The organism is Fibrobacter sp. HC4, assembly GCF_023373925.1.
Taxonomy (GTDB): domain Bacteria; phylum Fibrobacterota; class Fibrobacteria; order Fibrobacterales; family Fibrobacteraceae; genus Fibrobacter.
The window spans coordinates 1-44,801 of the sequence record NZ_JALCZV010000027.1 but is presented as its reverse complement, the minus strand read 5'-3'; the positions used below and the strand labels follow the sequence as shown (position 1 = coordinate 44,801).

At 49.7% G+C, this 44,801-nt stretch carries 46 protein-coding genes, 1 tRNA gene and 1 CRISPR repeat array; of the genes, 30 read left to right on the top strand and 17 right to left on the bottom strand.

Annotated features, from left to right (window positions below):
• The first annotated feature begins 148 nt into the window (after positions 1 to 148).
• From MMG03_RS14580 to MMG03_RS14560, 5 genes are all read left to right on the top strand, one after another.
• The gene (locus MMG03_RS14580) at positions 149 to 754 is read left to right on the top strand and encodes a hypothetical protein (protein ID WP_249506607.1); all 606 of its coding nucleotides are present in this window, start codon (positions 149 to 151) and stop codon (positions 752 to 754) included.
• A gap of 24 nt (positions 755 to 778) precedes the next feature.
• On the top strand, positions 779 to 1,336 hold the full coding sequence (gene cas4, locus MMG03_RS14575; RefSeq protein ID WP_112132159.1) for a type V CRISPR-associated protein Cas4: 558 nt from the start codon (positions 779 to 781) through the stop codon (positions 1,334 to 1,336).
• A 13-nt stretch (positions 1,337 to 1,349) separates the two neighbouring features.
• A complete protein-coding gene (gene cas1 / locus MMG03_RS14570) occupies positions 1,350 to 2,318 on the top strand; it encodes a type V CRISPR-associated endonuclease Cas1 (RefSeq protein ID WP_112132160.1) in 969 nt (322 codons plus the stop codon).
• Positions 2,319 to 2,594: a CRISPR-associated endonuclease Cas2 gene (gene cas2, locus MMG03_RS14565; RefSeq protein ID WP_112132161.1), complete on the top strand. Its 276-nt coding sequence runs from the start codon at positions 2,319 to 2,321 to the stop codon at positions 2,592 to 2,594.
• Positions 2,595 to 2,711: 117 nt separating this feature from the next.
• A CRISPR array of direct repeats spans positions 2,712 to 4,414; the repeat unit is 36 nt; unit sequence GTTTAGAGCTTCGCTCAAATTTCTACTGTTGTAGAT.
• Between the two features lie 24 nt (positions 4,415 to 4,438).
• Positions 4,439 to 4,852, top strand: coding sequence for a hypothetical protein (locus MMG03_RS14560; RefSeq protein ID WP_112132162.1), 414 nt, complete (start codon positions 4,439 to 4,441; stop codon positions 4,850 to 4,852).
• 191 nt (positions 4,853 to 5,043) lie between these two features.
• Here MMG03_RS14560 and MMG03_RS14555 read toward each other — a convergent pair whose 3' ends face one another.
• Together MMG03_RS14555 and MMG03_RS14550 are read right to left on the bottom strand one after the other, a co-directional pair.
• Positions 5,044 to 6,066: an ImmA/IrrE family metallo-endopeptidase gene (locus MMG03_RS14555; protein WP_249506606.1), complete on the bottom strand. Its 1,023-nt coding sequence runs from the start codon at positions 6,064 to 6,066 to the stop codon at positions 5,044 to 5,046.
• An 8-nt stretch (positions 6,067 to 6,074) separates the two neighbouring features.
• A complete protein-coding gene (locus MMG03_RS14550) occupies positions 6,075 to 6,398 on the bottom strand; it encodes a type II toxin-antitoxin system RelE/ParE family toxin (RefSeq protein ID WP_249506605.1) in 324 nt (107 codons plus the stop codon).
• Between the two features lie 202 nt (positions 6,399 to 6,600).
• On the opposite strand from MMG03_RS14550, the gene MMG03_RS14545 reads away from it, so the two are divergent.
• Positions 6,601 to 6,674 (top strand) — tRNA-Ile (locus MMG03_RS14545).
• Positions 6,675 to 6,799: 125 nt separating this feature from the next.
• Here the strand turns inward: MMG03_RS14545 and MMG03_RS14540 are convergent.
• A complete protein-coding gene (locus tag MMG03_RS14540; RefSeq protein ID WP_073159523.1) occupies positions 6,800 to 8,245 on the bottom strand; it encodes a glycogen synthase in 1,446 nt (481 codons plus the stop codon).
• 154 nt (positions 8,246 to 8,399) lie between these two features.
• Here MMG03_RS14540 and MMG03_RS14535 point away from each other — a divergent pair, with 154 nt between their 5' ends.
• Positions 8,400 to 9,461: a hypothetical protein gene (locus MMG03_RS14535; RefSeq protein WP_073159525.1), complete on the top strand. Its 1,062-nt coding sequence runs from the start codon at positions 8,400 to 8,402 to the stop codon at positions 9,459 to 9,461.
• A gap of 127 nt (positions 9,462 to 9,588) precedes the next feature.
• Here MMG03_RS14535 and opgC read toward each other — a convergent pair whose 3' ends face one another.
• Together opgC and MMG03_RS14525 are read right to left on the bottom strand one after the other, a co-directional pair.
• Entirely contained in the window at positions 9,589 to 10,623 is a 1,035-nt protein-coding gene (opgC, locus tag MMG03_RS14530) for an OpgC domain-containing protein (protein WP_249506604.1), read from the bottom strand.
• 21 nt (positions 10,624 to 10,644) lie between these two features.
• Entirely contained in the window at positions 10,645 to 11,763 is a 1,119-nt protein-coding gene (locus MMG03_RS14525; RefSeq protein ID WP_073159529.1) for a hypothetical protein, read from the bottom strand.
• 126 nt (positions 11,764 to 11,889) lie between these two features.
• On the opposite strand from MMG03_RS14525, the gene MMG03_RS14520 reads away from it, so the two are divergent.
• From MMG03_RS14520 to recF, 4 genes are all read left to right on the top strand, one after another.
• Positions 11,890 to 12,534, top strand: a complete 645-nt coding sequence (locus MMG03_RS14520) for an outer-membrane lipoprotein carrier protein LolA (RefSeq protein ID WP_073159531.1) — start codon at positions 11,890 to 11,892, stop codon at positions 12,532 to 12,534.
• 20 nt (positions 12,535 to 12,554) lie between these two features.
• Positions 12,555 to 14,177: a hypothetical protein gene (locus tag MMG03_RS14515; protein ID WP_249506603.1), complete on the top strand. Its 1,623-nt coding sequence runs from the start codon at positions 12,555 to 12,557 to the stop codon at positions 14,175 to 14,177.
• An 86-nt stretch (positions 14,178 to 14,263) separates the two neighbouring features.
• Positions 14,264 to 15,250, top strand: a complete 987-nt coding sequence (locus MMG03_RS14510; protein WP_175547658.1) for a hypothetical protein — start codon at positions 14,264 to 14,266, stop codon at positions 15,248 to 15,250.
• Positions 15,247 to 16,443: a DNA replication/repair protein RecF gene (recF, locus tag MMG03_RS14505; RefSeq protein WP_249506602.1), complete on the top strand. Its 1,197-nt coding sequence runs from the start codon at positions 15,247 to 15,249 to the stop codon at positions 16,441 to 16,443. The genes MMG03_RS14510 and recF overlap by 4 nt, the downstream gene beginning before the upstream one ends.
• Positions 16,444 to 16,545: 102 nt before the next feature.
• Here recF and mscL read toward each other — a convergent pair whose 3' ends face one another.
• Positions 16,546 to 16,995 carry a large conductance mechanosensitive channel protein MscL gene (mscL, locus tag MMG03_RS14500; protein WP_073159537.1) on the bottom strand — a complete coding sequence of 150 codons (450 nt, stop codon included), beginning with the start codon at positions 16,993 to 16,995 and terminating at the stop codon, positions 16,546 to 16,548.
• 84 nt (positions 16,996 to 17,079) lie between these two features.
• Here mscL and MMG03_RS14495 point away from each other — a divergent pair, with 84 nt between their 5' ends.
• The 10 genes from MMG03_RS14495 to MMG03_RS14450 all read left to right on the top strand — a co-directional run bounded on the left by MMG03_RS14495 (position 17,080) and on the right by MMG03_RS14450 (position 26,660).
• On the top strand, positions 17,080 to 17,949 hold the full coding sequence (locus tag MMG03_RS14495; RefSeq protein ID WP_073237337.1) for a DMT family transporter: 870 nt from the start codon (positions 17,080 to 17,082) through the stop codon (positions 17,947 to 17,949).
• Positions 17,950 to 17,971: 22 nt separating this feature from the next.
• Entirely contained in the window at positions 17,972 to 18,523 is a 552-nt protein-coding gene (coaE, locus tag MMG03_RS14490; RefSeq protein WP_073159541.1) for a dephospho-CoA kinase, read from the top strand.
• Between the two features lie 9 nt (positions 18,524 to 18,532).
• On the top strand, positions 18,533 to 18,856 hold the full coding sequence (locus MMG03_RS14485; RefSeq protein WP_073159543.1) for a DUF3392 family protein: 324 nt from the start codon (positions 18,533 to 18,535) through the stop codon (positions 18,854 to 18,856).
• A gap of 29 nt (positions 18,857 to 18,885) precedes the next feature.
• A complete protein-coding gene (locus MMG03_RS14480) occupies positions 18,886 to 19,056 on the top strand; it encodes a hypothetical protein (RefSeq protein ID WP_158236688.1) in 171 nt (56 codons plus the stop codon).
• Between the two features lies 1 nt (position 19,057).
• Complete coding sequence (locus MMG03_RS14475) at positions 19,058 to 20,560, top strand: Na+/H+ antiporter NhaC family protein (RefSeq protein ID WP_101479723.1); 1,503 nt, start codon at positions 19,058 to 19,060, stop codon at positions 20,558 to 20,560.
• A gap of 355 nt (positions 20,561 to 20,915) precedes the next feature.
• Complete coding sequence (locus tag MMG03_RS14470) at positions 20,916 to 21,539, top strand: GNAT family N-acetyltransferase (protein WP_073286125.1); 624 nt, start codon at positions 20,916 to 20,918, stop codon at positions 21,537 to 21,539.
• Between the two features lie 95 nt (positions 21,540 to 21,634).
• Positions 21,635 to 22,483 carry a TIGR02147 family protein gene (locus MMG03_RS14465; RefSeq protein ID WP_073237345.1) on the top strand — a complete coding sequence of 283 codons (849 nt, stop codon included), beginning with the start codon at positions 21,635 to 21,637 and terminating at the stop codon, positions 22,481 to 22,483.
• The gene (locus MMG03_RS14460; RefSeq protein ID WP_073237348.1) at positions 22,483 to 23,886 is read left to right on the top strand and encodes a carbohydrate binding domain-containing protein; all 1,404 of its coding nucleotides are present in this window, start codon (positions 22,483 to 22,485) and stop codon (positions 23,884 to 23,886) included. Before MMG03_RS14465 ends, MMG03_RS14460 begins: the two co-directional genes overlap by 1 nt.
• 115 nt (positions 23,887 to 24,001) lie before the next feature.
• A complete protein-coding gene (locus tag MMG03_RS14455; protein ID WP_249506601.1) occupies positions 24,002 to 25,780 on the top strand; it encodes an alpha-1,4-glucan--maltose-1-phosphate maltosyltransferase in 1,779 nt (592 codons plus the stop codon).
• 124 nt (positions 25,781 to 25,904) lie between these two features.
• A complete protein-coding gene (locus MMG03_RS14450; protein WP_073159555.1) occupies positions 25,905 to 26,660 on the top strand; it encodes an acyl-[acyl-carrier-protein] thioesterase in 756 nt (251 codons plus the stop codon).
• A 27-nt stretch (positions 26,661 to 26,687) separates the two neighbouring features.
• Here the strand turns inward: MMG03_RS14450 and MMG03_RS14445 are convergent, their stop codons facing one another.
• Positions 26,688 to 27,239 (bottom strand): carbohydrate-binding family 9-like protein, encoded by a 552-nt coding sequence (locus tag MMG03_RS14445; protein WP_073159672.1) that lies wholly within the window; start codon positions 27,237 to 27,239, stop codon positions 26,688 to 26,690.
• A gap of 200 nt (positions 27,240 to 27,439) precedes the next feature.
• Between MMG03_RS14445 and MMG03_RS14440 the strand changes: the two genes are divergently transcribed.
• Together MMG03_RS14440 and MMG03_RS14435 are read left to right on the top strand one after the other, a co-directional pair.
• Positions 27,440 to 27,766, top strand: a complete 327-nt coding sequence (locus MMG03_RS14440; RefSeq protein ID WP_073159557.1) for a SpoVG family protein — start codon at positions 27,440 to 27,442, stop codon at positions 27,764 to 27,766.
• Between the two features lie 10 nt (positions 27,767 to 27,776).
• Positions 27,777 to 29,336 carry a YifB family Mg chelatase-like AAA ATPase gene (locus tag MMG03_RS14435; RefSeq protein WP_073159559.1) on the top strand — a complete coding sequence of 520 codons (1,560 nt, stop codon included), beginning with the start codon at positions 27,777 to 27,779 and terminating at the stop codon, positions 29,334 to 29,336.
• A gap of 104 nt (positions 29,337 to 29,440) precedes the next feature.
• Here the strand turns inward: MMG03_RS14435 and MMG03_RS14430 are convergent, their stop codons facing one another.
• Both MMG03_RS14430 and MMG03_RS14425 read right to left on the bottom strand, forming a co-directional pair.
• On the bottom strand, positions 29,441 to 29,806 hold the full coding sequence (locus MMG03_RS14430; RefSeq protein WP_073159561.1) for a dihydroneopterin aldolase: 366 nt from the start codon (positions 29,804 to 29,806) through the stop codon (positions 29,441 to 29,443).
• Positions 29,800 to 30,828 (bottom strand): hypothetical protein, encoded by a 1,029-nt coding sequence (locus MMG03_RS14425; protein WP_073159563.1) that lies wholly within the window; start codon positions 30,826 to 30,828, stop codon positions 29,800 to 29,802. Before MMG03_RS14425 ends, MMG03_RS14430 begins: the two co-directional genes overlap by 7 nt.
• A 252-nt stretch (positions 30,829 to 31,080) precedes the next feature.
• Between MMG03_RS14425 and pgk the strand changes: the two genes are divergently transcribed.
• Complete coding sequence (gene pgk / locus MMG03_RS14420; RefSeq protein WP_073159565.1) at positions 31,081 to 32,325, top strand: phosphoglycerate kinase; 1,245 nt, start codon at positions 31,081 to 31,083, stop codon at positions 32,323 to 32,325.
• Between the two features lie 254 nt (positions 32,326 to 32,579).
• Here the strand turns inward: pgk and MMG03_RS14415 are convergent, their stop codons facing one another.
• A complete protein-coding gene (locus tag MMG03_RS14415; RefSeq protein WP_249506600.1) occupies positions 32,580 to 32,732 on the bottom strand; it encodes a hypothetical protein in 153 nt (50 codons plus the stop codon).
• Positions 32,733 to 32,777: 45 nt separating this feature from the next.
• Here MMG03_RS14415 and MMG03_RS14410 point away from each other — a divergent pair, with 45 nt between their 5' ends.
• The 6 genes from MMG03_RS14410 to MMG03_RS14385 all read left to right on the top strand — a co-directional run bounded on the left by MMG03_RS14410 (position 32,778) and on the right by MMG03_RS14385 (position 38,320).
• Positions 32,778 to 33,188 carry a hypothetical protein gene (locus MMG03_RS14410; protein ID WP_249506599.1) on the top strand — a complete coding sequence of 137 codons (411 nt, stop codon included), beginning with the start codon at positions 32,778 to 32,780 and terminating at the stop codon, positions 33,186 to 33,188.
• 72 nt (positions 33,189 to 33,260) lie between these two features.
• Positions 33,261 to 33,611 carry a hypothetical protein gene (locus tag MMG03_RS14405; RefSeq protein ID WP_073159569.1) on the top strand — a complete coding sequence of 117 codons (351 nt, stop codon included), beginning with the start codon at positions 33,261 to 33,263 and terminating at the stop codon, positions 33,609 to 33,611.
• A 78-nt stretch (positions 33,612 to 33,689) separates the two neighbouring features.
• The gene (locus tag MMG03_RS14400) at positions 33,690 to 34,946 is read left to right on the top strand and encodes a hypothetical protein (protein WP_249506598.1); all 1,257 of its coding nucleotides are present in this window, start codon (positions 33,690 to 33,692) and stop codon (positions 34,944 to 34,946) included.
• Positions 34,947 to 35,007: 61 nt separating this feature from the next.
• Positions 35,008 to 35,622: an imidazole glycerol phosphate synthase subunit HisH gene (gene hisH / locus MMG03_RS14395; protein ID WP_073159573.1), complete on the top strand. Its 615-nt coding sequence runs from the start codon at positions 35,008 to 35,010 to the stop codon at positions 35,620 to 35,622.
• A 203-nt stretch (positions 35,623 to 35,825) separates the two neighbouring features.
• Complete coding sequence (locus tag MMG03_RS14390; RefSeq protein WP_073286208.1) at positions 35,826 to 36,641, top strand: TIGR02147 family protein; 816 nt, start codon at positions 35,826 to 35,828, stop codon at positions 36,639 to 36,641.
• 23 nt (positions 36,642 to 36,664) lie between these two features.
• Positions 36,665 to 38,320 (top strand): hypothetical protein, encoded by a 1,656-nt coding sequence (locus MMG03_RS14385; protein ID WP_249506597.1) that lies wholly within the window; start codon positions 36,665 to 36,667, stop codon positions 38,318 to 38,320.
• On the opposite strand, the gene rph is transcribed toward MMG03_RS14385, so the two are convergent.
• The 7 genes from rph to MMG03_RS14350 form a co-directional block, all read right to left on the bottom strand.
• Positions 38,321 to 39,046 (bottom strand): ribonuclease PH, encoded by a 726-nt coding sequence (gene rph, locus MMG03_RS14380; RefSeq protein ID WP_249506596.1) that lies wholly within the window; start codon positions 39,044 to 39,046, stop codon positions 38,321 to 38,323. It abuts the gene before it with no gap.
• 107 nt (positions 39,047 to 39,153) lie between these two features.
• Positions 39,154 to 40,005 carry a prephenate dehydratase gene (locus tag MMG03_RS14375; RefSeq protein WP_073159579.1) on the bottom strand — a complete coding sequence of 284 codons (852 nt, stop codon included), beginning with the start codon at positions 40,003 to 40,005 and terminating at the stop codon, positions 39,154 to 39,156.
• 41 nt (positions 40,006 to 40,046) lie between these two features.
• Positions 40,047 to 40,697 (bottom strand): C40 family peptidase, encoded by a 651-nt coding sequence (locus tag MMG03_RS14370; protein ID WP_088665885.1) that lies wholly within the window; start codon positions 40,695 to 40,697, stop codon positions 40,047 to 40,049.
• Positions 40,698 to 40,721: 24 nt separating this feature from the next.
• Positions 40,722 to 41,696, bottom strand: a complete 975-nt coding sequence (gene bioB / locus MMG03_RS14365; RefSeq protein ID WP_249506595.1) for a biotin synthase BioB — start codon at positions 41,694 to 41,696, stop codon at positions 40,722 to 40,724.
• A gap of 187 nt (positions 41,697 to 41,883) precedes the next feature.
• Positions 41,884 to 42,399, bottom strand: a complete 516-nt coding sequence (locus MMG03_RS14360; protein ID WP_101479717.1) for a PaaI family thioesterase — start codon at positions 42,397 to 42,399, stop codon at positions 41,884 to 41,886.
• Positions 42,400 to 42,420: 21 nt separating this feature from the next.
• A complete protein-coding gene (locus tag MMG03_RS14355; protein ID WP_249506594.1) occupies positions 42,421 to 43,122 on the bottom strand; it encodes a type 1 glutamine amidotransferase in 702 nt (233 codons plus the stop codon).
• Between the two features lie 392 nt (positions 43,123 to 43,514).
• Entirely contained in the window at positions 43,515 to 44,282 is a 768-nt protein-coding gene (locus MMG03_RS14350) for a threonine--tRNA ligase (RefSeq protein ID WP_249506593.1), read from the bottom strand.
• Between the last annotated feature and the right edge of the window lie 519 nt (positions 44,283 to 44,801).

Sequence of the window (44,801 nt, the reverse complement as noted above, 5' to 3'; positions counted from 1 at the left end):
ACAGCCGTTGACATTGAAGATGGATTTGTATAATTTTGACATGGGCTTTTTCTTCTGTTTTTTTTGGCGATTAAATTTTAGAAAATAGCCCATTTTTTGTTTAATTTAGGCGAAAGTCAACAAAAAAGGGTGGCGAAGCCACCCACACATGTTGATGAAGAGCCTCTTTAAACAATATTTTCAGCAAATTGAATACGACAAGGTATCGGAAAGTTTTGCATTCTCATTTGAGGTTCCTGATGATGTCCAGAGCCACATTAGAAAATGGACCGTGTATTCCCGTGGAGAACGCATCAAGTATAACCCTAAGGATAAGCAATCTTTCAAGGTGAATCCCACGGAAGATTTGAAAAAAATCTTTGATGAAAAGAACATTGAATGGACTTCTGGAAGAAATATTCTGGAAGATATCATAAATGTCCCTTCGGAAAAGAACAATGCTGCATTCTTTGATAAGCTTTATCAGTCTTTCACATCTATTTTACAGATGCGTAATAGTGTTGCTAATTCGACCAATCCCGAAGATGATTACCTGATTTCTCCGGTGAAGGCTGCCGATGGTACTTTCTATGATAGCAGAAATTATAAGGACTCGGACAAGTTGCCTTGCGATGCTGATGCCAATGGTGCCTATCACATTGCCTTGAAGGGACTTTACTTGCTGAAGAATAACTTCAACAAAAATGATAAGGGCTCCATAGAAAATATATCTCATGCAGACTGGTTTAAGTTTGTACAAAAGAGAGCGTTCTAAGATGTTGTAGAAATAGGAGGCAAAATGGAAACATACCTGAAAATTACTTTTCTAAATGATTTCATATTTTGCCCCCTTTCCATTTACTACCACCAATTGTATGGTGGGGTTTCCGACAAATTGTATTATGAGGAAGTGCAATTAGAAGGAAAAGCTGCTCACGCCGCAGTAGATGAACATCGCTATTCAACACATAAGGATATTCTTCAGGGAATGGATGTTTTTTCTGAAAAATATCAACTATGCGGGAAAATAGATGTATTCGATGTGAAAAAGAAATTATTGACTGAACGAAAAAAACATATCGTCAACATATACGATGGATATGTTTTCCAATTGTACGCTCAATATTTTTCATTGCAAGAAATGGGATATGACGTTCAAATAATCCGTTTTTATTCCATGGATGACAATAAGGTTTATCCAATAAAACTTCCTAGCGAAAATGCAGAAATGTTTCTGAAGTTTGAAACTACCGTTAACGCGTTACACAAATTCAATCCTCTAGAATTTGAACCTCAAAACGAGCAAAAATGCGCACATTGCATATACAAAAATTTTTGCGACAGACCGTTGATTTAGGAGAAATCAAACTATGATGAGCACTAAAGATTTTGAACACAAGCAGATTATTTTTGCGATGCTCAATGAAGGAGAAAAAATAAGTTTTAAAAACGATAATATCGTGATTCGTAGAGAGGATAATTCCATCAAATTGCAATCTACTTGCTATCGTTTATTTGTTCTTTTTATTGCAGGACATTTCTCCCTAACTAGCGGATTAATGGAACGTGCAAGAAAATTCGGCTTTACCATTGTTTTCTTAAATTATTATATGCGTCCTTACGCCATTTTGCCCGCAAAGGCCGAAGGTAATGTAATTCTTCGAAGGACTCAATATTATTACGATGATTTTGATATCGGTGCATACATCATATCAAATAAAATTCATAATCAAAACCACTTACTGAAGAAAATTCGAAATAAATCTGATGATTTAAAGAAGACTATATCTCTAATGGAAGTATACGAAAAATCCGTACTTGTCCCAGGATTATCATTACAAGAAATCATGGGAACCGAAGGTGTTGCTGCTAGAGGATATTTTGAACAACTCTTTAGGGATTACAATTGGACTGCACGTCGTCCAAGGGTAAAGCATGACGTGATAAACTGCTTAATGGACATTGGATACACAATACTATTCAACCTCATAAATGCGATGCTAGAATTATTCGGTTTTGATACGTATGTAGGGGTTCTTCATAGAGAATTTTTTCATAGAAAATCATTGGCATGTGATTTGGTTGAACCTTTTAGGCCCATTGTTGATGCTAGTTTAATTAAGGCTTTAAATCTAGGCCAAATTCATGAAGACGACTTTTATGTGGATCAGGGGCAGTATTTCATTGGAGGGAAAAATGCCGTGCCGTACATAAAGATAATGCTTGATGCCCTGCTGGATTTTAAGAATGAAATATTTCTGTATGTTCAGAGTTATTATCGAGCCTTTGTTCGCCAGAAACCCATTGATCAATTCCCTGTATTCTATATGGAGGTTTAAATGTTATTAGTGACATACGATATCGCCGATGATAAATTAAGAACTTCCTTTTCAAAGTTTCTTTCCAAATATGGAAGGAGGCTACAATACAGTGTATTTGAAATTCAAAACAGCGATCGATTATTGCGGATTCTGATTCTAGAAATAACCAAAACCTACGAAAAGCAATTTACAGAAGAAGATAGCGTTATTATATTTGAAATTGGAGATAACGGTCAAAAACACCGTTTTGGATACGCCAAACATGATGATGAAGGCTTGTTGATGGTCACATAATTTGCAAACCTATAGTCTTACTGAGAAAATTTCGTGTTTTGGATATATTTCTCTTTGCGCTAAATAATAGAAAATGCTATTTTTGAAGCAAATCCGGCACTGTTGTGCAATTTAAGGGTTTAGAGCTTCGCTCAAATTTCTACTGTTGTAGATCCCAATTAACCAATAAGTCGGTTTTTCGTTTAGAGCTTCGCTCAAATTTCTACTGTTGTAGATGTTTAGGTGGCTCTAGAAACGTTGAGTTTAGAGCTTCGCTCAAATTTCTACTGTTGTAGATAACGAGGACGGTACATTGACCTGCCGTTTAGAGCTTCGCTCAAATTTCTACTGTTGTAGATGAGACAGCATCTTGACGAATGCGGTGTTTAGAGCTTCGCTCAAATTTCTACTGTTGTAGATAGCCATTTCTACACTTTCATTTGCAGGTTTAGAGCTTCGCTCAAATTTCTACTGTTGTAGATAGGCAATTCATCCGGAGTGGTAGTACGTTTAGAGCTTCGCTCAAATTTCTACTGTTGTAGATAAGTGTTTTTCCAGGAGAAAGCATCGTTTAGAGCTTCGCTCAAATTTCTACTGTTGTAGATCGATATTCTTCCTTTGGGATTCTGAACGTTTAGAGCTTCGCTCAAATTTCTACTGTTGTAGATTCAAGGCCGACCTGGTTTTAATATAGTTTAGAGCTTCGCTCAAATTTCTACTGTTGTAGATTTAAAATCCACTTCACCTTCAAGAAGTTTAGAGCTTCGCTCAAATTTCTACTGTTGTAGATCGTAAGAACTGATCATTTGATATTCGTTTAGAGCTTCGCTCAAATTTCTACTGTTGTAGATAAGGAATGTTTAGGACATTTCAACACTGTTTAGAGCTTCGCTCAAATTTCTACTGTTGTAGATCTGAAGAAAGACGGCTCCATCGTCAGTTTAGAGCTTCGCTCAAATTTCTACTGTTGTAGATTAAACTGGATTTCCGTTTGTGGAGTGTTTAGAGCTTCGCTCAAATTTCTACTGTTGTAGATGAGGATGGATGCACCCCTTTCGGAAAAGTTTAGAGCTTCGCTCAAATTTCTACTGTTGTAGATTCAATGAATTATACTTGGGTCAAGAGTTTAGAGCTTCGCTCAAATTTCTACTGTTGTAGATAAGAACAAATAATATCTTGTGCTAAGTTTAGAGCTTCGCTCAAATTTCTACTGTTGTAGATAATACGTTGGTGAGTTTGACCCTTGGGTTTAGAGCTTCGCTCAAATTTCTACTGTTGTAGATATTATAGCATGGCAAGATTTGCTTTTAGTTTAGAGCTTCGCTCAAATTTCTACTGTTGTAGATAACTATCCGCTTCAACTTGCGAAGTAGTTTAGAGCTTCGCTCAAATTTCTACTGTTGTAGATTAATCCCGCTGGTGCTAAAGGGACGGTTTAGAGCTTCGCTCAAATTTCTACTGTTGTAGATAAGCCTGCGCTAATTTGTGCGCTGGCTGTTTAGAGCTTCGCTCAAATTTCTACTGTTGTAGATGCATTCCTTTTTAGTTTACTTTTCGGTTTAGAGCTTCGCTCAAATTTCTACTGTTGTAGATAACTATCCGCTTCAACTTGCGAAGTAGTTTAGAGCTTCGCTCAAATTTCTACTGTTGTAGATGGAAGTGCAAGTTCATTTTCCCACAAGTTTAGAGCTTCGCTCAAATTTCTACTGTTGTAGATTGGTGTTCTGAACTTGGCGAGCTTCAGTTTAGAGCTTCGCTTAAATTTCTACTGTTGTAGATTTGACTTTCAAGATGTGTTCCATGTGGTTTAAAGCTTCGCTTAAATTTCTACTGTTGTAGTGAACCGTGCCAAGAGGAAATAGAACATGCTTTGCTCTGAAAAAAAATTCCTAAGATTGCTGTTTTTGGAATCGCTGTTGCTTTGCCTTTTGCTTTCTGCCTTTCACTTGACGGGCGGTTTAGTGGCTGCATGTTTTGAGTGGCTAGATGTTCTTTATTCAGGTCCGTTGGAGAGCTCTGGAGGTGATGACGACTTCTTTATTGTGGTGATGGTTGCGTTGAGGCTTGTATTCACTGCGATTGCATTCTTCGTAAAGAGACGCGGCATCCTTTTGCTGATTATTGCTTCTGTAATAGATGTCCTTTGTCTCATGTTGGTTGCTGAAACCTCTGACTTGACAATGACTGCAAGGGATAATATGTTCTTTGCGGTTTGGTGCATCGGGTTTGTCATGACAATAGTAACCTTGTTAGTATCATTAGCAAGAAAGTTCCAATAAATAGTTCATCGTTTTTAATGTATTAAGTCATAGAGGCTACTTTGCCTCTACGGCTTTCTATGCGTTTATTTCTGGTTTTTTAATGAACTTGTGGTACGTCGCAAAGCGGCGAAGACAAATGCAGCTCAAAGCAGCCAACCATAAAATCGTTACTTATTCAAGATAATTGAACGCAATCCTCCCCGTCAATCCTAACCGTCCACAAATCCCGCCTCCGCCATGCATTTTTGTGCGAAGCAATTGGCTTCTTCTTCCTTTTCGGGGTGATGGTGGGTAATTTCGACATTTTGCAGACAGATTCCTTTTTTGCCGTGGTATAGAACATGGGCGAGTTCATGGAAGAACGTGTGCCACATGGCTTCTCGGCTCTTGAAACGGTCGTGAAGTTGAATTAAGGGAACATCCTTGTACCAGCGGTACATTCCATGTACGGGGGCTGTCTTGAAGTTCTGTACAAAAAGAATGCGAATTCCGATTTTGCGGCAAAGCTCTGCAAGCCCGGTCATGCAATCATCAACTACGTCGGCTTCGGGAGTATTGTAGGTAATGTCCTTTGCGCTTTCGGGAAGGATTTTGTTTGCCGCTGCAAAATCAATAATTTCGGGTAGATGCTGCTTCAACTTTTTGCGTACAGCCTTGTGATCTTGCTGTTCCATGGGGTCTTCGTCAGAAAGGATTTCTCCCCGGCGAATCCACATGGACATGGCGTAAGGGTCTTTCACCTCTGCCAGGGAAATCCTGAAGGCGACTTTTAGACGTGCGTCCTTGTAATAGCGGTCCCAGGCTTGCGGGGTCCCTACTGCAAAAAACTTTAGTAGCGTGTGGACTTCGTTGGCGGTGGTTTCGGTTTTGGACTTGCCCTCGGGAGCTTTTTCGATCCAGTTTCTTGCGCATGCTTCTGCCGGGAAGGATTTTTTCCAAAGGGGCTGGTTTCCGAGGCTTGCCTTGACTTTTTCGCGAATGAGGTATTCGTCGTAACTGACTTGTCGACGAAGCCAATAGCTGGAGGGAATGTTGGTCACCATTTCCAAGAGAAATGCGACTTCGGAGACGATGCGGACGTTCCCTTGTAAAATGTCGTTCACCGCCTTGGGCGTGTAGCCCATGCGAGCGGCCAGGTCGTTGGCGTCCATTCCCATTTCTTGAATTTTTTCTGCTAGATCGCGTCCTGGAGGGAAAATTACAGCAAGTTCGTCACAATGATATACGTTCATATAAAATCCTACTTATGGTAATCAACAATTTCCATGATTGAGACCGTTTGCTCTACAATTAAACCGACGATATTTCCTTCGTTGTTGATTAAAGGTTTGAAAATAAGCCTATAGGGGTGATCCAAATCGCAAGCCCATTGCCCTGCGCGATTTCCTGTCAGTTCGTGAAAACGGCCGGGCATATTCTTTAATTCTCCCAAATCGCAAGCTTGTTTAAGAGTTTCAAGTCTAGCCCAGTAAACGTTCGCTCGACGCTGGCCTAGTTTTTTTACCGCGAGTGATTTGTCGCCGGCGCATGTTGCCAACTCTTTAGTGGCGTAGACGATTTGCATTTCATATCCTCATGTTCTCCTTTTTTTGATTAACCTAAAATATAAATTAAAATTCTAGTTTAAGTGTTTGGTTTATTAAAAATTCTTTAATTGGGTGTGCTGTCCGCAATTTTCGTCTGCAAAAGAAGAACTTATTTACGTCACGGTTTCTTCTAGAACCATATTTTTTACTATATTACACCCCAACGTCGCAAGGCGTACCGGAGCTTTAGCTCAGTTGGTTAGAGCAGCGGACTCATAACCCGCCGGTCCTCGGTTCAAGCCCGAGAGGCTCCACTAAAAAAGACAGGTCGTATGGCCTGTCTTTTTTTATGTAAAGGGAGGGGCTTTCCCCTCCCTCTAGACTCCTTTCCCTTTTGCTCGGGAAACAAACTTCTGCTTTACGTTTAAGAATTTGTTCTTTATGCCTTGGGCTGCAGTCCAAGTTCGCCAAGGATCAGCAGGTACTTGGAGATGGTTCTGCACCATTCGTAGTGGAATCCGCTGTAGGCGTTCACGACGCACTTGTCCCAGTCGGCGGTCTCGGTCTTGTAGACGTTCTCGGCGTCCTTGACGCAGCGCAGCATCTGGTGGGGTGCGTTGGCGTCGTCAACCAGGAAGGCGTTGGCTTCGCCTGCAGTCTCGAGGCTGTAGGTGGTCAGCATGGTAGAAACGCCTACGGTGCGTCCGGTCAGGGGGAGTGTTCCTGCGGCCATGGCTTTCAAGATGATCGAAGAAGATGGTTCTCTCAGGTTGGCGGCGAACAGGACGTCGGAACCAGCCAGCGTGTCGCGGAGCCTTGTGGCGTCACCCATGAATTTATCCAAATCCAGCAGGTACATGACGTCGGGGTACTGCGTGGCGAATTCCTTGTAGTAGTTCCAGTCGGCGTTGTTCCTGGACGAAGTTCCGACGATAAGGAATACGTCGAGGTGTGCCACGTCCGAAAGGATGGTGGCCAAGGTCTCGGAAGTGTTGCCCGCTTCGGAATCCAGGTGGACGTAGATAACCATCTTGTCTTTAAAGACGATGCCCAACTGCTGCTGCAGGTTGGCCCTGGCTCTGCGCTTTGCTTCCTTGATGGGGAGGCAGTCCTGGTCGTTGAAATCCCATACCTGGTAGCTTACACCGAACTGCACGCCAATCAGCTTGTCGGCGTTGCGGTTCAGGAATCCGCTAAGACCGCCGGGCAGGTTTGTGTTCAGCATGGCGTCGCGGTAACCCGGCGAGGGGAACAATACCTTGGTGGCATACAGGATGCCGGCCTTCAACAGGCTCACCTTGCCCCAGAACTCGTAGCCGTCCATGTTGTAGTCTTCGCGGGGGAGGCCGATCTTCTCGATTTCGCTGGAGGGTACGTGGAAGTCGTAGGTGATGTTATGGATGTTGAAGAAGAAGGGGATGTCGGCGGCGTAGCTGGTGTACAGAGTCCTTGCCAGGGTGCCGGCAAGGGCGCCGCCCCATTCGTGACCCATGATGGCCTGGCAGGCGAAGTTGGAGGCTTCGGCGTAGGCTAGCGCTGCGGAGGCCAAAAAGGCGAAACGCAGGTGGTTGTCGGTGTAGGGGCGCTCGTCGGGAGGGCCGTACACGTGGGGTCTGTCAAAAAATTCCTGGTTGTATATGTAGGTGTGGAGGGGGTCCTTTTCGGATACCCAGATCTCGTAGGGCTTGTTCTGAAGTTTTTCGGTTCCTGTAAAGATGCACTTGTAGGAATCTACATCGACCATCAGCTCCTTGTAGAACGGGGAGCAGGTCAAAACCTTGGCGCCGGCACATGCGAATGCGTCTGTCATGCGGTTGACTGCGGTTGCCAGGGGGCTCGTGCGCCTCCAATTGCCTGCTTCCGGGCTTACGACAAGAATGTTCATGCCTAAGAGATTACTCCTAATAAAATTTTACTTATACCCAAAGGTTGGTATAAATTTATTTAATTATTTTTAAGAAGTATACGCCCAAATTCAAATTTTTGGTGCAAAAGCTTATAAAACACTTACAAAGCCCTATTGGCTGAAGGAAAACAAAATGAAGAAGATCTTTCTTGCCTCTCTGGCTGCTGCCGTCGCCTTTACGATGGTCGGTTGCAAGGGAACCAACGAAAAGCGTGGTGACGAACACCTTAAGGAAGGCCGTTATCGTAACGCCATCAACTCCTACCTGGAAGCAAAGAAGAAGGGTAGCGTGTCTGACGAATTCTACGATAACTTCACTCTCGCTCTGGTCCGTGCTGCAGAAATCGAAGCCAAGAAGGATCTTAACAGCGATTTGATCAGCGGCTACTTTGACAAGGCTGGCGTCAACATGCCCGAAGTCAAGAACGCCGAAGTTGTTGAAGAATACGTCACCAAGATGGCTACTGTCGGTAAGCAGCAGGCTACTCAGGACGGTGTGGACTTCAACACCATCATCAACGCTTTTGCACGTATCGATACCGCCCTGGTCTATGCAAAGTCCAAGGGTGTCGGCGAAGGTTCTGTAAAGACCCTCCGTAACGAAGCAGAAAACGCCGTCGTTGCCAAGGCTCTCCCCGAAATCAAGGATGAATCTGATCCGGTGGTTTCTGAATTCGGCCTGCTCCGCCTCGAATACGTCGCACCCGAAAATGCAGAGGTCAAGGCAGCTCTTAACAAGAACCGCAAGACCACTCGTGGCTACTTCCTGATCTTCGGTGAAAACATCGCCGACGCTGCTGGCAAGCGCTTTGTTGACAAGTGGGGCTACGTCATGGCTCTGCCCACCATCAAGATGGCTCCGGGCTCTCTCAACGGCGAACTCCAGTTCTGGGCCTCTACCGGTAACAACACCGAACTGGATCCCGAAAAGATCAAGGTCGTTTCTACCGACGGTAAGGAAGCAATTGCTAAGGTCAGCGGTGGCTGGTGCGAAGCTGAAGTCCTCGTTGGCAAGAAGGGCGACGAAAAGATCGAAAAGAAGAAGCAGCCCATCAAGAAGGGCACTAAGGGTAAGTTGATGAACGAATTCCTGTGCTCCGTGAACGTCTCCTTCACCTATGCTAAGGACTTCGTTCCTGACTACGTCGAATACAAGGACGAATTCGGTATCGGCCGCAAGTACCTCGGTCAGTAATAGTCCAAGACTGATTTAGTCTGAAGCAGATTTAAAATCAACAGGAGCCTCGGTGAAAACCGGGGCTCTTTGCTTTTGTGGCGGGCATTTGCGTTCGCCTTGTTTGCGGGGCGCTTGATGGTTCGCCTTATTTTTGGCGGGGTTCTCGGATCTTTGCCAGGAGCCACAGCAGTAGGCATGCGGCAATGGGGGCGGCTATGTTCCATGGTTCGTGGTAACGGATGCTGCCGGGGGTGGCAAGCCAGATGTAGACCAGGACGATGTGTGCCGTAAAGACGTCTAGACTGTGGCGCCCGATGACGTTGGTAACCTTGAAGTCCAGTGCGCTGGGGAAGCGGCGGACAATCCAGCTGACCAGGGAGACGAACACCATGAAGTTGACGAATCGTAACGGCCCGATTGCGGCCTTGCTTATCCAGAACTTGGAGGGCTGCTGCAGGGGGATATATTCGTGCCTCCAGAGGAACAGGAAGACAAGGATAATGAATAATAGCGGGATAAGGCGGTCAAATTTTTTGAAGAATGTAGGGGTAAAGACCTGGGAACGTTTCCAGCAGGCGGCAATGGCCGCCCCCGTCACATAAAGGAACTGCCAGCAAAGCGGGTCGAAAAAGCCGTGGTTTATCCATCTGGGGAGCGGGCTGTTGAGGGTGTCCCGCAGGCCGTACTGCCCCGCAATCCAGAGGGCGACGCTTGCGCACCAGATGGCGAGAATGTTCCCTCGGATCATCTGGGGGAACAGCGCAGAACCGATTAGCAGAAAGACCACATAAAGGGGCAGGACGTCAAGGTAATCCGGCGTGTTCACCATGGGTATGGACCACAGGCTAACTAGCACCGGGTGTTCCGGGAAGTTGCTGAAGTATTCGCGGATCGGGGTCAGGATGATGCAGGCGGCAATGGCGACCGCTGCCAGCGTAATGCTGTGGTACTTCCAGATCTTGAATGCGCGGGAGCGCATCCAGGTTTGCTTTGGATCCTTGGCAGACTTGCTGAAGGCTGCCAAGGCGCCCACAAAACCCGATAAGAAAAAAAAGCCTTCGGCTGCACTGAAGAAGCCGAAGCACTGATATAGGTAATGAGAAATGGGCTTTCCGAAGTGATCCAGGGTCATCTGCAACAGCAGGATGCCACGGATTGAATCCAGAGCCTTGATTCGCATAGGGAGCGAAGCTAGCTGAACTTAGAAGTTTGCCTTGCCGCTGAAGCCCAGGGAGAACTTGGAATCTCCGAAGGGACCGCTCTTGGTGCCAAAGTTGTAGCCGTACCAGAATACCAGTTCGGTCTTCATGGTGGGATACAGGTAATGGTTCATGCCCAGGAAGTGGAAGCTGTCGCCGCTGGTTTCGGTGTCAGGGTCATGGAGTTCGTAGCTGAAGCCCATGGTGTACTTCTTGTGGAGGTTAAAGCTGGGTTCGATTGCGAAGAGCTTCTGGTCGTCGGTGGACAGCTGGGGAGCGGTTTCGTATTCGCTATTGGTAATGGCGTAGAAGTAGGTCATGGCCAGGTTGAATACGCCGTAGTTCATGCTGGGTTCCAGCAAGAAGGAGTGTACGCCCTTGCCCTTGTACGGGTGGAGACCCCAGACGGCGTAGATGCCGTAGTTGAACTTGTCGTAGCTCTTGGAGTAGTCCACTTCGGTGCCCAGGGAGTAGGTGTTGGGGCGGCCGATGTTTTCGCCGAATACCCAGTCAAGGCTGGGGGTAAGGATCAAGTGTTCGTCGGGGTGGTTCAGCATGGGGAATGCATAGGTGACGAACAAGTCCATGGTATGGTCGGTGTTGTCGGAGGCGCCGAAGTAGAATGCGCCGTGGCCGTACTTGTCGTTGCCGAATTCAGCACCGAAACCGCGGAGGCTTTCTTCGCGGATGATTACGGCGTAGCGGGAGGCATCGCGCCAGAAGTAGTAGTTGAATGCACCTGCGCTGTAGGTCATGTCGCCAAAGACCAGGCTTACGTCGTGGCTAACGTCCCAGCGGAGCTGTACGCCGTCGAATTCGAAGGAATTGTGGCGGCCTTCTTCGCCCATGGCGGTTGCGCGGGCCTTGCCGTGGCGGACTTCAGAGTCTTCTTCGGTGGCGCCGAGGGTGCTGTGGGTGGTTCCGCTAACGACGACAGACACGTTTTCATCGAGATTTGCCTTTACGGAAAGGTCAATATCCTGGTTGCCGGCGTTGACCGGGTCAAAATCCTCGTCAAAATAGCTGGCGTAGTCAAAATTCACGTCACCGTGGACTTCGATGTCGGCGGCAGTTGCAAATGCGGCGGTCATTGCGACCATGGGCAAAATCATTTTGCGCATACAGTGATTCCAATACTGGGTGTTAAATTTTCACGCCTAAAGATAGCAATATCCAATGTCGTAGACCAACATAAAAACAATTTGAAATACAAATTATGGGGGGTATTTTTGTAAATTTTGATAACTATGATAAGAAAATGTTCCTTTAGACCCCAATTCCTGGTGGCTATTCTTTTGGTGTTGGCCCAGGTGACTTTTGCCCTGACTGCAAGTCAGGCCATGGAAAAATCCAAGGCCTGGTTCAAGTCCGGTAAGGCCTGGAGCCTGGATTTTAAACTGCAGGTGTTTTATGCGGATTCGCCGGATATCGCATCGCAGATGGGGAGCCTCAAGGTGGCCGAAGGCGATAAGTTTGTTCTTGATATCGCCGGCATCAAGTTCTATAGCGACGGTGTCGACATGTGGCAATACAATGTGGAGCAGAAGCAGGTCCTGATCAAGGCCGTGGAGGATCTTTCCAGTCAGCTGCACCCTTCCGAGCTTCTATTTAAATACCTGAACTGCAACGCCAAGGAAATGACCGAAGGCAATTTCGGTGGCCAGAAGTTGTGGGTACTGAAACTGGACCCTTCGAAGTATGCGGGGCAATTCACCCAGATGGAAGTGTGGCTGTCTCAAAAGGATTTTTCTCCGGTGCGCCTGTTTACCATGGACCCTTCTGGAAACGGTTCCTGGTATAACATCGTTAACCTGAAGGTCATGAAGAAAGTTTCCGACAGCGATTTTAGATACAAGGCCATTCCCGGTGTCGATGAAATCGATATGAGATAGCAGAAAAGGGACGTTATATTATGAAATGGACTGAAGGTATTTTAAGGTTAAAAGGCTTGGTGGCTGCAGGCCTGGTGCTTGCCGGTTCCGCCCTGGCCGCCGAAACTCTTTTCAGTAACTACACGCTGAATGTCAACGCTTCGGCCGAAACGGGTAAGCTGTGGGTGTTTTCCCGTGGCGATATTTATAGCGGTGTTACCCTTCTGACTTTGAATGTGGCTGGCGACGGAACGGTTCGCCTGGCTGAATCTTCTCAGGGGCAGATGGATGATTCCCTGACCGCAGTCCACGACAGCATTTTCTGGGACGATATGGCTGAACGTCGTCGCACCCCTTCTATTCTTGCTGGTAAGTTGGGCTATGTCCTCCCGATGGTGGGAATGAATGACGATGAATCCTACCTGCAGCCCAGGGGATTCTTCTCGGTTCGCGGTGTAGATGAAATTTACGGGACGCCCCTTGCGGTTCCCGAAAAGTTAGAGGATACCGATTCCTCGGCCATGTCTTATGCCTCCAGCGGATTTGCCTACGATTCTTCTGCCAAGGTGATGTGGATTGCCCGCGGTTCCGCCGGCCTCGCCCTTTACGATGTTTCTGGAAACAGCGCGAAGAAGAGTTTTTATGCCTTGAATCTCGAAACGAAAACTCTTGATTCTGCCAAGTCCAGCTATTCCTTTAACAGCAAGAAGAACCCCGACATTTTTGCGGTGGCTCTGCACCCCGAAACAGGTGACCTGTGGATGGCTACTTCCAAGGGGCTGTGGAAACGTTCTTCTGACGGATCTGTGAAGAAGGCCTCTTCTGCCCTGGATTCTTCCCGCGTGACGGGTGTCTGGATTGGCGGGGATCCTCTGCAGATTGTCGCAGAAACTTCTTACAGAAAGAGCGGCTCCATTAAGGGTGGGCTGTGGCGCCTGAAAAAGGATGCCAAGGATTTTGCTAAGGTGGCCTTCTTGGATACGGCAGGAAAGACCGTAAAGAAGGATGTGTATGATGAAGGCGATTATACCGTAGGCGGGATCGCATTCCTTGGAAAGACTGCATTTATCGCTGTGGGTGCCTCTGCGACTTCTGTGAGCGGCTACTTCAAGCTGGATTCTGCTGGTGTCCGCGCCTGGGAACAGGATGATGACGGCAGGAACACCTGGCTTTACGGCTATGGAACCGGAGCCACGGACCGCGACGCCATTATCACTTCTATTTGTGCATTCCCCCTGACAAAGAACAGCACAGGCCTGGCTCTGTCCACCTACGGAAACGGCGTTTCTGTTTCGGCTGATTCCGGCAAGACCTGGAACACCATCTTGAATCGTGCCAAGCTGGGCGACAACCTGGGTTCTGTCCGCATGGTGCCCTCGGTGATTACCGCTGGCGATCAGGCCCTGGTGTCTTACAAGGTTAGCCAGGATTCCAAGATTACCATTGACGTGTTCAGCTACGACATGCGCAAGGTTCGCACTATCGTAAAGGATGCCCCCCGCAATGCCGACAATTCCCGCAGCACCAACCCCAAGGTGGATTTCTGGGATGGTTACGACAAGGCTGGGCGCCCCTGCACCATGGGTGTCTACTATGTACGCGTAAAGGACAACCACGATAATGTGGGCTGGGGCAAGGTCATGACTTTGGGAGGGCGCAAGTAATGAGAAGAGAAAACGCTTCGCTGCAGACGAGAGATGAAAGAATGCACTCTTGGTTGCTGGTCCTCTTGTTGTGTGTCTTTTGCGCAATGCCTGCTTTTGCGGGCAAGAAGGCAACACTTGGAAGTTTTGACGGTTTTGTAGAACGTATGGGTGCCGGTACCCGCGAACTGGGCCGTGGTAATACAGGTTCTGCCGATACGGCTTCTATGCCTGCGGCTTACTGGAATCCGGCCATCCTGGGTTTCCGTGAGAATTTCAATTACAACTTGAATGCCGAAAAGCGCGACCTGGATCGTGCCGGTGGTTCTCTGGGCCTCGAAACGAAAATCGGTAAGCGTATGGGTGTGGGTTTTGCCATGCTTTATCGCGGTGACCTGAACTTCGACGTGATTAACGAAGATGATGAAACCGTTGGAACCGCTTCGCCCTATTTTACCATGATGTACTTGGGTCTTGCCTACCGTGCCACCCGCCGAGATGCTTTCGGTCTTTCTCTTTCCATGAGCTATGACAACATGGGAATTTCTGAATATTTCGAAGGCGTTGAACTGGTGGATGATTACCGCAGCCCCATGACCTTGAACTTGAGCTGGTTGCGTCAGTGGAATGAGAAGTGGTCGACTTCCGTAGTGATCCGCAACTTGAGCTTTAGCGAAAATCTTTCTGCCAAGTGGTCCAAGAACACCAGCACCGATAACTCTGTGGCCAGTTCCGATGGCGTTCGCCCCAAGGTGCTGCAGATTGGTGTGGGGTACCGTTCCCACATCATGGGCAAGCCGGTGTATGCCTGGATGGAAGCCATCGACTATCAGGTGGCGGATACCTTGCTGGCTTTTGACCCGGATCTTCATGTGTGGACTGGCCGCGTGGGCTTTGAATGCGAAATCATTCCCGATGGTACTTTGCGCCTGGGTATGGATGACCTGGACTGGACTGTTGGCGCGGGCTACAAGTTCCGCATCCGCATTGGCAAGAAGAAGTACCTCTTCGACGTGAACTACGCCTTGATCTATGAATCCGAGGCGGACCTCTGGACTCCCCTTAGCTTTGGCCTGAGGGGCTTCATTCCGTGATTGATTTTGTATCCGTTAACTGTATGCGGAGCTTGTCCGGGTTCGAGCAGAAGCTTGGATCCGGCATTACTGTCGTTTACGGACCTAACGGATGCGGCAAGACTACGATCCTCGAGGCGATCCACCTGCTGGCCCAAGGATTCTCCTTTAGGGCGAAGGACCTGAAGGAAGCGATTTCCTGGAAGTGCGACGAAATGATCCTGCGGGGGCATTTTGAAGATAATGGCATGGAAAGGAATCGGGGAATCCGCGTGCATAGGCGGGGGGCCGAAGTCCGTGAAAATGGCGAAAGCCTGAAATCCGCTGCGGCACTTTTTGGAAGTTGCCCGGCGGTGATTATGCAGCCTTCCGACATTGAACTTTTGCGCGGGGCGCCTGATGTGCGTCGCCATTGGCTCGATGAAATTCTGTGCTACCGGTCGGCGGCCAATGGGGCGGTGCTTCGCCGCTACAAGCGTGTCCTGCAACAGCGCAACCAGTGGCTTAAACAGTATAAGAAGGCCGCTCAGGACCGAAGGAATGGATTGTCTGCTGCGGAAGTGGTGGGCGGCGAGGATCTGTTCAAAATTCTGACGGAGCAACTTATAGATTTGGGGGCGAAACTCTGGTCGGCTCGTCTATCCTTGACCGAAGAAATGTCTCCGATTATTACGGGCTATTACCGCAAGCTTTCGGGTGGCGTCGACGAAATTACCTGCGCCTACAAGAGTTCCATTCTCAAGGAATTGGATGCATTGGATGGTGCCGAGTTTTTGGACGGCGAAGAACTTGATGAAGTATCTCCTGCGGAACTGCAAGACGAAATAGTGTCCGAGGAATCCTTGCGGGAGGCTTTTGCCCGCAAGCTGGCTGGCCTTGAATATGTCGAGAAACTGCAGGGGATGACTATGGCCGGCCCTCATCGCGATGACCTGGCGGTTTGCATTGGCGGTTACGAAATGCGTTCTGTAGGAAGTCAGGGGCAGTGCCGTTCTGCGGCTCTTGCCATGCGGTTCGCCGCTGTGGATGTGGCTTCCCGCTATCTGAGCAAGCCCATACTTTTGCTGGACGATATCTTTGCGGAACTGGACGTAAATCGTCGAAACGCCGTGGCGGACTTGATCCGCGAAAAGGAATGCCAGGTGGTGATCGCCACTCCGCAAAAAGAAGACTTGCCTTTTACGGCTGATGCGGAAGTCCAACTGAGTTTATAGCGGAACTTCCTATAACGAAAAAAGACTGTGGTTTGAACCACAGTCTTTTTCATAGTTAGCGCTTGTGAATCGCGGACCAAAATCAAATTGATTGTTGGACTATTACTTCTTGAGAAGGTCGCGGATTTCGGTGAGCAGCTTTTCTTCTGCAGACGGTTCAGGAGGAGCCGGCGGTGCAGGAGGTTCGGCGGGCTTTTCTTCAGCCTTGCGCATGTTCTGCATGAAGCCCAGGAACTTCTTCATGACGAGGAAGACCACGATGGCCACGATGAGGAAGTCGACGATGCCGCCGATGAAGTTACCGTAGGGGATAGCGACGCCAGCATCGGTAGTGTAGGTGAGGGACTTGAGGCCTTCGCCTGCGTCCTTGGCACCACCCATGGCGATGAGAGCGGTAACGCCCGGCATCACGATGTCGTTAACGAAAGAAGTGACGATCTTACCGAATGCACCACCGATGATCACACCGATAGCCATGTCGACGATGTTGCCCTTGAATGCGAAGGCCTTGAATTCTTCGATCAGGGATGTTGCTTTTCCTTTGATACCCATGTGGGGCTCCTTTTATGTTAAGATTATCTTAAAAATAGTTTAAACCTTGGGGTTTTCAAGTGGGATTTCTACATTGTGTGCGTTATGTCATGGTTGATTTTGGCCCTTGCCTCGGCCATTTTTTTAGGATTTTACGACCTGGCCAAGAAAAAGTCGGTCCAGGGGAATGCTGTACGGCCCGTGCTCTTCATGTGCAGCGCATTTTATGCCTTGCTCATGCTTCCGGTTCTTTTTACGGGAAATTGTCAGAGTCTTCCCTGGCAGAGTCATCTTTTTTTGGCGGGTAAGGCCATGATTGTGGGCGGAAGCTGGATTCTGACTTACAACGCCCTGGCCCATTTGCCTCTTTCTATTGCAACGACGATTCGCGCGCTGGCGCCTGTCTTTACCATATTCCTGGCGGTGACCTTGATGGGGGAACGCCCCTTTGCCATGCAGTGGGCCGGTGTGGCGGTGTGCCTTTGCAGCTATGTGGCGCTGAGCCTGGCTGGCCGAAAGGAAATGGGACATTTCTTTAGCAACGGCTGGGTGATCTGCATGGTCCTGGGCACAATGCTTGCGGCTTGCAGTGGCGCCTACGACAAGTTTATCTTGCAGCGTATGGATTTCGAGCCGACGACGGTGCAGGTGTGGTTCAGCATCTACATGCTTCTGTGGCAATTCGCAGTTTGCGCCATTACCTGGTTCCCCAAGCGCAAGACCACCACGCCTTTCAAGTTCCGCTGGACATTCCTTCTGGTGGCGGTTCTGTTGACGGTAGCTGACCGCTGTTATTTCTTGGCGGTGAGCAACCCCGATGCCTTGATTTCGTTGATTACGGTGTTCCGCCGTTCCAGCGTGCTTATTGGTTTCGTGGCGGGTCTCGTGCTGTTCAAGGAACGCAAGAGTCCGCTGAAGTGGGCCGCCCTCTTCGGCATCATCACGGGTCTTTGCATGATTGCCTTGGGCAAGTAGCCCTTGATTTTTAGCGGTAATTATGATCGGTATAACAGGTCAGATTGGTGCAGGAAAATCCTTCGTAGGACACAAGCTCCGCGAACGTAAAATCCGTGTAATCGATGCAGACCTGGCCGTGCATCAGCTGTACCGCGACCATGGTGAATTGCGCTCAGCCATCGCCAACGAATTCGGCCCGGAATCGCTGACGGAATCCGGCGTGAACCGCAATTTTTTTGCCGACCTGATTTTTAGGGATGCGGGCGCCCGACTCCGCCTAGAAAATCTGGTCTATCCGGTTTTGACTTCCTACCTCATCAAGGAAAATCCCGACTTTGTGGAGGCCGCCCTTTTCGAGAATGTCCCTGAGCTGGTGGAACATCTGTCTGAAATCTGGGTGGTCATGGCCTCGCCAGAAGTGCGTCTCCAGCGCCTTACCAAGAACCGCAATATGAACGAGGCCGATGCCTTGCGCCGCATGGAACTGCAGAAGGACAAGGATTCCGAAGAGGCCTGGCGCAAATTATTCCCGAACAAGCCTCTGCGGTTTATCGACAACTCCTCGGTTGACACACTTCCTAATCTGTTTTAGATTAGGGGCATGAATCACTACATCCACGAGTTTGCAGGCTTTCTCAGATTCCACATGGATTCTATTTCGGTGGGTATCATCGCCACGCTTCTAATGATTTATGGCGCATCCATCAATGGCTACTTCAAGAAGATTACCAGGAGCGTGCCCTTTGTGGGCCGTTTCGCCTTGTTCGTGATCCTGTGTTCTGCTGGTTATGCTTTCATCAGTTCACAGGCGGTTAAACTTTTCAAGATGTTCCTGATGAACCAGGCCGACTTGCCCTTGATCGGAATCATCGCAGGGAGTTTTGTGGTGCTGGCCATTATGGCTTACCGCGGTAAGGATGTTTGATTTTTAAGACTTCGTTCAAAGGAGATTGTATGAGCGAAAAAAAGATGGATAACGTAAGGGCCATAATGGCCCTGAATGATATGAAGGTGTACGCCAATTCAAGGGCACTAGATGCCTTGAACTACGCAATTGCCGTCCTTGAAAAGCTGGAAGAATCTGGCATCAAGCAACCCCTCGCCAGTTTAGAAAAGGAACCTTAATATGGAACAGTGGATTTTTGCTAGCGGAACTTTCTGGGCTCTGGTTCCCCCGATTGTGGCTATTGCCCTTGCCTTGCTGACAAAGGAAGTCTATTCTTCGCTTTTTGCCGGTGTGGTGATTGGCGCCCTTTTCATTAGCCAGGGTAGCTTTCCGACTTTTTTGGATTCCATTTTCAAGAATGGCCTTGTAGCCAAGGTCTCTGATCCCTGGAACGTAGGCATCCTCCTGTTCCTAGTCATTCTTGGAACCATGGTCGCCCTCATGAATCGTGTGGGTGGTTCGGCAGCCTTTGGTGAGTGGGCCAAGAAGCGCATCAAGACAAAGACGGGAGCCCAGCTGGCCACGATCTGTCTTGGCATCCTGATTTTTATTGACGATTATTTTAACTGCCTTACGGTGGGTAGCGTTATGCGCCCCATTACCGACAAGTACAAGGTCAGTCACGAAAAGCTTTCTTACCTTATCGATTCTACTGCGGCCCCGGTCTGCATTATTGCCCCCATCAGTTCCTGGGCTGCCGCTGTGTCGGGCTTTGTGGAAGGCGAAGATGGACTGGGACTTTTCATCAAGGCGATTCCCTTTAATTTTTACGCCCTGTTTACCTTGCTTGCCATTTTCCTGGTTGTTTTTTGGAAAATCGATTTCGGTGCCATGAAGAAGTTTGAGTCCGCCGTTGAAATCGCTGCTGCGAAAAGGGAAGAACCTGTCGTTCCTGAAGGTCGTGGCAAGGTGATGGACCTGGTGCTCCCCATTGTGCTGCTCATTGTCTTTTGTACCATCGGTATGATTTATACAGGTGGATTCTTTGCCAGTGGTAAGGAGGCCAAGGGCTTTGTAGATGCGTTCGGTGCAAGCGATGCTTCTATCGGTCTTGTGTTGGGTTCCTTCGCTGCTCTTGTACTGACTGTTATTTTGTATGTGTCTCGCGGTGTACTTCGCTTTGGCAAGTGCATGGAATGTCTGCCGGCAGGTTTCAAGGCCATGGTTCCCGCCATTCTTATTCTGAGTCTCGCCTGGACCTTGAAGGGCGTAACAGATACTCTTGGTGCAAAGGAATTTGTTGCCGGTGTCGTAAGCGGCAGTGCGGCGAGTTTCATGAATTTCATGCCCGCCATCATCTTTGTCATTGCGGCATTCCTGGCTTTTGCGACGGGAACATCCTGGGGGACTTTCGGCATCCTGATTCCTATCGTGGTGGCAGCCTTTGGCGGTGTTGACTACAGCCTCATGGTGATTTCTATTTCTGCATGTATGGCTGGTGCCGTTTGCGGAGACCATTGCTCTCCCATTTCGGATACGACTATCATGGCCAGCGCCGGCGCTCAGTGCGAACATGTGAACCATGTGAATACGCAGCTGCCCTACGTACTTTACGTGGCCGGCGTTTCCTTCGTGACCTTTATTATTGCGGGCTTTACCCGCAGTGCTGTTATCTCGTTGATCCTGGGTGCTTCCATGATTGTGGGTGGTCTGTTCCTGATCAAGAAGAGAATGCGGAAGTAAGACGGTCGCGCCTAAATACGAAATTTTAACGGCGAAAATTGTAAAAAAAAGTTAAGCATCCCGTGGTTTTGATATAGTTCACACCCGGGATGTCTTTTTGTGATTATCTTCTTACATTCGTTGTTTTCCTGAAATTGACTTTGTATTTTCTCATTCGTAGAACTTGAGGAACCAATATGAAGTCACATGAACTTTTCATTGTCAAACAGATTGTCGTTCTTTCCGTGATTGCAGCTGTTCTAGGTTACGTTTACGGTTAAGTTTAACACTGAGAGAGAAAGGTCGGTGCGGTATATCTGCGCCGGCTTTTTTTTATACGGTGGAATGCCGGGTGGTGAGTTTCTAACTTTAAGGCATGGATTCTTTTGAGGAACATTTTTCCGAGGTGTTTGAAACCGCGAACCTGAAGGGGGCGCGGGTAACGCTTGTTGGCCTGCGGGAACTGGACGAGGCGGCGTCTGACGCGCTGTACCAAAAGATTTGCGGTTCCCGGGAATTTCTTCTGGAACACTTACCCTGGATTGCGGAAACGTCTCCTGCGGATCTTAGAAAGAGGGCCCGCTCCTGGTGTCTGCAGGCTCACTTGTCCCAGGGCGGCTGTTGGCAGATCTTCGAAACGGCAGAAGGCGGCTCGAACTCCATTGCGAACGTTGCCGAAAACTCCGTCGGGAACCTGGCTGGCTTCCTGATGATGGACGTGAACATGGGGAACCATTCTGCCACCTTGAGTTATTGGCTGTTCAGGGAATTTACCGGTCGCGGTCTCATGACGGAATCCCTGGAGTGCCTTTGTAGGTTTGCCCTTGACACTCTGCGGTTAAACCGATTGGAACTTTTCGCCTCGGTGGAAAATCCCAAAAGTCAGGGGGTGGCTCGCCGCTGTGGGTTCCGCGAAGAGGGTATATGTCGCGATTTTGAGTTAAAAAACGGGATTTTCGTGGATCATGTCCGTTTTTCAAGGCTTGCCCGCGATGGTTAGGAATTGTTTTTCTGGTTACAGAATGTTTACTCGAGTAAACAACAAAAAGAGATTATTTTTTCAATATTGAGGCGCACTCTTCTATCTTTCTAAGTATGGAAAATGGGAAAGAAAATATCCTCGTAGAACCTGATGTTCTGCAGTACACCAATTACAGGGTGTACCTTAGGGACTATTACGAGTATAAGAAGAAGACCACTGCGGCCTTCAGTTTGCGTTTTTTTGCCGAAAAGGCCGGGCTTTCTAGTCATGCTCATCTGAAACTTGCCATCGACGGCAAGCGTAACATCACAAAGAACACTGCTACCAAGCTTATCCACGGTCTCGGTCTCGAGAATCAACGTGCCGCATATTTTGAAAGTCTGGTTTTCTTTAACCAGGCAACAACTGACGAAGACAAGAAAATCTACTACGCCCAGTTGATCAAGGCAAGCCCTCGCTCCAGGCTGCACAAGATGGACAAGGCTCAGCTTCGAATTTTTAAGGAATGGCATCATTCCGCAATTCTGGAAATGGTGGGACTCAAGGATTTCCGTCCTATCCCCGACCAGATTTCCAAGCGTCTCCGTGGCTTGATTACCCCGGCGCAGGTGACTGAATCCCTGAACTTGCTGTTGGAGTTGGGTCTGCTGGTAAAGACCGCTAACGGTTATAGACAGAGTAATCCGCTGATTACGACCGACGACGAAGTCCAGGATGTTGTGGTCAAGATGTACCACAACCAGATGCTTAGCCTTTCAAACAAGATGCTGAACGACCTTCCGGGTGCCGAAAGGGACGTTTCCGCCTTGACTTTTGGAATTAAGCGCTCTGATTTCGTTAATTTGAAGAAACATTTGCAACTTATGCGAAAAGAACTACTAGATTTCTCTGCAAAAGCCGGAGAAGCTGAAGAGGTTGTACAAATCAACATTCAGCTGTTCCCGCTGACTCGAGGAGTGTGATGCGTTTCTTTTTGTCCATAGCCGCTTTCGCCAGCTTGATGCTAACTGGTTTGTCGTTGGTCGCCTGTGCCGATGACAAGTCTGTCGCTGGTATAGAAATTGGCAACCCGTCCCTGGATAATCCTATCGCCGATGGGGATACCACGGGACAGGATTCTATTCCCGTGATTACTCCGGATGATTCCATTCTTCCGGAACCGGAAGAACCTGTGTCCCTGCCGCTTACCGCTAGCTTTGTTGTGGATTACGATAAGGGTACTGCCGCCCGTGCGCTTACAAAGGCTTCCTCCAGCGATAGTGCTGTGATTCTGGATACCTTTGCACTGGAACTGACGAATGTCCGTACATACAACAGCATTTACGTCAGTGTGACGGACACCATATTGACCCGCGGTCTGACGGTCTGGCCCTACGAAGGGTCCGACGTGGAAACCATGCCTATTTCCTTTACGGAACAGTCCTTTGTTGAAGAAGATTTCAGCAAGATCGACCTGTTGCCTGAATCGGACTTCTACCTGAAGGAAATTGGTGTTTCCTTCAAGCCCCATAAGGCCGGCAAGGTTTATGGCCGAGTGCTGCGCGATGGTAAGTATGTTCCCTTTATCTTTAGCCTGTCTCACTTCCAGGCTTTGCAGTTGCGCTATCATTATTCCCAGATTGAAATCGATTCCGCGAAGAATGTGGCAAACCTGCAGGTGGAGTTCCGCGTCAAGAAGTTCGCTGACGGTCTTGACTTCTCCAAGGCTGATTTGTCTGACGGCGTTATCCTCATCGACGAAAAGAATAACGCGGCCCTTTGGGATTCTCTGAATAACCGCTTCATTCCTAGCTTCCAGCCGCTGCGCTATAAGTACCTGGAAGTTGGCGAAGCTGATACGGCCGGTGTCGAAAATGTGGAACGCATGGACTACGTGAACGACATCTGGAAGAATATCGCTGCAGGTCTTGGCGAGAACACCTTGATCAATGGAAACTTCAAGTCTCCCTTTACCACCGATTGGATCTTCAAGACCCAGCTTGGCGGCAAGGCCGACACCGCTATCGTTACCGAAAGGAGTGGCGACCGTATCATGAAGGTGAACGTGACCAAGGGTGGCAACTACTCCTACAGCGTTCAGCTCATGCAGGAGAATGTGGCTCTCATTGCCGGTGTCAAGTACAAGTGTATCTTTACCATCTGGTCTGAAGTGGAAGGCGAGATTACTGTTAGAATCGGTTCCTACTCCACTTACGAAGCGGTTGGCTTCTCGGAACACAAGGAAGTGGCACAGACCGGTCAGTCTATCGAGATTGAATTTACTCCCGAAGTGAACGACCCCTTTGCCCGCTTTGAACTGAATCTGGGCAAGACGGAAAGAGTCCTCCGAATCAAGGAAGCCCAGGTCCTTCGTTTGAGTAAGTAAGATTGCAAGGAAACAACGCAGACTTTTAAAGGCATCCTGGTGGGTGCCTTTTTTCTATAACTTTGATGGAACGTCTATAACCATTATCCTTTAACCTTTCTAATTTTATAGCACTATGGCAATGATTCCTACTTTAAAAGACAATCTCGTTATCGAGAATATCCGCCCGAACATCGAGGGCGGCCGTTTCATGATCAAGCGCGAACCGGGTGATTCCGTGACCGTGCAGGCAGACATTTTCCGCCACAGCCACGAGAAGTATGACGCCGCAATTTTTTACCGCCATGTCCCCGTAGAAGGCAAGGCCAAGAAGACCGCCAAGGCCGCAGCAAAGCCTGCCGCCGTCAAGTGGGAACAGGCTCCCATGCATTTCGTGGATAACGACCTCTGGGAAGGTTCCTTTACCGTCAACAACATCGGTTACTACGAATACAAGGTTTGCGCCTGGACCATCGAGCCCAAGGATGTTCCCACCGAAAGCCCGGTGATGAAGCTCCGTGTGGACCCGACCTATGCACGTACCGGTACCTGGTACGAAATGTGGCCCAAGAGCCAGGGCACCGACCCCACCAAGAGTGCAACCTGGAAGGACTGCGAAAAGCAGCTGGACTACATCGCCGACCTTGGCTTTGACACTGTTTATCTGGTTCCCATTCACCCCATTGGCGTCACCAACCGTAAGGGTGCCAACAACGCCCTCCACGCCAAGACCGACAAGAAGGGTAAGCCCCTGGAACCGGGTTGCCCGTACGCTGTGGGTAACAAGTTCGGCGGTCACTATGCTACCGACCCTGAACTGGGCTCCATGAAGGACTTTGAACATTTTGCCAAGGCTGCACGCTCCAAGGGTCTGCGCCTGGCTCTGGACATCGCCTTGAACTGCTCTCCGGACCACCCGTATGTTAAGGAACATCCGGAATGGTTCTACCACGAACCTGATGGTTCCATCAAGTTTGCTGAAAATCCGCCCAAGAAGTACGAAGACATTTACCCCTTCGACTACTACAACAAGAACTACAAGGAACTGTGGCAGGAAATCGAAAACATCATCCTGTTCTGGGCCGACAAGGGCATCGAAATTTTCCGTATCGATAATCCCCACACCAAGCCCTTCCCCTTCTGGGAATGGCTCATCGCCGACGTCAAGGAAAAGCGTCCGGAACTGGTGTTCCTGGCAGAAGCCTTCACCCGCCCCAAGATGATGCATCGCCTGGCCAAGGCTGGCTTCGACATGAGCTACACCTACTTCGCATGGCGTAGCGCCAAGTGGGAATTCGAACAGTACCTGAAGGAACTGACCCAGTCCGACGCCAAGGAATACATGCGCGGCATCTTCTTCCCGACCACACCGGACATCTTCCCCAAGTACCTGGCTTACAAGGGCGCCAACGCATTCAAGCAGCGCTACTTCCTGGCTGGTACCTTGAGCAGCCTTACCGGTATGTATAACGGTTACGAACTCTGCGAAAACATTCCTTCTCCCATCAAGGAAGAATTGCAGGATTCTGAAAAGTATCAGTACAAGGTTCATAACTGGGCTGGTCCGGGCATCCAGGACTTCGTTCGCCGCGTGAACACCGCACGTCTTGAACATCCGGCTCTCCAGGAATACGATAACCTGGACTTCCACTACTGCGCCAACGACCAGCTCATGGTTTACTCCAAGAAGTCTGGCGAAGACGTTCTCCTGTTCGTCTGCAATATGGACATGGACAACGCCCAGGAAGGCATGGTGGAACTGGACATGGCAAAGCTCGGCCTGAACGAAGATTCCTTCTTCTTCCTGAAGGACTTGCTCACCGACGAATCCTTCGTCTGGCGCGGCAACAAGAACTTCGTCCGTCTGGATCCCAACAAGGCTCCTGGCCATCTCTTGGTTCTTAAAAAGATCTAAGAGTTGAACGTCGCGGCCTCGCGAACGAAACTTTTTCAGGAAGTACCGACATTTTTGCCGGTACTTTTTCTTTTTTGCATATATATTAATCAAGTAAACTATTCACTCTTCACTCTTCACTGCCATGATCGATATTTACTCCCTTGCAAAGAATCCGCTGGTGTTCCAGAAGCCCCGTACCGTTACGTCGGCTTATATTGACGTGTCCGGGAAAATGGGCGTGGCCCAGACGGTTCTTATGGTCCAGGATAACCTCTGTGAAAATCTGGGGAAACTCAAACAGGATAATTTTTTCGTAAAGGAAAAGGGCGGCTATTGGGTTATTTCCAAGGCCAAACTGAAATTTTTCCAGCGCCCGTTCTGGGGTGATAAGGTGGTGACGACTTCATACCCTACAAGTAACAGCCTGATTCGAACTTATGAAAGTACCGCCATTACCACAACCGAGGGCGAACCCATTGTGTTGGCCGTACAGGAGGCCTGCTGCCTGGATTTGGTACGTCATCGTCCCATGAAACTTTCTACGGTGGGCTTTCCTACAGAGGGTTTCCCGGAACAGGTCCTCGATGACAAGTTTACCAAGTTCGAAGTGACTCCCGATGAGTACGAAGAGATTTACCAGCAGCGGGTTCTGCCTCAGCATCTGGACATGTCTCATCATATGAACAACATCAAGTACATCGAACTGTCGATGAACGTGTTCTCTTCTGCAGACTGGGAACTTTGTACTCCCTCCGAAATGGAAGTCCATTTTTTGGGAGAGTCCATGGAAGGAACTCTGCTGAAGATTTTCCGTGCGGACCACAAGGGCGCCACCTACATGAAGATTGAAGATGAGACAGGACGTCAGGTCTTCGAAATGAAAATCAAGATGAAATAAAAAAAGCGGCAGTAATCGCCGCACACTTTATACAAATTCTCTGAAGAATTCGGGCCGGTGAAAATCCGGCTTTTCTGTTTCTACGGGGAAGGCGCTCAGATAGTGGGGCGACTGGGACTTGTCGCCGCATTTATAGAGGTTGCCACGAAGAGACTTTCCGACAAATGAATTCAGCCCGAAGAGGCTGGCGGGAATCTGTACGGTCATTCCCCAGCAGACCAGGTTCCCGGCGACGCTGGCCACTTGCTTTGTGCGGATGACCTTGTTGATGTCTTCCTGGGACAGGGTGGTACGGTTGTTGCGATCTGGCCCGTGGGCTGCCAGCAGGAAACCTCGGCTTGTCGTTTCGAAGTTGAAGTACTCGCTGGGGTTTGCTGGGTTCTGCAGGAAAATTTCTACGCAGGAATCTTCCCAACTGCGGCCGTTGTCTTCTTGCACTTCGGCACGGAAGCAGGTGTCGGGTTCCTCGATGGTAAAGCTGACGGTAAAATAGTCGGCGCTGATTTCTACGTCGGCAAGGACTGAGGGGAGAACTTTTCCCTGATTCTGAGGCCAGTTTAGATTTGCATTAAGAAGCATGGCTATAAGATAGATAATCACTGATTAATCAGTGATTAATCGCTGCTTAATTTAGAATGAAAAAATGGGAATGCCTTTTTTTGATGAAAAAGGGCGTTTTTGTATTTGGCATGGCTTTTGCATTAAGGGGGCGTCATCGGACGGTTCTGGTAAACCGTTAGATGTTGGATAAGTTAACGCCAATGACTTAGGAGGTCTTTATGGCAGAACAGATAAAAGAAAATGAAGTCAAACAGGCAACAAGTCAGTTTGATTGTCTTGCGGTCACCAGTGTCCAGGTTTTCCCTTTTAAGGAAGGACCTAGCATGGGACATATTAAGGGGCTTGCCACCGTAGTCCTGAATGACCAGATGTTGATTCGTGGTCTTCGTGTGATGGATGGTGAAAACGGTATGTTTGTGGGCTATCCGAACGATCCTTTCTATAAGGGCGAGGAATTCCGCACCATTTGCTCTCCCGTTACCCGCCAGCTCCGTGAACACATCGAAAACTGTGTTCTTGAACGCTATCAGGCCGCCATGGCCTAGGAAGGTTCTCTTGTTCCATAGAATCCGTTCTTACTGCCTGTTTGGAATAAAGGCTGTTCCCGTAAGCGTCGAGGTCGACGCCTCTCAGGGGCTGCCGGGTTTTACTTTGGTTGGATTACCTGACAATGCGGTAAGGGAATCTAGGGAACGAGTGGTCTCGGCCATCCGTTCCATAGATAAGGTGGTGACAGGTTTCCGAACGACGGTGAACTTGTCGCCCGCGGATTTGCGGAAGGAGGGCAGTGCCCTTGACCTGCCGTTGGCTATCGGTCTTCTTGTGGCTACCGGCGAAATTGAAGTTCCTGATTTGGAACGGTTGGTGTTTGTGGGGGAACTTTCCCTAGATGGTTTGTTGAAGCCTGTTCGTGGAGTCCTTTCGGTGGCCATGAGTCTCCCTGATCGCAAGAGAGACGTTCTTGTGGTGCCTCGGGGGAACGAACGGGAGGTGCGTCTTGTAGAAGGTGTGCGGTACGTGTGTGCGGATTCCCTAAAGGAATGCGTTGGTGTGTTAGAAAAGGGGGCTGTGTCTAAGGCTGTTTCGGCGGCGGGACTGGCTGCCGCGCATGGAGCGGAGAGGGGCGCTGGACAGGGGTATGCCTGCATACAGGGAATACCAGACTTTAAGAATGTCATCGGGATGGAAGGGGTCAAAAGAGCTCTTGAGGTGGCTGCTGCCGGAGCCCATAATTTCCTGTTGGTTGGTTCTCCCGGTGCGGGAAAATCATTATGTGCCAAATGCCTTCCGGGAATCCTCCCCGAAATGACGGATGAGGAAATTCTCGAGACGACCCGCATACATTCCTGCGCAAGGGCTGCAGGGGATATGGAATGCTTTAAGCCGGTAATGGTTCGTCCTATCCGGACGCCACACCATTCGGCGTCTATGGTGTCTCTTGTTGGGGGCGGCGTGCATTTGCGGCCTGGGGAGGCTAGCATGGCTCATAATGGCGTTTTGTTTCTTGATGAACTCCCCGAATTCAACCGCAGTGTCCTGGAGGCTTTGCGAGAACCGATGGAAGAGGGACTCATTTCGGTGAGCCGGGCTAGCGGAACGGTCGTGTGGCCTGCTCGTTTTATGATGGGGGCTGCCATGAATCCTTGCCCCTGTGGCTATGCCATGGATGCAAAACGGAGCTGTACGTGCCTGCCGGAAGCCCGCAAGCGATATCAGGAAAAAATTTCGGGACCGCTGCTGGATCGTATCGATATCCAGGTCAGTGTGCCCTCTGTGGAGGCATCCCAGTTTGCCAGCGGGGCCACTATATCTGAGACTTCTGCAGACATTCGCAAGCGGGTCTGTGAGGCTAGGGCCTTGCAGAGGGATCGCTTTAAGAATCTCCCTTTCAAGACCAATGCGGAAATGTCGTCCGAAGCGGCGAAATCGTTCTGCAGGTTGTCTGCAGCTACCGAGCGTTTTGCCATATCTGCCGCCGACAAGATGGGCTTGAGTGCACGAGGCTACTTCAGGCTCCTGAAGGTGGGACGGACCATAGCTGACCTTCGCGGGGCTCCTGCCGTCGAAATTCTGGACCTGTCCGAGGCGCTTCGCTATCGTTCCTTTCGCTCCTGATTGAACGTTGTAAAAGAACTTTCTCCTCCGTCCCCTCATCACAAGCAAAGCGCCTCTCCTAACGGAGGGGCGCTTCTTGCTTAATCTCTTGTTTTATCTCTTGCTTAGCGTCGCATCCTAATGGATGATTCTGCCCCGACGCAATCAGGGATGGCGCACGGCTTTCTGACGGAAACCTCGACGGCCTGAGCCTTGGGATAATTCCCGAGAATGCGTTCGGCGCAGCGGTACACCAGGGTTTCTTCCAGCTGGAAACAAGAAAGGCGGATAAACCCTTTCAGGTCTTCCGCCAGTTGTGCATAGTCTATGGAGTGTGCCAGGTCTTCGTTTCTGGCAGCGAGGGTAAAATCAGACCAGACGGTCACGTTCAGTACGATCGGCTGTTCGTTTTCGCGTTCATAGGGAAGGGTCCCGATGATGCAGTCGAAAGTAAGGTCCCGAAGGCTGATTTTACCGAGTTCTGTTACCATACGTAGAGAACGACTGCGCCTGCGATAGATGCGCCTGCTACGCCGAACCAGATGTTACGGGCAGAAGCATAGGAATCGTGGGTCTTCTTGTTTTCGTTCATACGGTTCTGGAGGCTCTGCATGGTCCAGTAGACGGGGCCTTCTTCGGTGGTTCTAAGCACGTACTCGCCCTTGGAAATCATCACTTCTTCACAGCTGGGGTTGCCGTTACAGGCGCGGAGGAGGTTGCCCTTAAGTTCGTCCAGGTCGTCGTAGGCGCTCTGGGCCTTGTTGGCTTCCTTCTGCTGGAGGATGCCCATGACGATGCTTGCTGCGGCCAGGGCGGTGAGACCCACTGCGCTCCAGAAGCGGACTTCGTCAGCGATACCGAAACGGTCGCCTACGTTGCCTGCTGCGTCGCTGGCTGCCTGGTCACGGCTGTCGGCTGCAGAGTTGTCTATCGGAGCGGTAGTCTTGTACTGGAAGACATCATCATCGTCTTCGCAATCTTCATCGTCGTCGCAGTATTCGTCACTGCTGGTTGCAGCGGCAGCGGTTTCGGCGACAGGTTCGTCGGCGCCTTCGCCCTTGAGGGTCACGGGGCTGCCGTCAATGAAGACGATTGCAGAGGAAAGGCCGTCGGCGAAGACGGACTTGCCATCGAAGTATACCTTTTCGACGTCCTTGTCGGCGTCCATGCCGCGCTTGGAGTAAACCTTGGCGGTCAGGAGCTTGGAGTAGTCGACGCCGTCAGCGGTCATGGCGGTCATGGAGGACAGGTCGCCTGCGGAGCCCTGGTAGAGCTGGTAGGTCGCGTCGTTGTCGCCGAACGGGTCTACAAACTTCTGACGGACGACCAGACGGCCATCCTGGAGGGATTCCACTTCGTCTGCCGGGATGGTCTTCAGTTCGCCACCGAATTCGGCAGAGATGTATTCGTCGGGAGTACCGGCGTCCTTAGCATCAAATTCATTAATATCGTACGGACCGGCAAAAGCGGACACGACAGAAAGGCACAGGGCCCACAAAATTGAACGTTTCATTTGATAACTCCAATATGGACTATTTTTCGTGAAATATATAAAAAAAAGATTGAAAATTCACAAAGGAAAGTTTTTTGCAGTATACAAAGGTAAATGATTAAGGGATAGTCGGATAGATGATACAAATTATATAAAGAAAAATTTACAAAAGTGTGCTTTGCATAGTTGATTTGTGCATTTGACCATGTTTTTTTGCCCCCTTTTACTATATTTTAGTCCGTAAATTTTAACTCTAACCAGAAGGTGCTAATCATGGCAAAGCTTTCTATTGAAGATCTCGAACTCGCTGGCAAGCGCGTGTTCATCCGTGTCGACTTCAACGTTCCCCAGGACAAGGTCACCGGCGAAATCACCAACACCAAGCGTATCGAAGCTGCTCTCCCCACTATCCAGTGCGCTCTCGATAAGGGTGCTGCTGTTATCCTCGCTTCTCACCTGGGCCGCCCCAATGGCGAAGTGAACATGAAGTACACTCTCGCTCCCGTTGCCAAGAAGCTCGAAGAACTCATCAAGAAGCCGGTGAAGTTCCTCTCTGACTGTGCTGGTGCTGAAGTTGAAGCTGCTTGCGCCGCTATCAAGCCGGGTGAAATCATCCTCCTCGAAAACCTCCGCTTCCACATCGAAGAAGAAGGCAAGAAGAAGGACGCTGAAGGCAACAAGGTTAAGGCTGACAAGGAAGCTGTCAAGGCATTCCGCGCTTCTCTCACCAAGCTCGCTGACGTTTATGTTAACGACGCATTCGGTACCGCTCACCGCGACCACTCTTCCATGACTGGTGTTGAACTGCCGCAGCGCGCTGCTGGCTTCCTCATGAACAAGGAACTCAAGGCATTCGACGCAGTTCTCAACAACCCCCCGCGTCCGTTCCTCGCAATCCTCGGCGGTGCTAAGGTTGCCGACAAGATCCAGCTCATCAACAACCTCCTGGACAAGGCTGACAAGATCATCATCGGCGGCGGCATGGCATTCACCTTCAAGAAGGTGATCGACAATATCGAAATCGGTTCTTCTCTGTTCGACGAAGAAGGCGCAAAGCTGGTTCCGGAACTGATGGCTAAGGCTAAGGCTGCTGGCAAGGAAATCATCCTCCCGGTTGACTACATCGCTGCTGACAAGTTCGCTGCTGACGCTGCTACCAAGGCTGTTTCTGACGCTGAAGGTATCCCCGCTGGCTGGATGGGTCTGGACGTTGGTGCAGAATCCACCAAGAAGTTCGTTGAAGCTATCAAGTCCTCCAAGACCATCGTTTGGAACGGTCCTGCAGGCGTGTTCGAATTCGAAGCATTCGAAAAGGCTACCAAGGCTATGGCTGACGCAATCGTCGAAGCTACCGCAGCTGGTGCAATCACCGTGATCGGTGGTGGCGATACCGCTACTGCAGCTAAGAAGTACGGCGCAGACAAGAAGGTCACCCACACCTCTACCGGTGGTGGCGCTTCTCTCGAACTCCTGGAAGGCAAGGTCCTGCCGGGCGTCGCAGCCCTGACCGACAAGTAACTTGCGATGATAAGCGGCGCATTGCCGCGTTGCTCGCCCCCTCACGTACGAAAGTACGCTACGGGGGTTCGCGCCTTGCACTGCTTGCTTCTAATCGCAAATTACATTTGCGTTTTAGAGAAATTGTGAATTGAAAAAATCCCGATGGAAAGTCGGGATTTTTTTTGTATTTGGGGGAGGTGGGCTTGCGCCTTGCGGACCACTACGGTTGAATTGAACGGAAATGACTTTGACAACCGTAGTCAAGCTCTAAGTCATTGTTGGTTGGCGTTGGGGTTGACGGTTTCGTCGTGCTCCTCGAATTGGCTCACTTTCTTGAACCAGTAGTCTTCACTGTTGATGGAGCTCATGTTGTTGATGATGGCGTCCAGATCCAATTCTTCATTGTTGTTGTTTTCGTTAGGCATGTACTGAATATAGTATTATCTGTTTAATTTTGTATTTTTGCAGTCATGAACAAATTGATTTGGGGGTTAGTTTTGTTGATTTCTGTAGGGGCGGCTCAGGCTCAGCTTGTTCCCAAGGGTATGGCTATCTACGGCAGTGTGGACGGGACTGATGTTGTGCCGCAGGAGGAGTCTTCCTATGGGTCGGAAAATTCTGTGCCTGATTCGTTGCTGAACTGGAACGAAGACTGTGCCGTTTTTGCGGATAGTGTGTCCATTTACATGAAGGATTACAACTACAATATTGGCAAGGCTAAGCAGTTTGCCCGCTATGGTGGGATTTGTGGTAGGGCAGGGCTTGGTATCGCCCTTATCGGTATTGATATGCTGTCCGCGGGACTTGCCATGGACAAACGCAGTTTTGATAATGCGCTCAGTTATGGCGGTGTTGCAATGATTACGGGCGGATTTCTTTAAGCAGAAAAAGATTGATTACCAGCGGAGACATTCCGTTTTGCAGACAAGTGACTATTAAAACGTGAGGTTTTTATGGCAGAAAAGATTTCTGAAATTTCAAAGGTGTATCACAAGGAACACGGCAACTGCGCTGTGTCTGTGACTTATGGTTATTGGCGTGCCCAGGGCAAGTCTGAAGCGGAAGCTCTGGAACTGGCCATGGCTGTAAAGCAGTTCAGTGGCGGTCGTGCTCCGGAGGGAACTTGCGGCGCCTTACATGCGGCAAAGCTGTTGGCTCCTGCCCAGTCTGATGCCATTGTGGAGTTCTTCAAGAACGGTGCCAAGGGCTGCACCCTGTGTAGTGAAATTCGCCCCAATGGGGTGATTCCCTGCAACCGCTGTGTGGAATTGGCGGGCGAGGCGCTGGACTCCTTGAATAAATAGGGCGGTCTGGGGTTTTATTTTGCGATTCCATTAAGTATCTTTGTGTCGGTGTTCGGGTATTTAGGAAAAGGAGACTTGATGAAGAATCGTTTTGGACTTTTGGCCCTTACGCTTTTTGTGGCGGGTTGCAGTTTTTTCGTGGCATGTGGCGAGTCAGCCTCTGAAGCAGAAAATTCGGATCCGGTTCCTCAGGCGGAATCTAGTTCTGCCATGGGAACGGCTGACCCCGCTGAAGTTTTTTCGTCGGCTGTAGTAGAAGTTCCCCAGACTTTGCCCTGCGCTCCCGAGGAGGAGGGCGGTTTTGTGTGGATCGAAACGGGTAAGAGTTATTACCGTTGCGAGTCCGGTTTGTGGACTGCGTATGACGTGGCGCCTCATAAGAGAGGTTTCGATCCGTGCCAGTTTAATTTTGGTGCGGCCTGGAGTACCGACAAGGAACGCGATTCTACGAATTACGCCGGCCTGGACTATATTGCGGTCTGGCTTGGTGATAACGATTTCTATAACGGCTTTGAAGAACGTATGGTAAAGATGAGCGTGGAAATTGGCGCGACTCCCATGATTTACGCTTACGTGATTGCCGAGTTCGACAAGGACCATGGAATTGACGACTGCAATATTTCCAAGGCCGAAAAGACCCATTGCTCCCATGGGGCCCAGATGATTCGCGAATATTTTGCGGACTCCATTTTGTATCGTTATGCGGCTTATGCCAACGGTATGCGTGAACAGCTGATTTACCGTCTGGAGGTGGATGCGGATACTTATGAATCCATCTGGCTGATTGAACCGGATTTTTATCAGTATTCCGAAACGGCTTCAAGGCAGAAGGAAAGATACGATGGAACTGTCCAGGAAGGAGGCGGCATTCCCGATTCCCTTATGGGCGTGTACTTCAAGCAGATCGTGGATACCATTCGTGCCTACTTGCCTGCGGCAAAGATTGCCATCGATATTTCACCCTGGATTGGCGATAAGGATACGGCCCTGTTTGCCCAGTGGTATTCCAACTTTGACATGAGTATCGTGGATTTTGCGGGAACTTCCGGCGGTTCGTCCCTGGCGACATCCGAGAAGATTGTGGCTGCCAATTCTGCCACCTGGGCGAAGATTCATGAGGTGACGGGCAAGCCCATTCTTGCGGATGCGGGCTATGGTGCCGGTGGCGCAAGTAACGGCCACAAGAAGCCTTGGGATGATGTCCAGAACATCAAGGCCAGAATGGCCAACGGTGTTGTGGGTGTTATGCAGATGAATGCCGCTAACGATTTCCCGGTAAGGGCTGATACCATCAGGCCGCAGCTGAATTATACGTTCCCCTGGTGCAATAACTAGGGCGGCACTTCGACGGTTTTAATCTTTTTTCTATCTTTGCGGTTGTAAAAACGAGGTTTCTATGTCTATTATCGTAGTTGACTACAACGCTGGCAACTTGACGTCTGTGATGAACGCTTTGGAACACATCGGTGCCGATGCTGTTTCTAGCCGCGATCCCGAAGTGATTGCCAAGGCTGATCGCCTGATTTTCCCTGGCGTTGGCGCTGCGGCTTCGGCTATGGAAACCTTGACTAGGACCGGAATCGGTGAGGCCATCAAGACGGTGGTGAAGGCCGGCAATCCTGTGCTTGGTATTTGTATCGGTTGCCAGATCATTCTGGAAGAATCCGAAGAAGATGGCGGTGTCAAGACTTTGGGGCTGATTCCCGGCAAGGCTGTGCGCTTTAAGGATGAACCGGGCCTGAAGATTCCTCACATGGGTTGGAACCAGGTGGAATTTACCCGCGAACACCCCATTATGAAGGGCATCGCCAGCGGTAGCGATTTCTACTACGTTCATTCCTATCACCCGGTGGTGCCTGCGGAGTATAGCTTTGCTGAAACTACTTACGGCACCCAGACCTTCCAGGGCCTTATTGGCAAGGATAACCTGATTGCTTCCCAGTTCCATCAGGAAAAGAGTGGTGATGTGGGGCTTGCCATGCTGAAGAACTTCTGCGACTGGAAAGTTTAATTCGCCTTAGCCAATTTTTTACTTTATAGTTAGACCGTGTTAATCCGCGGTCTTTTTTTATAATAAAAAAATATGGATTCTTGGTTAAGAGTCTGGTAGTTTACGTCTATTTTTATTGATAAAATAAATTTTGTATCATTGGTTTATTGACGAATGATACAAAATAAATTATGTTTGCCTTCGCCGTCAAGGCAGGTAAATTTTTGAAGCCCATAACCGATTATCAAAGCTATCGCTGCTATATGCAGGAGTTTTATGAGGAGCGTAAGCGAACGGATTCGTTTACGTGGCGAGAATATGCCCGTCTGGCAGGGTTTTCTTCGCCTACCTACCTGAAGTTGGTTTGCGAGGGCAAAAGTAGCCTTAGCGAGGCGGGAATCGGCAAGGTGGCCGACGCCATGGGGCTGAAGGGTTTTGATTACGTCTATTTCCGTTACCTGGTGCAGTTTAACCAGGCTAAAGATGACGAGTCCCGCAAGAAGGCGTTCGGTGCCATGCAGGAAGTGGCCAAGTCAAAAAAGATCCGCGTGCTGGATGGCGACGCCTACGCTTATTTTGAGTCCTGGAAGAATCCGGTGCTGCGTGAATTAGTGACCATGATGCCGGGTGCCACTCCCGAGGCAATGGCAGCCATGTGCTGGCAGCCGGTAAGTGCCGACGAAGTCTGCGCTTCGCTTGATTTGATGGTAAAGTTGGGTTTGTTACAGAAGAAGGGCCGTAATGTTTATGTGCAGACGGATAAGGCTCTCGTGGGGAATTCCGATGCGATTCCCGTGGCTGTACGGACGATGCATCGGGAAATGGCTGCGCTTGCTCAAAAATCTATAGATGCGTTTGATGTGAATGATCGAAATATTATGGGTGTTACAATGAGTGTTGATCGTGAAGCTTACGAACAAATTGTGGAGGAACTGCTTTCGTGCCGACGAAAAATAGCCTCCATTGCCAATGCCAGCAGAAAGCCGGATCAGGTATATCGTTTGAACTTACAATTGTTTCCTTTGACAAAGAAAATCTAGAAAGCTGATTTGGGACGGCTAGGATGACTAAAAAAAATATTGCATTCTCTATTGTTTTAACTAACGCGTTTTTACTGGGTGGTTGCGGATCGGACCGCCACATGGTTTTTGACGAAGGATCCACCGAAGAAAACAATGCTTCTGTTGAAGTGGTCCACATTGAAGATGTAAACGTGGTGGACGTACCCGGAACATGGTCTATGTTGGATGGCGGTGAAGGGTCTGAAATTAAATGGGACGTTGACGGTGATAAAGTCTTTTCAAGGACTTGGCTGAAATCGGCTCAAAAGAAATGTGGCGGTTTCTGCGGAACGGTTGTTCTTGGAAAGAGCTCGTCTGACAAGGTGGCTTCCGTTGGGTTTAATCTGGATCTTTCCAAGGAACGGAATGATACGCTGGTTTTGGCGGATGTTTCGTCTTGGGGACAGTTGTGCGTGGAATATGCTTCTGGCCTGGATGTTCGCGTCGACCTGGAATCAATGGATTCGACAGGTGTTGTCGTTGAGGATTCTCCGACAGCCTTGTATAAAAAGACGTCTGGCGATTCGGTCAAAGTTCGTTGTGTTGGCTGGGAAAAGTTCAAACCGAAAAAGTCCGGAAAAATTCCGGGTCTTGAAGCGGTGAAACGTCTGGTTTCCCTTTCGTTCTACTTTGAGGGGTCTCCTGGGATGAGTGGCTATTTTAACATCCGGAAGCTGGGGGCCCTGGTGGTCGGTAGTTTCAAGGAGACTCAAGAAGAAAAAATTGATGACCCTCCAGCAGATTCTCTAGCAGATTCACCAGTGGATGATTCTGTAAATGTTCCTGTAGATTCTTCTGGTGGAGATACGTTGCTTATTACGTCGGCGGAATCTAGCTCGGGAGAAATAGCGTCTTCGGCGGAGTCCAGCTCCGGAGAGATTGACTCATCAGCGGAAACTAGTTCGGCGGAATCGACCTCTTCGGCGGAATCAAGTTCGTCAGCGGACACAACCTCGTCAGCGGATTCAACTACGTCGTCGGAATCTAGTGCGGATACGTTGATCACTCCTGCGAAACGGACGATTGATACAAATGATTTGGTGGAGTTATGGGATGGATCAATAAGTTATGAGGTAAAAACAGAATTTTGGGAAATGGATGAATACGGAGCTCCCTGGTATGCTTTTGATGATCATGTTTATGAAGGTTCTTCTACGATTACGTGGCCGGTCTCGTTAGGAGGCGGCTTTGATTCGGAATCTTTAGATGAAGTCATCGAAGAATGTCTGGGTATTTGTGGTACGATTGAATTTGGCGATGTGGCTAAAGGAAAACCACCGTTTGTGGGGGTTGTCTTTGACGTGAAGGGATCTTCTGATTTAATTGCGACGGCTAGGCCTGTTGATGTGACTCCCAAATGGGATGGCGTGTGCGTCGTGTACAAGTCCGACATGAGCGGAGCTATCGTTCTGGACCCGGGATTAGAAAAGGCGGGAACGATGAGCTTCCAATTGCCTGAGGCGGTTTTTGAAAGCTCTTCTGAAATTGTCCGTAAATGTGCTTTGTGGAGTGATTTTACCAAACCCGATTCAAAAGAACCTTCCGACGAAAACGTGGAAGAATCTTTGGCGTCCGTTAGAATCAAGTTTGACGGAAGCTCGGGTAGTGGTGGATCTTTCGCAGTCTATCGAGTGGAAGCTGTCAAAGTCACTGAATAATTACGGCAGTTCACCGCCAATCAGTTCCATCTGCTTTTTATAGATGTCCTTGCAGGCGTTTTCGCCCAGGTCAAGGAGGGTGTTCAGCATGGCGCGATCGAAGCTGGCGTGTTCGCCGGTGCCCTGGACTTCGATGAAGTTCTTGGCATCCTGCATCACCACGTTCATGTCGACGTCGGCTGCGGAGTCTTCTACATAGCAGAGGTCGCAGAGGGGCTTGCCGTTTACGACGCCTACGGAGATGGCGGTAATGGCGTGCTGGAGGATCTGTTCGGTGAGGCCCAGACGTTCCTTGATTTTCTTCAGGGCGATGGCCAGGGCTACAAATCCGCCGATAATGCTTGCGGTACGGGTGCCGCCGTCGGCTTCGATGACGTCACAGTCAATCACGATGGCGTTTTCGCCAAGGGCGTCCAGGTTTGCGGCTCCGCGGAGGGAACGACCTACGAGGCGCTGGATTTCCTGGGTGCGTCCGCTGGCACCTTTACGTTCGCGTTCGACGCGCTTGCCGGTACTCTGAGGCAGCAAGCTGTATTCTGCGGTAATCCAGCCAGTGCCGCGGCCAGCCAGCCAATCCGGAACCTTGGGGAGCAGGGTGGCGTTGCAGATCACGCGGGTGCGACCCATTTCGATAAGGACGGAACCGTCGGCGGAACTGATAAAGCCGGTGGTCATTTTCAGGTTTCTGTATTCGTCAAACTTTCTGTCGGTGCGTTCGTATGCCATAGAAAAATCCTTTTTCAATTATGATTTATGAATTATAAATTATGAGATTTAGTTTGGCGCCTACGGCGCGATTATTAATCTCGTACCTCGTAATTTGTAATTCGTAATTAGAACTTAAGCGTTTCTACCACGCCTTTCTTGAAGGTGCCAAGGATGTACACGAAGCTGGTGTAGTTTTTGAGTTCTGCCAAGGCGGCCTGAGCGTTCTCGTCCTTGATGTTTGCTTCAAAGGAAACGTGGAAGATGTAACCCCAGGGTTTATCGGGGTGGGGGCGGCTTTCGCAACGGGTCAAGTTCAGACCTCGCTTGGCGAAACAGCCCAGGGCGTTGTAGAGGGCGCCTACGGCCTTGTCGTCGGCCAGTTCGAAAAGGATGGTGGTCTTGGCGTTCTCGCTTTCGGTGAAGTCTGCGGGAGTTTTCTGGATAGCGTAGAAGCGGGTGAAGTTGGTTCCCTTCAGGTTTTCGAGGCCAGCCTTCAGAATGTCCAGATTGTAAATCTTGGCGGCGTATGCGCTGGCGATGGCGCCTTCGTCGCGGTTACCGCGGGCGGCCAGTTCTTCGGCAGAACCTGCGGTATCGAATGCAGGGATTGCCTTGATCTGGGGGTTTTCTGCAAAGAAGTGTGAGCACTGGGCCAGAGCCTGGGGGTGGCTGTAGACGCGCTTCAAGTCTTCAACTTTTACGCCGGGCATAACGCAAAGGGTGTGCTCGATGCGGAGCATAACTTCGCCAACGATGCGGTGACGCCACTTGTAAAGCAGGTCGTAGTTCGCTTCGATGGAACCTGCCGTAGAATTTTCGATAGGGATTGCACCGCCGTCGGCTTCACCAGTTTCAATAGCCTGGTAAATTTCTTCGAAAGTGTCCATGGGCAAAGTTTCGATGTCTTCGCCAAAAAGGTAGTGGGCTGCGCAATCGCTGTATGCGCCCTTGCGGCCTTGGAATGCAATTTTCTTCATGACGTTAAGTTAGAAAATTTGCGGTTCCTGTTGCGAACCCCCTATTTAAAACGCTTGGCTCCCTTGTACTTGGGACTCCAGTATTTGTCGTTCATGGGGCTGATCATTACGCCCTTGCTGGTGCTGGCGTGGGTAAACCGGTCGCCGCTCATGTAGATGCCGATGTGGCTGATGCCCCAGAAGTCTCCGAAGAAGACCAGGTCTCCTTCCTTCAGGTCGCCGCGGCTCACCTTCTTGCCGCGTTCATCCTTGTAGATGCCTTCGGCGTTATGTTTGAGGGCGATGCCGTAAAGCTCCTTGTAGATGACCATGACGTAGCCGGAACAGTCGATGCCCGATTTGCTGGTGCCGCCCAGTTTGTAGCGGGTTCCCAACCAGGGCTTGATGACCCCTTCTAGGGTGGTTGCCTTCTTGGGGGTGGCGCGTGCTACTTCTTTCTTGTTGATGGCGGCGTGGGCCTTGGCCGAGGAATTCTGACGAGGCGGTTTTACCGTGTCTTGGGGAGTTGTTGCTGCTGTTGCGACAGCTGCAGGTTCAGAGGTGGTCTGTGGGGCTGGCTGCTGAGCCTGCGCTGTTCTAGCGGGCTTGTAGCCTCCAATCCGCCGATCGTATCCAGTACGAACAGGAAAGGAGCAAGCCGAAAGGAATGCCAGGGTTAAAGCAAGAAATAGAATATTTCTCAGGAGAGCCATCAAGCGAAATCTAAATATTTTTCGCTAGTCCAGGAATCCGTGAGGTTCGAATCCGAGGCTCTTTACCAATTCGAAATCGGTGGCGCTGTTGACTCCGGCGGTGGTCAGCATGTCGTCGGTGATGGTGGCGTTGGCTCCGCTCTTGAATGCCTTTGCACCGTAATCGCCTAGAACGCCGCGGCCACCTGCCAAACGCAAATAGGCCTTGGGATTGATAAAGCGATAGATGGCGACGATTCTGCAGAATTCGTCGTTGGTCATCTTGGGCAGATTTTCGAAAGGAGTTCCCGGAATGGCGTTCAACACGTTGATGGGAGTGGACTTGGCACCCAGTTCGCGGATGTCGATGCACATGTCGATGCGGTCTTCCATGGTTTCGCCAAGGCCCATGATTCCGCCGCTGCAAATTTCAAGGCCTGCGGCTACGGCATTCTGCAACACTCCGATTTTGTCATCGTAAGTGTGGGTGGTGCAAACGTCAGGGAAATGACGGCGGTAAGTTTCCAGATTATTATGGAAACGGGAAAGGCCCGCTGCCTTCAATTGATCAAACTGCTCGCGGTTCAGAAGACCGCTGCTGAGGCAAACGCTAAGCCTGGTTTCTTTCTTGAGGCGACGAATGGTTTCGCAAATCTGTTCTACGTCATTCTTGGTGAGAGTTCTGCCGGAGGTGACGATAGAATAGCGGGGGATGCCTGCGGCTTCCTTCTTCTTTGCATCGGCTACGATTTCGTCGGCGCTGAGCAACTTGTATTCCGGAGCGCCGGTGTGGTAGTAGCTGGACTGTGCGCAGTACTTGCAGTTTTCGGAACAGCGACCGCTGCGGGCGTTGACGATGGAGCAGAAGTCGAAATCGTTGCCGTGGAGTTTTTCGCGGATTTCGTTGGCGGCGGCGGTCAATTCTTCCAGGTCAGCGTCAAGTAGCTTGATGGCATCTTCACGGGTGGTAACGTAACCATCATTCAAAATCTTGTTTTTCAGTTCCTGGACGAAAGACATAAAAACTCCTTAGGTTTGCGCGCCTGTTCCGACGGCTCAAAATATAGAAAAAGGCGAGTGTCGCGACAGAAAATTTATTTTCTGGCATGACCTAGCCGCACTATATGCACTGGAAGAGTGCCATATAGAAAAAGGCGAGCTGTGCCCGCCTATACTATTTCTAATGCACGGCGATAACCGCACTCTATTAGAAAGAAATTTCCTTTACACCATCCTCGATGAGGTAAGGCATTTCTTCGTGCATGGTGACGCCTTCTGCAATCTTGCTCATGTCCAGATGGATGTAGTTGATGTCGCCATCGGCAAGGACGGTTCCGCTCATATCCATGATGCTGGCGTGGGTGATAAAGAATCGGGGAGTGATCTTTACGATCTCGCCGCGGCCGATCAACTGTTCGCCATAGGGAACGGGTTTGCGGTACTTGGTTTCAAGGGACATGGTGACGCCCCAGATAGATTCGTCGCCGCCTTCCTTGGCCCACACTGCGCGAAGTCCCATTTCGTCTAGCATGGCGGTAATGAGGCCTCCATGAACGCGACCGGGATAACTCTGATGCTGTTCGCGATACTGGAACAGACTCATGACGCTTCCGTCTTCCATATTGTAGAACGGAGCGCGGACCCCGTATTCGTTGTCCAGTCCGCACATCATGCACATCTTGCTGTTGTGCTGCTTGCTCACTACCTTGATGATTTCGCTCATGAATCCTCCGTGGGGAACTCGCTACTTCTTTAACACAAAATCAAGAATCTTGACCAAGGCCTTGTTTGCCTTGTCCATGTTTGCTGCGCTGGCCTTTTTGATTTCTGCTGCGTTCTGTACAAACTTGCAACCTGCGCAGGCTTCAATTTCTTCGGCACCGTTCTTCAACATGCTTTCCATGGAATCATCGGTGACTTCAACATGGAACTGCAAGGCGATGGCGCTGCCCAACTTGAATGCCTGATTCTTGCAGGCTTCACTGCTGGCGAAAGATGTTGCCGCTTCGGGGATGTCGAAGGTTTCGCCGTGCCAATGGAAAGCCTGCAGTTTCTTGGGCAGGTCCAAAACCTTGTTGCTGCCTTCGACGCTAGCGTCAAAACTTACAGGAAACCAGCCGATTTCCTTTTCGGGATTTTTCCTGATGGCTGCGCCAAATGCGTTTGCAATCATCTGTGCGCCCAGACAGATGCCGAGAATGGGCTTGCCCAACTGAACCATGTCGCGACACAGTTCCTTTTCACGAACGAAATAAGGATAGTCGGCTTCGTACAGGACGCTCATGGGACCGCCCATCATGATGGCGAAATCCACTTCGTCTTCGTGGGGAATCCTGTCACCGGCGTAGAGACGGACTACATGAACTTTATGACCCTTGGCCTGCAAATAGGGGAGAATGGCTCCCGGGCCTTCATATTCCACATGCTGAAAAATATAGACGTCCATAAAAATACCTCTGACCGAAATATAATAAACGCCTGTGATGTCAAAAATTAAAAGCAGGATTCCGAATAGTTCAATTGCATTTGTCTGTTGGAGGAGTAGAGCGTGTCTATGGTACAAGAACCATTGGTGGAAACATTGACATTATTTTTTTCGGAGAGACTTGATTCGTATCTCTCCTGAATATCTTCGCAATAGTCTAAAATTGACTCTCTGATATAGCTCTTGATTTTGTTTAAGCTAAGCCCTGTTTGGAATTTCTGAATGGAAACCTGCTAACATGATTGACGAAGGGTAAAGGTAGTTAATGAAATGCAAAAAGTCCCCGAGGCGTAACCTCGAGGACTTTTTAATGTCAGAGTCGCGACGGATGCCACGGCTTTCACTTGCGTTGATTAGCGAACGACCTGGCGATCAGCTTCAGTCATAGCGAGGAATTCAGCGACGGTCATCTGACCCTTATCGCCTTCCTTACGCTTGTTCACAGAAACGACGCCTTCGTTCATTTCCTTCTCGCCAACGATGATCTTGTACGGAACCTTCTGGAGTTCGCACTGACGGAACTTGTAGCCCAGCTTTTCGTTGGATTCGTCGATGTCGCAGCGGACGCCGGCGTTCACCAGTTCGCGTTCCACCTTGTGGGCGTATTCAGCGAACTTTTCGGAAATGGGGAGGACGCGTGCCTGGACCGGAGCGAGCCACAGCGGGAAATCGCCCATGAATTCTTCGATGAGGATGCCCAGGAAGCGTTCGATGGAACCCACGGCTGCGCGGTGCAGCATAACGGGGATGTGCTTCTGGTTGTCCTTACCGACATATTCTGCACCGAGACGCTGGGGCAGGTTGAAGTCCACCTGGATGGTACCGCACTGCCAATCACGGCCGAGGGAATCCTTCAAGGTGAATTCAAGCTTCGGGCCGTAGAAGGCGCCTTCGCCCGGGTTCAAGATGTAGTCGAGGCCAGCCAGCTTGGTTGCTTCTTCGAGAGCGGCTTCTGCCTTGTCCCAAAGTTCGTCGGAACCTACGCGGCGTTCCGGACGGGTGGAGAACTTCACCACGATGGAATCGAAACCGAAGTCGTGGTAGATTTGACGCCTTCGGCGTCCGTGGCTGCGCTCGGTCATGCCAGTCTGCAAGCAGCCTGTCGCGACACTCGCTTGCACACTTTTCCTTCACGAGAGCGCAGAAGTCAGCCACTTCGCTGGCGATTATTTTGAGCGTTCCCCACTTCGTGGGTCGGGCTATATTCTGGGGGTGATCGGCTGCGCTTACGCTTGCCACTCACCTCCCAGAACCAAGCCTCGCTCCGCGAGTCTTGTCCCCAAGGGGTCACTATCCCTAACGCAGATGCCGAAATATTTTTCTGAATTTACAATTCTTCAACATAACAGAGAATATAGTATCGCTCTTTTTCTGTAAGCGGACCGTTTTTCTTCTTTACTTCTTTTATTATTGCGTTTTTGAATTTGTTGTTGAATTGTTTTAATAAGTATTCTGAGGCATCATCAACATGTGTGGAAGCATTTAGGCAGCCTTGCTAGATGATTCTCTCGATTCCGATTCCCATTCGTAGGCTATCTGTACATCTACATAGGAACAGCTCAGCATTATCAGCGACAGCATGTTGTTCATGTTCCTGAAGCCATAGGCAGTCCGTATCAGTAGCTTTATCTTGTTGTTCG

What these genes read in the sequence shown, in the direction of transcription:
- MMG03_RS14580 (WP_249506607.1), top strand. Translation starts at nt 149, where the DNA reads ATGTTGATGAAGAGCCTCTTTAAACAATATTTTCAGCAAATTGAATAC.
- cas4 (WP_112132159.1), top strand. Translation starts at nt 779, where the DNA reads ATGGAAACATACCTGAAAATTACTTTTCTAAATGATTTCATATTTTGC.
- cas1 (WP_112132160.1), top strand. Translation starts at nt 1,350, where the DNA reads ATGATGAGCACTAAAGATTTTGAACACAAGCAGATTATTTTTGCGATG.
- cas2 (WP_112132161.1), top strand. Translation starts at nt 2,319, where the DNA reads ATGTTATTAGTGACATACGATATCGCCGATGATAAATTAAGAACTTCC.
- MMG03_RS14560 (WP_112132162.1), top strand. Translation starts at nt 4,439, where the DNA reads ATGCTTTGCTCTGAAAAAAAATTCCTAAGATTGCTGTTTTTGGAATCG.
- MMG03_RS14555 (WP_249506606.1), bottom strand. Translation starts at nt 6,066, where the DNA reads ATGAACGTATATCATTGTGACGAACTTGCTGTAATTTTCCCTCCAGGA.
- MMG03_RS14550 (WP_249506605.1), bottom strand. Translation starts at nt 6,398, where the DNA reads ATGCAAATCGTCTACGCCACTAAAGAGTTGGCAACATGCGCCGGCGAC.
- MMG03_RS14540 (WP_073159523.1), bottom strand. Translation starts at nt 8,245, where the DNA reads ATGAACATTCTTGTCGTAAGCCCGGAAGCAGGCAATTGGAGGCGCACG.
- MMG03_RS14535 (WP_073159525.1), top strand. Translation starts at nt 8,400, where the DNA reads ATGAAGAAGATCTTTCTTGCCTCTCTGGCTGCTGCCGTCGCCTTTACG.
- opgC (WP_249506604.1), bottom strand. Translation starts at nt 10,623, where the DNA reads ATGCGAATCAAGGCTCTGGATTCAATCCGTGGCATCCTGCTGTTGCAG.
- MMG03_RS14525 (WP_073159529.1), bottom strand. Translation starts at nt 11,763, where the DNA reads ATGCGCAAAATGATTTTGCCCATGGTCGCAATGACCGCCGCATTTGCA.
- MMG03_RS14520 (WP_073159531.1), top strand. Translation starts at nt 11,890, where the DNA reads ATGATAAGAAAATGTTCCTTTAGACCCCAATTCCTGGTGGCTATTCTT.
- MMG03_RS14515 (WP_249506603.1), top strand. Translation starts at nt 12,555, where the DNA reads ATGAAATGGACTGAAGGTATTTTAAGGTTAAAAGGCTTGGTGGCTGCA.
- MMG03_RS14510 (WP_175547658.1), top strand. Translation starts at nt 14,264, where the DNA reads ATGCCTGCTTTTGCGGGCAAGAAGGCAACACTTGGAAGTTTTGACGGT.
- mscL (WP_073159537.1), bottom strand. Translation starts at nt 16,995, where the DNA reads ATGGGTATCAAAGGAAAAGCAACATCCCTGATCGAAGAATTCAAGGCC.
- MMG03_RS14495 (WP_073237337.1), top strand. Translation starts at nt 17,080, where the DNA reads ATGTCATGGTTGATTTTGGCCCTTGCCTCGGCCATTTTTTTAGGATTT.
- coaE (WP_073159541.1), top strand. Translation starts at nt 17,972, where the DNA reads ATGATCGGTATAACAGGTCAGATTGGTGCAGGAAAATCCTTCGTAGGA.
- MMG03_RS14485 (WP_073159543.1), top strand. Translation starts at nt 18,533, where the DNA reads ATGAATCACTACATCCACGAGTTTGCAGGCTTTCTCAGATTCCACATG.
- MMG03_RS14480 (WP_158236688.1), top strand. Translation starts at nt 18,886, where the DNA reads ATGAGCGAAAAAAAGATGGATAACGTAAGGGCCATAATGGCCCTGAAT.
- MMG03_RS14475 (WP_101479723.1), top strand. Translation starts at nt 19,058, where the DNA reads ATGGAACAGTGGATTTTTGCTAGCGGAACTTTCTGGGCTCTGGTTCCC.
- MMG03_RS14470 (WP_073286125.1), top strand. Translation starts at nt 20,916, where the DNA reads ATGGATTCTTTTGAGGAACATTTTTCCGAGGTGTTTGAAACCGCGAAC.
- MMG03_RS14465 (WP_073237345.1), top strand. Translation starts at nt 21,635, where the DNA reads ATGGAAAATGGGAAAGAAAATATCCTCGTAGAACCTGATGTTCTGCAG.
- MMG03_RS14460 (WP_073237348.1), top strand. Translation starts at nt 22,483, where the DNA reads ATGCGTTTCTTTTTGTCCATAGCCGCTTTCGCCAGCTTGATGCTAACT.
- MMG03_RS14455 (WP_249506601.1), top strand. Translation starts at nt 24,002, where the DNA reads ATGGCAATGATTCCTACTTTAAAAGACAATCTCGTTATCGAGAATATC.
- MMG03_RS14450 (WP_073159555.1), top strand. Translation starts at nt 25,905, where the DNA reads ATGATCGATATTTACTCCCTTGCAAAGAATCCGCTGGTGTTCCAGAAG.
- MMG03_RS14445 (WP_073159672.1), bottom strand. Translation starts at nt 27,239, where the DNA reads ATGCTTCTTAATGCAAATCTAAACTGGCCTCAGAATCAGGGAAAAGTT.
- MMG03_RS14440 (WP_073159557.1), top strand. Translation starts at nt 27,440, where the DNA reads ATGGCAGAACAGATAAAAGAAAATGAAGTCAAACAGGCAACAAGTCAG.
- MMG03_RS14430 (WP_073159561.1), bottom strand. Translation starts at nt 29,806, where the DNA reads ATGGTAACAGAACTCGGTAAAATCAGCCTTCGGGACCTTACTTTCGAC.
- MMG03_RS14425 (WP_073159563.1), bottom strand. Translation starts at nt 30,828, where the DNA reads ATGAAACGTTCAATTTTGTGGGCCCTGTGCCTTTCTGTCGTGTCCGCT.
- pgk (WP_073159565.1), top strand. Translation starts at nt 31,081, where the DNA reads ATGGCAAAGCTTTCTATTGAAGATCTCGAACTCGCTGGCAAGCGCGTG.
- MMG03_RS14415 (WP_249506600.1), bottom strand. Translation starts at nt 32,732, where the DNA reads ATGCCTAACGAAAACAACAACAATGAAGAATTGGATCTGGACGCCATC.
- MMG03_RS14410 (WP_249506599.1), top strand. Translation starts at nt 32,778, where the DNA reads ATGAACAAATTGATTTGGGGGTTAGTTTTGTTGATTTCTGTAGGGGCG.
- MMG03_RS14405 (WP_073159569.1), top strand. Translation starts at nt 33,261, where the DNA reads ATGGCAGAAAAGATTTCTGAAATTTCAAAGGTGTATCACAAGGAACAC.
- MMG03_RS14400 (WP_249506598.1), top strand. Translation starts at nt 33,690, where the DNA reads ATGAAGAATCGTTTTGGACTTTTGGCCCTTACGCTTTTTGTGGCGGGT.
- hisH (WP_073159573.1), top strand. Translation starts at nt 35,008, where the DNA reads ATGTCTATTATCGTAGTTGACTACAACGCTGGCAACTTGACGTCTGTG.
- MMG03_RS14385 (WP_249506597.1), top strand. Translation starts at nt 36,665, where the DNA reads ATGACTAAAAAAAATATTGCATTCTCTATTGTTTTAACTAACGCGTTT.
- rph (WP_249506596.1), bottom strand. Translation starts at nt 39,046, where the DNA reads ATGGCATACGAACGCACCGACAGAAAGTTTGACGAATACAGAAACCTG.
- MMG03_RS14375 (WP_073159579.1), bottom strand. Translation starts at nt 40,005, where the DNA reads ATGAAGAAAATTGCATTCCAAGGCCGCAAGGGCGCATACAGCGATTGC.
- MMG03_RS14370 (WP_088665885.1), bottom strand. Translation starts at nt 40,697, where the DNA reads ATGGCTCTCCTGAGAAATATTCTATTTCTTGCTTTAACCCTGGCATTC.
- bioB (WP_249506595.1), bottom strand. Translation starts at nt 41,696, where the DNA reads ATGTCTTTCGTCCAGGAACTGAAAAACAAGATTTTGAATGATGGTTAC.
- MMG03_RS14360 (WP_101479717.1), bottom strand. Translation starts at nt 42,399, where the DNA reads ATGAGCGAAATCATCAAGGTAGTGAGCAAGCAGCACAACAGCAAGATG.
- MMG03_RS14355 (WP_249506594.1), bottom strand. Translation starts at nt 43,122, where the DNA reads ATGGACGTCTATATTTTTCAGCATGTGGAATATGAAGGCCCGGGAGCC.